The organism is Rhodobacter sp. CZR27 (assembly GCF_002407205.1).
In the GTDB taxonomy this organism is placed as follows: domain Bacteria; phylum Pseudomonadota; class Alphaproteobacteria; order Rhodobacterales; family Rhodobacteraceae; genus Cereibacter_A.
Genome location: NZ_CP023548.1, coordinates 2,952,177 through 3,008,816, shown reverse-complemented (window position 1 = coordinate 3,008,816; position 56,640 = coordinate 2,952,177). Strand labels below are relative to the sequence as shown.

Genomic DNA, 56,640 nt, shown 5'->3' with positions numbered 1-56,640 from the left:
CGGGACTTCTCAGCGAGGTATCTCCTGCACAACTTGACCTTATATTCACCGCGGGTAAGCTCATATATTATTTGGTCAATGTATGAGTCTATTCCTTCCTTGAAGTCTCTGTATTCGATCGGGTCAAATATCAATTGCTTCCTTATCTGATAGCCAACTCTCTTTCTCCATTCCTCCTTAAGCTCGCTCTTTGAAAAAACATCTTCCAGTTCAGGCAGCAAAAATTTGAATTTAGGAGACTGCAATTTCTCACCTGTTTTCCTCAGAGTAGCAGGTGCTTGACGGAGATCAACCACTCGGCGTCCCGCGGTCTAGCAAGAACCCCGCAACACATCCGAAGAAGGAGGTTGTTTCCGGCGCGCTCTGCAAGGGACTACCGCTGCCCTTCTGAGGCCGCGAGGCATATCGCCATTTCCCTACGAGCACTTCCCCGATTCAGTTGCTGCCTTGGTTGTAGGCTGCTGCTGACCGGAGGCACCGTGCGGGGGCAACGTGCGGGGGCAACGTGTGTGGAAGACGTGTGTGGAGGAGTTTTCACCACCACCTCTAAGTCATTGATCCCTAGAAATTTTTGCCACATCGTGTGTGATGGCGGAGCGAGAGGGATTCGAACCCTCGAGACGGTTCCCCGCCTACACACTTTCCAGGCGTGCGCCTTCGACCACTCGGCCATCGCTCCGATGACAGATGTCTACCTCCTTGAGCAGTGAGCAGCAAGCCCCGAACCGATAGCCTTACCTTCAGCAGTGGTCTTCCCCCTTGATGTCGCGGCTTCGGGCTTCCGGCTTGCCGCTTGCCGGCGAATCCTTCGCGCGAGTGAGTGTGGAGGATGGTCATGGGCGAGCGATTTATAGGATCGTTCCTAGGCTCCAGACTCATTGATTATCAGAGCCAGAACAGGACGATGGCTGCGAGTGCGATAGCGGAGAAGAACGTGTCCGGGCAGCGGTCGTATCGGGTAGCGACCCGTCGCCAGTCCTTGAGTCGCCCGAACATGATCTCGATGCGGTTGCGCCGCTTGTAACGCCTCTTGTCGTATGTCACATCGGTCTTGCGCGATTTCCGGCCCGGGATGGGCATTGTTGCAGAACTTCCGCCCGGAAGGATTCACGTCACGACTCCATGGCGTTAGACGGGAAGCATGACGAAGCCTGGACGCCCCCGCCATCGCACGACGAACTGGTCCACCTACAACCAGGCGCTCCGGAGGCGCGGGTCGCTGCTGATCTGGCTGGACAGGGAGATGGCCTGGCTCGCGCCACCTGAGGGCAGGCCTGGGCGGCCGCTGCTGTTCTCGGATGCGGCGATCCAGTTCTGCCTCTCGATCAAGGGTGAAGGGCGCCCGGAAAACGGTCCTGAGGACCGTTTTCAGCCCTGAACGGGCGGAGCCCTGGTTCCGGCTGCCGCTGAGGCAGACCGCCGGGATGGTGGCCAGCCTCCTGCGCCTGGCCGGGCTGGATTGGCCGGTTCCGGACTATTCCACCCTCTGCCGGCGTCCTTGGCTGTCCACATCCCGTATCGCCGCGCCGACGGCCCACTGAACCTGCTGGTCGACAGCACCGGGATCAAGTTCCTCGGGTAAGGCAGGACCGTGGCGCCAGTGATGAGGGGAAATCGGGAACGATCCAGTGGATCGTTCCAGCCCCGAATGCGTAAGCCTGCCGGGCGCGAATGGCAGGTCCGCAAGCATGGGGCGCAGGGCCGGCGCCAAAGGCGCAAGGTGCATCTGGCCATGGATGCGGCCACGTCCGACATCCGTGCCGTCGAGTTCACCCCCAGCCGCGACGGCGACAGCCCTGTCCTGCCCGAGCTGCCGGACCAGATCCCCGAGGATGAGGAGATCGGCACCGTGACCGGCGACGGCGCCTATGACACGCGACGCTGCCACACGGCCATCGTCGAGCGCCGCGCCACAGCCGTCATACCGATCCGCAGGAACGGCCGACCATGGAAGGAAGATGGCCCCGCCGCCCGGGCCGGAAACGAGACCCTGCGCGCCACCCGTCACTATGGCCGGGCGTTCTGGAAGCGATGGACGGGCTACCACGCCCGCAGCCGGATCGAGGCGAAGATGCCCTCGCCGGTTCGCTCGAACCGGTGGCGCTCACCGGCTCGGCTCAAGGCCTTAGGTGAACGCATCATGGCGTTCGCCACTGTCTCTCGGACCAATGGCGTTCCAATGGCTCACCCCCGACCGTCAGACCGCCGAGATCCACATCCGCGTCGCTCTCATGAACCGCTTCAACGCCCTCGGCACCGCCGAGATCGTCCGCGTCGACTGACGTCCCGGGGGGAAAGGGGAAGTCACGCCTCAAGGCGGCTTTCTGCAACAACGCCCCCGGGATGCAGACCTTCATCCCCTTGTCTTTCAACGCTTCTCGCAGCCAGTCTGCATCGTAGCCACTGTCCGCCAGCAACCAGTCCGCCTTCGGCAGGCTGCCCGGCAGCGCCGCCGCGCCGGTGTAGTCGCTGACCTGTCCAGCAGACATGAAGAACCCGATCGGCCGCCCCTTCGCATTGGCGACGGCGTGCAACTTGGTGTTCATGCTCCCCTTGGTGCGCCCGATCTGACGTGCGCGCCCCCCTTTATGGATGGCCCGCCCCTCCCGCCGCCCTCTGCAGGATGGCGGTGTTGAATGAAGGAAGGAGTGAGCCATGAGCATTGTGATCCTGGGGTCGATCTGGGCAAGAACAGCCTGCCGCGTGGTTGGACTGGATGCCAACGGCAAGGTCGTCGTGAGACGGCGGATGCGCCGTGACGGGGTGATCACCTTCGCCTCACGGTTGACACCTTGCATCATGGCGATGGAAGCGCGCTGCGGGGCGCACCACATGGGTCGTGCGCTGGCCGCGCTGGGGCACGAGATCCGGTTGATGTCGCCGGAATATGTTCGCCCCTACGTCAAGGCACAGAAGAACGATGACCGGGACGCCGAGGCGATTGCGGAAGCGGCCACCCGTCCGACCATGCGCTTTGTCGAACTCAAGAGCGAGAAGCAGCTTGACGTTCAGACGCTGCACCGGGTGCGCGATCGTCTGGTCGGGGAGCGAACCTCCCTGACCAACCAGATCCGCAGCCTGCTGCTGGAGCGCGGGCACGTCGTGGCGCAGGGTCACGGGCGGATGCGGCTCTTGCTGCGCGATCTTCCGGATGATGGCGCCGACGCCTGAGCCCACGCATGGCGTTCCTGCTTGGAGACATGCGCGCGCGTCGGGAAGAACTGGGACCGTCGCATCGCCGCCTTCGACGCCGAGTTTGTAGCCATGGTCCGAAGTGATGACAGGGCACGACGGCTGACGAGCATTCCGGGCATTGGAGTGCTCAATGCGACCGCGCTGGCGGCCGCGGTTGGCAACGCTGCCACCTTCGGCAAGGGCCGAGATCTAGCGGCCTGGCTGGGTCTCGTGCCTCGTCAGGCCACGACCGGCGGCAGGCCAAGGCTCCTCGGGATCACGAAGCGGGGCAGTCGCTATCTCCGCAAGATGCTGATCCAGGGCGCGCGTTCCGCCATGCCGACACTGGCGAGGACAAACACCGCCGTGGGTGCCTGGTTGCGCGGGCTGCTGTCACGTTCTCATCCCAATGTCGCCGTCGTCGCGCTTGCGGCCAAGATGGCCCGAACTGTCTGGGCGCTCTTGCGCCACGGACGGATCTACGACCCTGTGCCGTTGGCGGCGGGATAATGAGCACGCGCCCGTCCTGAACACGGTCGGGCGCGACAAGCTGCGAGTGATGAGAGGAAGATGGCCTGACAGTCGAACGGCGTCTCGAAAACCTCCGGTCAAAAATGGTCTCCGAGACCGGCCCCTTTATGAGGATCGGGACGCGCGGATCTCCATCTTGCAGCGGCACTGGCGCCGACATGCCGGATACGTTTGTGCAGACTGATCACGCTGTCACCCAATCGGCGCTTGCACCGGGGCGGGCCATACGTTGGCAGCGGCAGGCTGGAGGCCGTGCGATGCGCCTTCAGGCAGGTCGCGTCGATCATGATCGTCTTGTGCCCGGCTCTCTCGGCCGCCAGGCCCATCATGATCCGGGCGAAGACTCCGTTCTCGCTCCAACGCTTCCAGCGATTGTAGAGGGTCTTCGCCGGCCCATACTCCCTGGGCGCGTCGCACCACCGCAAGCCATTGCGATTGATGAAGATCATGCCGCTCAACACACGCCGGTCGTCGACACGGGGCTTGCCATGGCTCCTGGGAAGGAACGGCTTCAGGCGCTCCATTTGCGCCTCGGACAGCCAGTAGAGGTTGCTCATCGGTCAGGTCTCCTTGCGAGGCCTGAATCACGCGATCCGCCCAAAATCAATGGGTCTGGAGCCTAAGAGGGGCATTCACTGGGGAACGAAGATCACTATTACGCTCGGGGGATTAGGGTGTTTGCTCCAACGGTTGATGGTGCGATCCATTCGATGGAATGGAAGGAAGCCCTATGGGACAAGGTTCATCACGGGAGCGCCACGACCACGCACGCCGTCAGAGCAGCAATACAGCGGTCGCACGCTTCGCTCGCGCAGCCGAGCCGGGAACTGGGCGTCAATCCGAAGACGGTGGCGAAGTGGCACAAGCGAGCGACGGTCGAGGACATGAAGACCGGGCCGAAGGAACCGCGCTCGACGGTCTTGACCGAGCCCGAGGAAGCGGCGGTCGTGGCGATCCGGCGCCGCACGCTTCTCCCGCTGGAGTTCGAGCGTCAACCAGACGATCCGGGGGATCGTCTGAAGCGAGGAACGCCTCTAGGCCCTGCAGCCCTCCATCCCGCACCTGACACGGTCGGCGTTGCATCGGGGCCTGCAGCGTCATGGCATCTCGCGCCTGCCGGATGTCGAAGGCGACAAACCAAAGCGCCAGAAGTTCAAGCGCTACCCCATCGGGTTCTTTCACATCGACATTGCCGAGGTCAGACCGGCGAAGGGAAGCTCTACTTGTTCGTCGGAATCGACCGGACCTCCAAGTTCGCTATCGCTCAACTCGTTGCAACGGCTGATAGAGTTAGCGTGCGAGGAGCTGGTGTAATTTCGTCGCCAGCGGCGGTGTGATCCCGGGTGGCCATCGAGGTGTATGGTCGAGGTGGAGTTTGGCGACTTCAACCACGGACCTTACGGAGACCCCGATGACCAAGACGAACATGGACCTGTCCGAGCTTCTGGCCAAGCACGATCAGGGCGACTTCCTGCGCTCCATCGCCGAGGCTGTCCTGCAGCTGATCATGGACTTCGAGCGTAAAGCGATCGATCCAGTGGATCGATCGTAGCGAAGAAGGATGTGGAAGGCCTGATCGGTGCCGGCCGGCATGAACGCAGCGGTGATCGCACGACCTGGCGCAACGGGTATCGAGAGCGCGCTCTCGATACCCGTCTGGGCACGCTGAACCTGCGGGTGCCGAAGCTCCGGCAGGGCAGCTACTTCCCAGGCTTCCCCGAGGCCCGGAAGACCTTCGAACAAGCGCCGGTGGCGGTCATCCAGGAGGCGTGGATCAGCGGCGTGTCGACCCGACGGGTGGACGAACTGGTGCAGGCCATGGGGCTGAACGGAATCTCGAAGAGCACGGTGTCCAAGCTTTGCAAGGAATGAGCCGGGCCAGAAAACGATCCGGGGGATCGTTTTCCCGGCGAATGACGAACGCGTGGGCGAGTTCCTGAACCGCCCGCTGACCGGCGAGTGGCCCTATGTCTGGCTGGACGCGACCTACCTCAAGGTGCGCCTGGGCGGTCGCATCGTGCCGGTCGCGGCGATAATCGCCGTGGCCGCAATACCGAGGGGCGCCGGGAGATCATCGGCCTTGGCATCGGCCCGTCCGAAGCGTTCGGGCGATGGCCCTCACCCTTCTGGACCGAGTTCCTGCGATCCCTGCGCGCCCGCGGCCTCGGCGGGATCAGGCTGGTGATCAGCCCTCGGCGGCGAAACGGTCTCCCGGACCGTTTCGTGCCCCGCCTCGACCCATACCGGCCTCAAGGCCGCCATCGCCCGGGTGTTCGAGGCGACCTGGCAGCGCTGCCGCGTTCCCTGGATCAGGAACGCGCTGGCACATGTCTCGCGCGGCCAGCATACCGTCGTCGCCGCCGCGATCCGGCAGGCCTTCGATCAGCCCGACCGCGCCCATGCCGGCGAGACCTGGCGCAAGGTCTCTGAGCAGTTGCGCCCGCGCTGGCCCAAGCTCGCCGACCTCATGGATGCCAGCGAGCACGACGTGCTGGCCTACATGTCCTTCCCGCGCCAGCACCGGACCAAGTTGCACAGCACGAATCCGATCGAGCGACTGAACAAGGAGGTGAAGCGGCGCGCCGACGTGGTCGGCGTTGGTCGGGAAATCCTTCCACTGGAAGGATTTCTGATCCTCCCAACTCCCCAACGACGCCTCCATCCTGCGCCTGATCGGCGCGGTGCTGTTCGAGCAGAATGACGAGTGGCAGACCTCGAGCCGCTACATGATGGTCGAGGCCTTCGCCCGCATCGACACCAAGGAGATCGACCCCATTCTCAGCATGACCACAAAAGCCGCCTGATCATGACCTCAGGCCATCCGGGAATTTACACCAGCTTGACGGACGTGACCGCGGCTCTCGGACGAGGCGGTAGTCGCCCGCTGGGCCGGAACCACCTGCTACCGGCACTTCACCGGCGAGACCTTGTTCCAGCACCGCCCGCCGATCGACCCGACCTCGCTCATCCGCTGGCGCAAGCGGATCGGCAAGGAAGACGTCGAGTGGCTGCTGACGAAGACCATCGAGGCCGGGTCCAAGTCGGGCGCCGTCGAGTACACAAGCCCGGACGAGATCGCCGTTCGAAACGGATTTTCCCGAGGGGCCAAGTTTGTGTCGCTGATGGTGGTAGCCGCACCTCGATCGGCTCGGGCCACATCTGACGAGCGGATCGAGATCGAGGCGGGCGGCGTCACGATCCGCCTGTCTGCCTCGACGCCGGGCTGCACGCGTGGCGAAGATCGTGGCGCTGCCGGCGCGGCGTGGACGATCGCCCCGGACCAGAGGATGCCCATTGTGATCGCCACGCGACCGGTGGACTTTTGTACTGACGCGGCGGAACCTGCACAGGTTGAACTGCCAAGGCGAATACCCGGCGGGGGTCTCGTGTCCAGCGCCTGATGGGCGGCGGTGGTTGTAGAGTGAGGCCGAGAACGCCCTGATGGAATGGATGGCTCCCGGTCCCGGCATCGCGATGTGCAACATTGGGTGCTATCATCGCGTGCAGGAAGCCATCCATGAGGCGGAGATTGCCACAGTTGTGCTGGATCTGGCCAAGAGCGTGCTTCGGGTTCACGCAGTCTATTCTGCTGGAGTATTCGTCCGGCGGCAGGTTCGGCGGGCGGAGATGCTGCTGTTCTTCTCGCGCCTTGCCCCGTGCCTGATGGGCAAGGAAGCCTGCGCTAACGCGCATCATCGGTCTCGGGAACTGGCCATGCTTGGACATGACGTGCGGCTGATCCCGCCGTCCTGCCGTAGTTCTCCTCGGCTTGGCGGGGCGCGGCCGTAGAAATTCACGTGCCCATTTTCAGCTTCATGGCGGGTGTGACGCCGCCGATACCCATGTTGGGACGTTCGTTGTTGTGGGGCCAGAGCCGTCCGGTGGCGATTTCCTGCACCTCCTCGATGGATTCAAGGATGTAGAGGTCCAGCCATTCGGTCTTAGGTAGCACAGGAACCAAGTTGCCGGCTGGACCGGGATGGCGGCGTGGGGTGCCATCGGGGGCATGAGCGAACCCCTGGTCGCCCGGACATTGAAGCAGAATCGCGCCGAGATCCTCGGGCACATCAAGGCCTCCGACGCCCAGATCGCGCACGCCACGCACGACCTCGCCCATGTTGAACGCGACCATCGAATTGTTCGCGGCGCCGGAGCGCCAGCGGGCGCGTTACATCATGAGCCACGGGTTCTTCAAGAAGGGCGAGATCGCCGAGATGTGCGTGCAGCACATGGGGAATGGCGCGGAAATGACGACGCCGGAGTTGGCCGAACGGGTGATTGTCGAGCGCGACCTCGAGATCACGGACACGGCGCTGCGGAACTCCTTGGTGTTCAAGGTCGTCCAGGCGCTGCGCCACGCCAAGCGCCGCACGCTTGTGCGCATGGTGGAGAAGCGGCAAGGCATGTGCGTCTGGGCGGCTGGCGACGCAGGTACGTTGCGCGTCGTTGCCGTCAAGTCCATGGTTTGACCCTTCCAGGCCAGGCTGACCGGCGCGGCCAAGGCCCCTTCGATCGGACGATCCGCCAGGGTCCGTTGCTTTCGGACCGGTGGTCCTCGAGCCAGGCGGCGGTGGCAAAATCGTCGAGAAAGCGTCCCTCGACCCGGAGATGCTGTCCACCGATCATGCGCCTGAGCCGCGAGAAGTAGCTCTCGGCAAGATTGGTGTGCGCGCCGCCGCGGCTGCAGGCCTCAGAATGGTTGATCCGGCGCATGTCGACGTCGGGATCGAGCAGGTCCCAATGGGCAATCTCGTGGGCGCAGACGACACTTCCGGGCTCGATACTCTCTCGGGCGACGTCCACGCCCTGGGCCTCCTGAGGGAGCGTTCGCGTCAGTGTCCGGCCGCCGCGCTGACGCAAGACGACCGCCATGCGGCGCTTGCCGCTGCGGTTGACCGATCGCCGCCGGTCGATCCGCTGCTCGCGCAGCTTGGCTGGTCGGACGTGGCCTCCGAACGCGGCCCCATCGACTTCGACCTCGCCGTCGGGACGGGCCAGCCCCAGGTCTTGTGAACATTGGTCAACCCGACAAGCATGTCGGCGATCATCTCGTTCTCTTCGTCGCGCTTCGGGCTGTGGCGGAAACGGGTCTCGCTGACGCCGAACGCCCGGCATGCCAGCGCGATGCGCTGCTGATCCTGTGCACGCGGCACAACTCGTGAACGGCCAAACCGCCCTCCGCCTGACGCAGCACGCCCATGATCTGCCCTTGACCACGGGGAAGATTACCGGCCGAACACCTCGCGACCGCCGCGGAACTCCGGCGGGCGGTGGCAGAGTTCACACCCTCCACAACGCCCGCCGGTTGCGTGAGCGGCACGGGCGCAAGACGCGGATCAGATCCGGGCCGAGCGGACGGCCCTTGAAGCCGAAGCCGTCGCGCGTTCAGGCCGGCGCAAAGCGGTGTGTCAAAACCGTGCCCCGGTACATCCTCAACTTCATCGGCAATATTGGGCGGCGTCCGGTCAGCCGGGGCTCTGCAACTATCGACCCTCTCTCATTCCCGGTTGTCCCGCTCCTCGCACGTCAGGCCGGTCCCGGCTGTCCATGCGTCGGGAAGACCAAGTCCCAGCTGCGCTCGCCAGGGCGCGGGTAGCGAGCCTTCCGGGCCAGGGTCTCGCCGAGTTGTTGCTTCAGCTTCGCCTCGACATAGTCAAAGACCTGCTTGCGACCCTCGCATTGCGGGTCCCGCCCGTAGATCGAGTTATTCGCGGTGTTCACCGCCTCGCGGCAGCCGCCCTGGCAGACCCCGAGATAGCGGCAATCGCTGCAAAGTTCCTGCAGAGAGCGCCTCATCTCGGCACGCATCGCCTCGAGCCTTGCCGAGCGGAGGAGATCCGCAAGATCGTCGGTCAGGATGTTCCCGAGCCGATAGTCCTCGGTGTAGAAGGCGGAGCAGGGATAGACCGCGCCGTCATGCTCGATCGAGACGAAATCGCGGAAGCATCCGCCGCTGTAGGAGCACAGCGTCGGCTGATCGCCCCGCAGCGCATTGACGATCTGGCGGAACGGCACGACCTCCTCGATCGGGTCGTCGTCCTCGATCCAGGCGTCGAAGAAATCCTTGTGGAAGGCGAAGTAATCGGCGTCGCAAAGATCGAGTTCGGGGAACTTCGGGTCGTTCATGATCGGCAGCAGCACAACGCTGTCGACGCCCTGCCGCCTGAAGAAGTCGTAGACATCGCGCCCGCGCCTGGCGTTGAGCTTGTGGACCACGCAGATCGCGCCGACGCCGCCCATCACCGACTTGATCACCTCCATCCCGGCAATGATCGCGTCGAAGGAATTGCCACGCTTGGCCGCACGCGACTCGCCGGTGATCCCCACAGGCCCGTCGATGCTGAGCCCGAGCCCGAAGCCGTTGTCGCGGCACCACTCGGCCCACGGGCGATCAACGAGCGTGCCATTGGTCTGGATGTTGTTGCGCATGGTCAGGCCGGGGCGCGCACGGGCCTCCTGAAGTGCCTTGGCGCGCTTGTAGAAATCCAGACCCGCGAGGAGCGGCTCGCCACCGTGCCAGATGAACTTCACATGATCGAAACTCGCCGCCGCCTGCGAGATCACCCGCTCCAGCACCTCTGGTGCGAGGATCTTCGCATTGGTGTTGAAGCGGTTGTAGCAATAGGAGCACTGCAGGTTGCAGCCGTTGGTGACCTTGACGATGATCGAGATCGCGCGCATCGGTTGCCTCTTCCTGTTCAGGTCATCTCTTCGGGCTGTCGGCCGGGTCCCTTTGATCACGGGGCTTCTCGGGTGGGCCTGCGAGGCAGAAGGATGGGTATCAGCCACCGGGCGCGCGGCGGAACGAACCCGGTCATGCTTGCGGCAGGCATGGTTTACCGGCCTGTGCTCCTTCGCGAAGGCTCCCGGCTGTGTCAGTCGCGATCTTCTCCCTCGTGTCGGTCGCGGCCACGGTCTGCAGCGCGGCAAAGCCGGTGCGATAGGGCGGGTTGTCCGGCAGGTCCGCATGTCCGGACCTCTCCATCTCGGCGATGAAGCCGGGCATCTCAGGCGCGCGCTTCCCTGACATGGCGTGCCATTTCCGTGTTCCCGTTGGCCTTTTCGAGCCTGGCCGCGCTCTGTGCGATCCGCCGCATCGCCCCGCACCGAGGGAGGACGGTGAGACGTGCCGGTCAGATGCTCTTGCCATAGACCTTGGTATAGTCGCCCTCGCGGCTGTGCAGTTTTGCATAGCCCTGGCCACGGCTGTGGCTGCGCGTGTAAGCTTCCTTGTCGTAGTGCACCTGGCTATGGTCGGCATGACGCGAATATTCGCGGAAGTAATCAGGCGATCTCGTCCCTGCCGCGTCGCCATCCTCCCCGCCTTCTGGCGAGAACGAAGCTCGCAGCGCCGGGCTGCTCGGCAGGTCCATCGCGTCGAATTCCTCCATGTCTGCGAGGAAGCCCTTGTCGTCCGACAGTTTCACCTTGCTCATGACCCGGATCCTTTTCCAGCACAGAACCATTTTCAGGGTCTGACCGGTGTTTCGACAATGCAATGTGACATATCGCGACCTGCCGCAGCCACGCGGCGAGGAAAAGCGATCGTCCGGATTTGCAGTGGCGTGTGGCTGCCGGGGCCTTCCTCTGCCTCCATCTGACCGCGTGTCGTTGGCCGTGCGCTACCGCGTCCACGAACCCGTTCCGGACGGTCGCCCGATCGCTGGTCGGGCAAGACGTGCGACTGGCAGCCGATCGGCTCCGTCCGGCTGAACCCCGTGAGGGCGGATGCAGGGCGCTGAGGTCCGCCGCCGCGCTCCTCCCTGTAGCTGGCAGTGGCGGAGACATCGCCGGGCCCAATCGGGCAGCCTGAAGACAAGGGCAGGCGACCCGCCCGGGCCTCCGCGACAGCCTGCGCCGCGTCCCCGCCTCAGGTCAGCGTGTTCCGGTGGAATACCGCCCGGTTGCGACCCTGTCGCTTGGCGGCATACAGCGCTTCGTCGGCGGCGCGGCTGAGCCGCGCGAGGTCCGCGGACTTCCGCCGGCACCAGGTTCCGCCGATGCTTGCGGTGATGCTGATGGTGCCGGCCCCCTCGACCGCGCAGGACAGGCGCATGGCTAGACACAGACGCTCGCCCACGCGTTCCGCGTCGGCCGCCGGAGTGTCCGGCAGAAGGACGGCGAACTCCTCGCCCCCGATCCGCAGCACGCTGTCGCAATCCCGCACCTCGGCCTTCAGCTTCTGCGCCGCGATCCGCAGGATCTCGTCACCCGCCGAGTGACCGAAGGTGTCGTTGATCGACTTGAAATGGTCCAGATCGACCAGAAGCAGCGAGGTGCCGCGCGAGCCCGGCCGATCATCCGCCGCCCGGTAGCGGTCCTCGAAGCTCCGCCGGTTGAGAAGGCCGGTCAGGGGGTCGGTGGCGGCTGAGTGCAGGGCCTCGCGCTCGCGCGTTGCGATGCGGCGCTCGCGGTGCAGCAGGCCGCCCAGGATCAGCGAGCCGGCCAGGTTGTAGCCGGCCAGGAGGGAGATCAGCCCCGTGCGAGGGGCCACGTCCGGCGACAGGGGAACGAAGAACAGCGCCGCCAGCGCAAGCGAGATCATGGAGCCCAGCAGCAGCATGCCGGCAACCCCGTTCAGGTCCAGCCAGCGGCGCACCGGGATCCACAGAAGGCCGAAGGTGCCGGCGAGCGCCATCGCGAGGATCCCCATCGCGGCAGACTGGTTGGCGCCGATGACAAGGCGGCCGGCCGTGCCAACGAGCAGGGCGACGATGGCCCCCACCGGGCCGAGGAACGCCCCGGCAAAGCCCAGAAACAGCGTGCGGGCATCTGCGATCGTGCCGGCATGATCGTAGAGCGGCTGCAGCATGGAGAAGACGGCGCCGAGGCCGAAGGTGGCGCCGAGAAGTCCATGACGCAGCGGCTTCGCCCAGGCCCGCCGCTGCACGATGCCGTAGATGAGCGCGATCATCGCCATCATGGCCGTGCTGTTCACGAGGTGCAGTAGATCGACCATCCGGCGCTCCGCAGATAATTTTCCAAGCTGCGGCCTAAAAAGACCTTCTGGCTATCCGTTAGCATGCAACTACTGCACGTAGAAACTGTCCAACAAGTTGGACTTCCGGATGCGCGGTCTCGAAAGTATGGCGCGTGACGAAAGGTGCTGGGTCGGGGCGTTGGGGATGCAGTCGTCCGCCTGAGCCGCCGGCGCGCGGTTTCCGGGCCCGCCGAGGCCCGGGTTCCGGGTTCCAGCCCCTGATGTCTGAGGCGTGGCGGTGGAACCGAAGAAGCCCGGGGTGCGCCCGGACTTCTTCGCTCGCCCTTCGCCTCGCGTCGGGGTGCCGGACGCGCGGGGCAGGCGGTGTCAGCCGAGAACGCTCCCCACGGCCTTCCGGGTCGCGTCCACCACGATATCCGCATCCTCCCGCGTCATGCAGAGCGGTGGCGCGAACCCGAGAATGTCGCCCTGCGGCATGGCGCGGCCGATGACCCCGTTGTCCAGCAGCGCGGCCGAAACCGCGGGCCCCACCTTCCTTGCCGGGTCGAAGAAGCGGCGGTCGTCGCGGTCCTCGACGAATTCGACCGCAGCCATCAGCCCGTCGCCCCGCACCTCGCCGACATGGACATGGCCCGAAAGCGCATCGGCCAGCGCGGCGCGGAAATAGGCGCCGGTCTCGGCCGCGTTGCGCACGAGATCGAGCTCGTCGATCAGCTTGAGGTTAGCCACACCCGCAGCGGCACAGACCGGATGGGCCGAATAGGTCCAGCCGTGGCCGATCGGCCCGAAGCGGTCCGATCCCTCGACCAGCACCTCCCACATGCGCTGCGAGACGATGGACCCCGACAGCGGCGCATAGGCCGAGGTCAGCCCCTTGGCGATTGTGATCAGGTCGGGCTCCATCCCGTAGTGGACCGAGCCGAACATGGTGCCGAGGCGGCCGAAGCCCGTCACCACCTCATCGGCCACCAGCAGGATGTCGTATTTCTTGAGGACCGCCTGGATCGCCGCCCAATAGCCCTTCGGCGGCGGCACGATGCCCCCGGTGCCGAGGATCGGCTCGCCGATGAAGGCGGCGATGGTGTCCGGGCCTTCGGCAAGGATCAGGTCCTCGAGCCTGTCCGCGCAATGGGCGCTGAACTGTTCCTCGGTCTGGCTGCGGTCCTCGCGCCGGAAGTAATAGGGCGCCTCGGTATGCAGCACCGGCGAAAGCGGCAGGTCGAACTGGGCATGGAACAGCGACAGCCCGGTGAGCGATCCGGTCATCAGGCCCGAGCCGTGATAGCCGCGCCAGCGGCTGATGATCTTCTTCTTCTCCGGGCGGCCGAGGACGTTGTTGTAATACCAGATCAGCTTGATGTTGGTCTCGTTGGCATCCGATCCGGACAGGCCGAAATAGACCCGGCTCATGGTCTCGGGGGCGCGCTCGATGATCATGCGCGCCAGCGTGACGCTGGCCTCGGTGCCGTGGCCGACGTAGGCGTGGTAATAGGCCAGCTGGCGGGCCTGCTCGGCGATGGCCTCGGCGATCTCGGTCCGGCCGTAGCCCACGTTCACGCAATAGAGCCCGGCAAAGGCGTCGAGGCTTTCGCGCCCCGCGGCGTCGGTGATGCGGCAGCCCTCGCCGCCGGTGATCATCCGGCGGGGGCTCTCGCCGCGGGCATGGGTCCCCATATGCGTCGAGGGATGAAAGAAATGATCGCGGTCCCAGGCGTTCAGGTCGTTGTCGCGGTCGAGCATGTTGGTCCTTTCCGGCTCAGGCGGCCGTATCGATGCAGAGGTATTTCAGTTCGGTGAAGGCCTCCATTCCGTGACGCGAGCCTTCGCGCCCGAGGCCGGACTGTTTCCAGCCGCCGAAGGGAACGGGGCCGCCGGTGATCTTGACCCGGTTTACCGCCACCATCCCGAACTCCAGCGCCCGGGCAACTCTGAGGGCGCGGGCACTGTCGCGCGTCACGACATAGGCTGCCAGCCCGTAGTCGGTGGCATTGGCGCGGGCGATCACCTCGGCCTCGGTATCGAACGCGATGAGCGAGGCCACGGGTCCGAAGGTTTCCTCGCGGTGGATCAGGGCGTCATCGGGCGCGCCGGCCAACAGGGTCGGCATGTAGGCCAGTGGCAGATCGGGATGGGCATGCCCGCCCGTGACCAGCCGCGCCCCGCGTGCCAGCGCATCCTCGACCTGGGCCGCGACCTTCGCCAGCGCGCGGGCATGCATCAGCGGCCCGATCTGCGTGCCGGGATCAAGGCCCGGCCCGACCTTCAAGCCGGCGATCCGCTGCGCGAAGCGTTCGGTGAAGGCCGGAAGGATCGGGCGCTCGACATAGATGCGGTTCGCGGCAAGGCAGTCCTGCCCGGAGGTGGCGAACTTGGCCGCCATCGCAAGCTCCACCGCGCGGTCGAGGTCGGCATCGGCAAAGACCAGCATCGGCGCGTGCCCGCCCAGCTCCATCACCAGCCGCTTCAGGCTGGGGGCTGCACGCTCGGCGATCAGCCGGCCGATCGCGGTCGAGCCGGTGAAGGACAGCGCGGCAAGCCGCGGGTCGGCGCACATCTGCCCGACGATGTCCGCGGCTTCGCCCGGCACCACGTTCATGACGCCTGCCGGAAGGCCGGCACGCTCGGCCAGTTCCGCCAGCGCCAGCGCGGAAAGCGGCGTCTCGGCGCTGGGATGCACGACGGTCGTGCAGCCCGCGGCCAGCGCGGCGGCCACCTTGCGGGTGATCATCGCGCTGGGGAAGTTCCAGGGCGTGACCACGCCCACCGGACCCAGCGCCTCGCGCCGGACGATCATCTCGACGTCGGGCAGATGGGGCGTCACGCCCTCGACGTTGGACCGCAGCGCCTCGCCGGCATACCAGTCGAGGAATTCGGCGGCATAGACGATCTCGCCGCGGCTTTCGTCCAGTGGCTTGCCCTGCTCGAGCGTCATGATCAGCGCGAGGTCCTCGGTCCCGGCCAGCATCAGCCCGGCCCAGCGGCGCAGGATGGCCGCCCGCTCCTGCGGCAGGCGATCGCGCCAGCCGGGGAAGGCGACGCGCGCGGCTGCGATGGCGGCGTCGGTCTCGGCCGGTCCCAGCCGCGCGACGCGCGCCACGAGGGCGCCGCTGGCGGGATCGGTCACGGCGAAGTCCGCCGCGTCGGGCGCGGCGGTCCAGCGGCCGTTCACATGGCCAAGGGTGCGGAACAGCGCGCGGTCGGTCAGGCGGGACAGGGCGGGGTGGGTCGTCTGGATCGGTCGGGCGTTCATGCGGGTCTCCTTCGGCGTGCCTTCATCCTGACCGAAGCCCGCAGAGAAGGGGGCCAAAGACGCCCCGTGCCGTGGTCCGTCCGGTGCGGCGCGCGGGGCGGAGATAGAGAAAGTCTCTACGTCGCGGCAAAGAGCGACATCGGAAGCGGGCCGTCCTCCTTGACGGTGCGGGTGACGATGTAGGTGAAGTAGCGGTCGATCCCGACCTCCTCGGCCAGCAGGCCGTCGACCAGCCGCTGGTAGGCGTCGATATCTCGCGCCACCACCTTGAGAATGTAGTCGACGCCGCCCCCGACCGACCAGCAGGCCAGCACCTCGGGCCGGGCGGCGATCGCACGCTCGAACCGGTCGAAATCGGCCTGCCGGTGATTGGCCAGCGTGACCTCGACCAGCACGGTGGCGAAGGCCGCCACGCGGCGCGGCGCCAGCCGGGCGTGGTAGCCCGCGATCAGGCCCGACTGCTCGAGCTTGCGCAGCCTGAGCCAGCAGGGCGTGGGCGACAGCCCCACCACCTCGGCCAGCCGGAGCTTGGTGATGCGCCCGTCCTTCTGCACGGCCTCGAGGATGCGCAGGTCGATTGTATCCAGCTTCAACGCGCCCTCCGGAAGAATTGTTTGCAGAATGCCATGATTTGCGCCAGCGTGGCAATCATGACAATATGGATGCCAAATCCCGCCACCCTGTCGCGACCCGCCTATCTTTCGCTGGCCGAGCAATTTGCCCGCGCCATCGAGGCCGGGCAGCTGCCGCCGGGCGCGCGCCTTCCCCCGCAGCGGAAACTGGCCGACCAACTGGGCCTGTCGCTGCAGACGGTCAGCCGGGCCTATGACGAGCTGATCCGGCGCGGGCTGATCCAGGGCGAGGTGGGGCGGGGCTCCTTCGTGCTGGGTCCAGGGGCGGAGGCGCGGCAGCCCTACCTGCCCGAGCGGCCGGGCGAGGTGATCGACCTGTCGATCCTGAAGCCGGTGGTCGAGGCCATGCATATGGAGCGGATGCGCGAGGGTTTCGCCTGGCTGGCCGACAACCTCGCGACCTCCTCGGCCCTGTCCTTCCGGCCGAACATGGTCATGCCGCAACACCGGGCCGTGGCGGTGGACTGGCTGACCGGTCTGGGCGTGCCGGCCGAAACCTCGGGCGTCGTGCTGACCAACGGCGCCACCCCGGCGATCACCGCCGCCGTGATGAGCGCGGCGCCCCCCGGCTCCGGGATCGCGGCCGCCGCGCTGACGCACCACACGCTGAAGCCGCTCTGCACCTATCTGGGCCTGCATCTCGAGGGGCTGGCGATCGACGCGCAGGGCCTGATCCCGGCCGCGCTGGACGAGGCCGCGCGCCGCGGCCAGATCCGCGCGGTCTATCTTCAGCCCAATGTCATCAACCCCTTGGCGATGATGATGCCCGCCGACCGCCGCGCCGAACTGGTCGAGGTGATCCGCCGGCACGATCTTGCGATCATCGAGAACGACATCCTGAACGCGATGATCCCCGACCGCGCGCCGGCCTTCGCGACGCTGGCGCCCGAGCGCACGCTGTATATCTGCGGCTTCACCAAGATCACGGTTCCCGGACTGCGGCTCGCCTATCTCCACGCCCCGCCGCGCTATGCCACCGCCGCGGCGAACCGGCATCTGGTGTCGAACTGGATGGCGACGCCGCCCATGGCGGACCTGCTGTCGCATTGGGTGAAGGACGGCACCGTGGCGGGGCTTGCCGCCTGGCAGGCGCGCGCGATGGCCGACCGCCATGCCCTTGCGCGCGAGGTTCTGGGGGCGCAGATGCCGGTCTGCCATCCCAACAGCCTCCATCTCTGGCTGCCGCTGCCCGAGGGCTGGACCGAGGAAGCCTTCGTCGAGCAGGCGCGCTTCATGGGTCTGGGTGTGGCCGCGGGCCACGCCTTCCGCGCCAATGACAAGGCGTCGCCGCAGGCGATTCGCGTCTCGCTCGGATCGACCCGCGCCGAGGACCTGCGGCGGGGGCTGTCGCTGATCGCGGGCCTTCTGAAGGACACGCCCGAGCCGCCGCTGCCCACGATCTGAGCGGCTTTTGTCCCGGCGCCCTCCTAATATTGTCATGATATTATTTTCCCATTTGACATGATTTTGTTCGGGCATGATCCTGACTGCGAACCACCCGAGGAGGGCAGGCGTGACGCAGCCGATCATCCGCATCGATCACCTTGAGAAATCCTTCGGCAGCCTGAAGGTTCTCGACGGCCTGTCGTTCGACGTGATGCCGGGCGAGAAGCTGGCGCTGATCGGGCCCTCGGGCTCGGGCAAGACGACGATCCTGCGCATCCTGATGACGCTCGAGACCATCAGCGGCGGCCATGTCGAGGTTTGCGGCGAGCAGCTGTTCCACATGAGGCGCAACGGGGTCGAGCGGCCGGCCGACGAGGCGCACCTGCACCACATGCGCCGCCACATCGGCATGGTGTTCCAGCACTTCAACCTGTTTCCCCACAAATGCGTGCTGGACAACATCACGCTGGCGCCGATCCTGACCAAGGGCGAGCCGCGCGCCACGGCCGAGCGGCGGGCGATGGACCTGCTCGACATGGTGGGCCTTGCCGACAAGGCTCGCGCCATGCCCTCGCAGCTGTCGGGCGGCCAGAAGCAGCGCGTCGCCATCGCCCGCGCGCTCGCCCTTCAGCCGCGCATCATGCTTTTCGACGAGATCACGAGCGCGCTCGACCCCGAACTGGTCGAGGAGGTGCTGCTGGTCATGAAGCGCCTCGCTTCCGAGACCGACATGACGATGCTTCTCGTGACCCACGAGATGGGCTTCGCCCACGAATTCGCCGACCGCGTGCTGTTCTTCGACCGGGGCCGCATCGTGGAACAGGGACCGCCCGAACAGATCTTCACCCGTCCGACGCACGAACGAACCCAGACCTTCCTGCGCAAGATCATCGCCGCAGGGCATCGCGTCTGACACTCACCCTCCAACAGGGAGACACCCGATGAAGAAGGCTCTTCTGACGCTCGCGCTGCTTGCCGCTCCGGCTGCGGTCGCGGCGGACACTCTGGACGACCTCAAGGAACAGGGCTTTGCCCGCATCGCCATCGCCAACGAGCCGCCGTTCACCGCGGTTGCGGCCGACGGCACGGTGTCGGGTGCCGCGCCCGACGTGGCGCGCGAGGTCTTCAAGCGGCTGGGCGTGCCCGAGGTGGTGGCCTCGATCAGCGAATACGGCGCGATGATCCCCGGCCTTCAGGCTCGCCGCCACGACGCGATCACCGCGGGCCTCTTCATGAAGCCCGAGCGCTGCCAGGCCGTCGCCTATTCCGAGCCGATCCTCTGCGATGCCGAGGCGTTCCTGCTGCCGAAGGGCAACCCCAAGGGCTTCCGGTCCTACGCCGACATCGCGGCCGACTCTTCGGCTACCATCGGCGCCCCCGGCGGCGGCACCGAGGAGAAGCTGGCGCTGGAGGCGGGCGTCCCGCGCGAGCGGGTGATCGTGGTTCCCGACGGCCAGTCGGGCCTGAAGATGCTGCAGGACGGCCGGATCGACGTCTATTCGCTGCCGGTGCTGTCGATCTCGGACCTGATGGCGAAGGCCGCCGATCCGAACCTCGAGATGCTGGCCCCCGTCGAGGGTGCGCCGGTCTATTGCGACGGCGCTGCCTTCCGCAAGCAGGATACGGCGCTGCGCGACGCCTTCGACGTGGAATTGGCGAAGATGAAGGAGTCGGGCGAGTTCGCGAAGCTCATCGAGCCCTACGGCTTCTCGGCCGAGGCCGCGAAATCGACCAGCCGCGCCGAGCTTTGCGGCGAATGAACCGGCCGGCGGGCGGGGATCCCGTCCGCCCCTCTTCCTTCCTGCACGACAGCCCGGGGTGCCGCGCGCGATGACCGACTGGTCCGGATATCTGACCCTGATCGTCGAGGGGGCGCTGATGACGGCGCAACTCACCCTCTACGGCTCGGCGCTCGCCCTGGCGGTCGCCTTCGCGGCGGGCCTCGCGCGGCTGTCGCGCTTCTTCGCGGTGCGGGCGCTTGCCACGACCTACATCGAGTTCTTCCGCGGCACCTCGATCTTCGTCCAACTGTTCTGGGTCTATTTCGTGCTGCCCTTCGCCGGGATCACGCTGTCGCCGATGGCGGCGGGGGTGCTGGCGCTTGGCCTGAACGTGGGCGCCTACGGTGCCGAGGTCGTGCGGGGCGCGGTCCTGTCGGTGCCGAAGGATCAGGTCGAGGCGACGGTTGCGCTGAACCTGACCCGGTTCCAGCGGATGCGCCACGTCATCCTTCCGCAGGCGCTGCCCCTGATGCTGCCGACGTTCGGCAACAACGCGATCGAGTTGCTGAAGGCCACTGCCGTCGTCTCGCTGATCTCGTTGCCCGACATGACCTTTCAGGCGCAGGTGGTGCGGGCGCAGACCGGCAGCACGCTGCTGCCGTTCCTGACGATCCTCGTGCTGTACTACGCGATGGCCACGGCGATCGGCGGCGGGGTGCGGTATCTGGAACGCCGCGCGACGCGCGGCCTCGACGTGGTGCGCTGATGGAGTGGGACTGGGCCTTCGTCGCCGAGATCATGCCGGTCCTGCTGCAGGGGCTGCGGCTCACCCTGCTCGTCACGCTGCTCTCGGCGGTGGTGGCGGCGGTGCTGGGATTGGTCTTCGCCATCGCCCGCCGCTCGCCGCGCCGCTGGATCGCCCGCCCCGTGGGGTTCGGGGTGGACTTCATCCGGGGCACCCCGCTTCTCGTGCAGCTCTACTTCATCTTCTACGTGCTGCCCGATGCGGGTGTCCTGCTGCCCCCACTGGTCGCCGGCGTGATCGGGATGGGCCTGCACTATGCCACCTATGCCGCCGAGGTCTATCGCGCGGGCATCGAGAACGTGCCCCGCGGCCAGTGGGAGGCGGCGCGCGCCACCAACCTGACTGCGGCCCAGACATGGCGGCATGTGATCGTGCCGCAGGCGATCCCGCCGATGATCCCGGCGCTGGCCAACTACCTGATCGCCATGTTCAAGGAGACGCCGCTGCTGTCGGCGATCACGGTGCTGGAACTGATGAACCAGGCGAAGTCGGTCGCCAATTCCAGCTACCGCTATGTCGAGCCGATGACGCTGGTGGGCCTGTTGTTCCTCGCCATGAGCCTCGTCTCGGTCGTCCTGTTGCGCTGGTTGGAGCGCCGCTACGGAAGGCTTGCGAAATGACCGACCCCATCGTCGCTACCCGCCCGCCGCGGCTTGACCCGCGGCCGGTGCCTCACCGGATCGGGCTGATCGCGCTGGCCACCGACCACACGACCGAGGTCGATTTCGCCCGCATCCTCGCGCCGGCCGGGGTGGGGATCTATGTCAACCGCATCCCCTTCGCCAATCCGGTGACGCCCGCGACCTTGCGGGCGATGGAGGCCGATCTGGCCGAGGGTGCGGCGCTGATCCTGCCGGGCGAGGACCTTGACGCGGTGGTCTATGGCTGCACCTCGGCCTCGGTCTGCATCGGCGACGGGGCGGTGCGGGCGCAGGTGGCGCGCGGCAAGCCGGGCTGTCCGGTGGTCACCCCGATCTCGGGCACGCTGAACGGCCTTCGCGCGATGGGGGCGCGGCGGATCTCGGTGCTGACGCCCTATTTCGTCGAGACGACCCGCCCGATGGCCGCGATGTTCGAGGCCGAGGGTTTTGCCATCGACCGGCTCACCTGTCTGAACATGGCCGACGACCGCGACATGGCGCGGGTTGCGCTGGACGATCTGGTGCAACTGGCCCGCGAGGCGACCGACCCTGCGTCCGAGGCCACCTTCATCTCCTGCACCGCGGTGCGGGCGGCCTCGGTCATCGACCGGATCGAGGCGGCGACGGGGCGGCCGGCGCTGTCTTCGAACCACGCCGCCGCGTGGGAGGTCGCCCGCCGCATCGGCATCGTGGACGCACTGGCGCCCGGTCACCTGATGACGCTGGGGCTGCCGGCATGACGCTGCCCGTGACGCTTGACGACATCCGGGCTGCCGAGGCGCGCATTCGTGGCCATGTCCGGCGGACGCCGATGCTGGCGGACACGCGCCTTTCCGGGCTGGTCCTGAAGCTGGAGCACCGGCAGGAAACCGGCGCCTTCAAGCTGCGGGGGGCGACCAACGCGGTGCTGTCGCTGCCGCCCGAGCGGCTGGCCCGCGGGGTGGTGACGGCCTCGACCGGGAACCACGGCCGGGCGCTTGCCCATGCGGCGCGGGCGGCGGGCGTTCGGGCGGTCGTCTGCCTGTCGCGGCTGGTGCCCCCGAACAAGGTCGCAGCGGTGCGCGAGCTGGGCGCCGAGGTGCGGGTCACGGGCGACAGTCAGGACGAGGCGATGGCAGAGGTGGCCCGCGCCGTCGCCGCCGAGGGGCTGACCGAGGTGCCGCCCTTCGACGATCCCGCCGTGGTGGCGGGGCAGGGCACGGTGGGGCTGGAGATCCTCGCGGATGTGCCGGCACCTGACCGGGTGCTCGTGCCGCTGTCGGGCGGGGGGTTGGCCTCGGGCGTGGCGGCCGCCGTCAAGGCGCTGTCGCCGTGCACCCGGGTGGTGGGCGTCTCGATGGAGCGCGGCGCCGCGATGGCCGCGAGCCTTGTCGCGGGGCATCCCGTGACGGTCCCGGAACTGCCGACGCTGGCCGACAGCCTTGGCGGCGGCGTGGGGCTTGCGAACCGCGTGACCTTCGCCATGTGCCGGGAGCTGCTCGACGATGTCATCCTCGTGTCCGAGGACGAGATCGCGGTCGCGATGCGCCATATCCATACCGTGACCGGCGACGCGGTCGAGGGGGCGGCGGCGGTCGGCGTCGCCGCCGTGCTGGCCGGGCGCGCCCCCGCCGCGGGCACGGTCGCGCTGCTGTCCGGCGCCAACATCGCGCCCGACGCCTTCGCCCGCATCCTTGACGGGGACCGCGGATGAGGGACCCCATCCTTCTGCTGACCGAGGCCGACCTGCGGACGCTGGTGCCGCTGGACCTGGAGGCCGTCGCCTGCGTCGAGGACGCGTTTCGTGCGCTCGCGACGAGGCCCGTCGCCATGCCGCCGATCCTGCGGCTCGACATCCCCGAACATCGCGGCGAGGTTGACGTCAAGACGGCCCACATCCCCGGCCTCGACCATTTCGCCATCAAGATCAGCCCCGGCTTCTTCGGCAATCCTGGGCTCGGCCTGCCCTCGACCAACGGGTTGATGGTGGTGCTCTCGGCGCGCACCGGGCTGGTTCAGGCGATCCTGCTCGACAATGGCTACCTGACCGACGTTCGCACCGCCGCGGCGGGCGCCGTCGCCGCGCGCCACCTGAGCCGCGCCGACAGCGCGACGGTCGCGGTTCTGGGCGCCGGGATGCAGGCCGAGCTTCAGGTGGCGGCGCTACAGCTGGTCCGCCCGATCCGCGCCGCCCGCGTCTGGGCGCGCGACCCGGCCAAGGCCCGGGCGCTGTGCGCGCGGCTGGCGCAGCGCGGGTTGGACTCCGTCGCCTGCGCCAGCGCCGAGGAGGCGACGGACGGCGCCGACATCGTCGTGACCACGACGCCCGCCACGACGCCGATCCTGCGCACGGCCCATCCCGGCCAGCACATCACCGCGATGGGATCGGATGCCGAGCACAAGAACGAGATCGCTCCCGAGCTGATCGCGCGCACCGCCTATGTCGCCGACCGGCTGTCCCAGACCCGCCGTCTGGGCGAGCTGCACCATGCGATCGCCGCGGGCCTCGTGCCCGCCGACCGGGAGTTTTCCGAGCTGGGCCAGGTTGTGGCGGGCCTTCGCCCCGGCCGGACCGCGCCCGACCAGATCACGCTGGCCGACCTGACCGGCACCGGCATCCAGGACACCGCCATCGCCGCCCTCGCCGTCGCCCGCGCGACCGCCGCGAAGGCCGGCCAGAGCTTCACCGTCTGACAAGAGACCGGGCCGCATCCGCCCGAAGGAGGACCATCCCCGATGACAGAAGTCGAGCTGCGGTTCAGCCGCGACGAGTTCGCCCAGCGTCTGGAAAAGACGCGGCGAGCGATGGAGGCGAAGGGGGTGGACCTTCTGATCGTCACCGATCCCAGCAACATGAACTGGCTGACCGGCTATGACGGCTGGTCCTTCTACGTCCACCAATGCGTGATCGTGCCGCCCGATGGCGAGCCGATCTGGTATGGCCGCGGACAGGACGCGAACGGGGCGAAACTCACCGCCTACCTGCGGCACGAGAACATCATCGGCTATCCCGACCACTACGTCCAATCGACCGAGCGGCACCCGATGGATTACCTCTCGGCGCTGATGACCGACCGCGGCTGGGGCAGCCTGCGGATCGGCGTCGAGATGGACAACTACTATTTCTCGGCCGCCGCCTTCGCCAGCCTCACGCGCCACCTGCCGAATGCCCGCTTCACCGACTGCACGGCGCTGGTGAACTGGCAGCGCGCGGTGAAGTCGCCGCAGGAAATCACCTACATGCGCCGCGCCGCCCGCATCGTCGAGGCGATGCATGCGCGCATCCTCGACAAGGTCGAGGTGGGGATGCGCAAGTGCGACCTTGTCGCCGAGATCCATGACGCGGGCATCCGCGGCGCCGACGGCTTTGGCGGCGACTATCCGGCGATCGTGCCGCTCCTGCCCTCGGGCCGCGACGCGAGCGCGCCGCACCTGACGTGGGACGACCGGCCGATGAAGGCGGGCGAGGGCACCTTCTTCGAGATCGCCGGCTGTTATCACCGCTATCATGTGCCGCTGTCGCGGACTGTCTTCCTCGGCAAGCCCACGCAAGCGTTTCTGGATGCCGAGAAGGCGACGCTGGAAGGGATGGACGCGGGCCTTGCCGCCGCGCGGCCGGGCGCCACCTGCGAGGACATCGCCCGCGGCTTCTTCGACGTGCTGGCGAAATACGGCATCCTCAAGGACAATCGCACCGGCTATCCGATCGGCGTCAGCTACCCGCCCGACTGGGGCGAGCGCACCATGAGCCTGCGCCCCGGCGACCGGACCGAGCTTCGCCCCGGCATGACCTTCCACTTCATGACCGGGCTCTGGCTCGAGGACATGGGCCTCGAGATCACCGAGTCGATCCTGATCACCGAGACGGGGGTGGAGTGCCTCGCCAATGTCCCGCGCCAGCTGTTCGTGAAGGATTGAGACCATGACCGCGGACCTGCGGCCGTCGCCGGTTTCGGCGACGGTGGATTTCGACGCGCCGGGCGTGCAGCACGGCTTCCTGCGGCTGCCCTACAGCCGGGATGATGCCGCGTGGGGGTCGGTGATGATCCCCGTGACGGTGGTTGCGAACGGCACGGGGCCCACGGCGCTTCTGACCGGCGCCAACCACGGCGACGAATACGAAGGGCCGATCGCGCTCTTCGAGCTTGCCCGGTCGTTGCGCCTTGAGGAGGTGACGGGCCGGGTGATCATCCTGCCCGCGATGAACCAGCCCGCCTTCGCGGCGGGCACCCGCACCTCGCCCATCGACCGCGGCAACCTGAACCGCAGCTTTCCCGGCCGCCCCGACGGGACGGTGACGGAAAAGATCGCGGACTATTTCCAGCGCGTGCTGCTGCCCTTGGCGGATGTGGTGCTGGATTTCCATTCGGGAGGCAGGACGCTCGACTTCCTGCCCTTCTGCGCGGCGCATGTCCTGCCGGACAAGGCGCAGGAGGCGCGCGCCTTCGATTTGGTCCGCGCCTTCGGGGCGCCCTTTTCGGTGAAGATGCTCGAGATCGATGCGGTCGGCATGTATGATACCGCCGCCGAGGACATGGGCAAGGTGTTCGTGACGACCGAACTGGGCGGCGGCGGCACTGCCAGCGCGCGCACCACCGGCATCGCGATGCGGGGCTGCCGCAACCTGCTGATCGCGGCCGGCATCCTGCGCGGCGAGGCCGAGCCGCAGCCGACGCAGTGGCTCGACATGCCCGACGGCGACTGCTTCACCTTCGCCGAGGACGGCGGCCTGATCCGCTTCTGCGCCGATCTGGGCGAGCGGGTCGAGAAGGGCCAGACCATCGCCATGATCTATCCCGTCGGCCGGACGGGGATTTCGCCGGTCACTCTCGCCGCGCGGCGGTCGGGCCTGTTCACCGCGCGGCACTTCCCGGGGCTTGTGAAACCCGGCGACTGCGTGGCCGTGATCGCCGAGGAGGTGGCGGAAGGCTAGGTCCGCCCTCCCTGCCGGGCCCGACCCCGAGGGCGATCCCGCGCCCCGGGGCCGCCATCGGATGTGTGCGAAGCTGCGGACAAGCTATTGCCCTGCCGGGATGGTCCGCCTACCTCGGGGAGGGTCGAACCGTTTCGGCCGCAATCAACCCAGAGGAGACCCGGCGGCCGCATGATCGAGCAGAACCTCCTCCTGATTCTGGTGTCCCTGCCGTTCCTCGGGGCGGCCGTGGCGGCCACGCTGCCGGTCAACGCCCACAATGCGGCGGCATGGATCTCGGGGCTGGTGCTGGGAGGCGGGCTTGTCATCCTTGCCGCCCTTCATGCGACAGTGGCCGGCGGCACGGTGCTTTCCGCGCCGATCGACTGGGTGCCCACCATCGGGCTCGCGCTCCACTTCCGGATGGACGGGTTTGCCTGGCTCTTCGTGACGCTGGTGATGGCGATCGGCGGGCTCGTGGTAATCTACGCGCGCTATTACCTGTCGAAGTCCGACCCGGTGCCAAGGTTCTATTCCTTCCTCATGGCCTTCACCGGGGCGATGGTGGGCGTGCTGCTCTCGGGCAACATCCTGATGCTGGTGGTGTTCTGGGAACTGACCTCGATCCTGTCCTTCCTGCTGATCGGCTACTGGCACCAGACGCAGGCCGCGCGGGACGGGGCGCGGACGGCCCTTGTCGTGACCGCGACGGGCGGGCTCTGCCTGCTCGCCGCGATGCTCGTCATCGGGCAGATCGCCGGCAGCCATGACCTCGACCGGGTGCTTGCCTCGGGCGATGCGATCCGGGCCCATGCCGCCTATCCGCTGGTGCTCGTGCTGTTCCTGATCGGCGCCTTCACCAAGTCGGCGCAGTTCCCCTTCCATTTCTGGCTGCCGGGGGCGATGGCGGCACCCACGCCCGTCTCGGCCTACCTGCATTCGGCCACGATGGTGAAGGCGGGCGTGTTCCTGCTCTTGCGGTTCACGCCCGTGCTGGGCGGAACCGAGGCATGGTTCTTCGCCGTCACCGGCACGGGCATGGCGACGCTGATCATCGGCTCGGTGATCGCGCTGTTCCGACATGACCTGAAGGGGCTGCTGGCCTATTCCACCATCAGCCACCTTGGGCTTATCACCGCACTGGCCGGCATCGGAAGCGGGGGGGCGATCCTTGCCGCGATCTTCCACATCGTGAACCACGCGGTGTTCAAGGCCTCGCTCTTCATGGCGGCCGGCATCATCGACCACGAGAGCGGCACGCGCGACATGCGCCGGCTGAGCGGCCTGATGCGGCTGATGCCGGTCACCGGAACGCTGGCCATCGTCGCGGCGGCCGCGATGGCGGGGGTGCCGCTTCTGAACGGCTTCCTGTCCAAGGAGATGTTCTTCGCCGAGGCGGTGGACTGGCACAACGGCACCTGGCTCGACAATTCGCTGCCCTATCTCGCCACCTTCGCCAGCGTCTTCTCGGTGGCCTATTCGCTGCGGTTCATCGCCACCGTGTTCTTCGGGCCACCGCCGACAGACCTTCCCATGACCCCGCATGAGCCGCAGCCCTGGATGCGCCGCCCGGTGGAGTTGCTGGTGATGGTCTGCCTTGTGGTGGGCATCCTGCCGGGCGTGACGCTGGGGCCTGTGCTGAACCTTGCGGCGCAAGCGGTGCTGGGCGGCGAGGCCACCTATACCAGCATCGCGATCTGGCATGGTGTGAACGCGCCGCTGCTGATGAGCTTCGTGGCGCTGTCGCTAGGCATCGGGCTCTATGCGCTGCTGGGGGGGCGCATTTCATCCGGTCCCGAGGGTCCGCCGCTGGTCTACCGCATCAGGGCGCAGCGGATCTACGAATGGCTGCTGCTGCGGTTGACCTGGACCTGGCCGAGGATGTTCTTCCGCCTGGCCGGCACGGAACGGCTGCAACCGCAGATGCGGATCCTGGTGCTGCTGGCGCTCGGGTTCGGGGTGGCCGCGATGTGGGGCAGCCTCGGCCTGCCCGAACCCGCGCGGACGAACCCGCTGAACCCGACCTTCGCGCTGATGTGGCTGGTGGGCGTGGGCTGCGCACTGGGTGCGGCCTGGCAGGCGAAGTATCACCGCTTCGCGGCCCTCGTGCTTCTGGGCGGGGCGGGGCTGGTCACCTGCCTGACCTTCGCGTGGCTCTCGGCGCCCGACCTGGCGGTGACGCAGCTTCTCGTCGAGATCGTGACGACCGTCCTTCTGCTGCTGGGCCTGCGCTGGCTGCCGAAGCGCCGCGAGGAGATCGCCGAGGACGAACTGTTGCCCGCCCGCCTGCGCCGCCTGCGCGATCTGGTGATCGCCGGCATCTCGGGGACGGCCATCGCGGCCCTCGCCTATGTGGTGATGACCCGGCCGCTGGTCCCCAACATCGGCGACTGGTTCCTGCGCAATGCCTATCACGAGGGCGGCGGGACCAACGTCGTCAACGTGATCCTCGTGGACTTCCGCGCCTTCGACACCTTCGGCGAGATCACCGTGCTCGCCGTCGTGGGCCTGACCGTCTACGCGCTGCTGCGCCGGTTCCGCCCGGCGCCGGAAAGCGTGGCCCTGCCCGAGGAGCAGCGCGGCGAGGAGGCCGAGGCGCTGCGCGATTACATGGTGGTGCCCTCGGTCATCATGCAGTGGATGTTCCCGGCGATGATCGTGATGTCGGCCTATCTGTTTTTCCGCGGCCATGACCTGCCGGGAGGCGGCTTCTCGGCCGGGGTGACGCTCGCCATCGCGTTCCTGCTGCAATACCTCGCCACCAATGTCCGCTGGGTCGAAATGCGGATGACGGTGCTGCCGATCCGCTGGATGGGCGTGGGGCTGCTGATCGCGGGGACGACGGGCATGGCGGCCTGGCTGTTCGGCTATCCGTTCCTGACCGCCCATGCGCGCTATGTCGACCTGCCGCTGGTCGGCAGCATCCCGGCGGCGACGGCGATGGTCTTCGATCTGGGCGTCTTCGCGCTGGTCGTGGGGGCCACGGTCCTCATGCTGATCGCCATCGCCCACCAGTCGCTGCGCTCGGCGCGCCTGCGCGAACAGGAGGCCGAGGACGCGGCCCGGAAGGAGGCCGCCTGATGGAGATCGTGCTGTCGCTGGCCATCGGCATCCTTGCCGCATCGGGCATCTGGCTGCTGCTGCGGCCGCGGACCTTCCAGGTCATCGTGGGCCTCTGCCTTCTGTCCTATGCGGTCAACCTGTTCATCTTCTCGATGGGGCGGCTGACGCTCGCGCAGCCGCCGATCATGCCGAAGGGGGGCTTCGTCGACCCCGAGCTTTACGCGGATCCGCTGCCGCAGGCGCTGGTGCTGACGGCCATCGTGATCAGCTTCGCGACGACGGCGCTGTTTCTGGTGGTGATGATGGCCTCGCGCGGGGTGACCGGCACCGACCACGTCGACGGGAAGGAGCGCGAGCAGTGACCGCAGGGCACCTCGTCATCGCGCCGATCCTGATCCCCTTCCTGGCCGGCGCGCTGATGCTGCTTTACGACGACCGGCAGCGGCGGGCGAAGCTCGGCTTCGGCATCGCCTCGACCGTCGCGCTGCTTCTGGTGGCGATCGAGCTTCTGATGCGCTCGAAGGGCGATGTCTCGGGCGGCAACGACATCGGCTTCTACCTGCTCGGCGACTGGGCTGTGCCCTTCGGCATCGTCCTCGTGATCGACCGGCTCTCGGCGATGATGCTGCTGCTGACCGCGCTTCTGGCCATCCCGACGCTGATCTACGCGGCCGCCGGCTGGCACCGGCAGGGCCCGCATTTCCATTCGCTGTTCCAGTTCCTGCTGATGGGGCTGAACGGCGCCTTCCTGACGGGCGACCTGTTCAACCTCTTCGTGTACTTCGAGGTGCTGCTGGCGGCCTCCTACGGTCTGCTGCTGCACGGCACCGGGCAGTTCCGCATCCGGGCGGGCCTGCACTACATCGCGATCAACCTTGCGGCTTCGCTGCTGTTCCTGATCGGGGTCAGCCTGATCTACGGCGTGACAGGCACGCTGAACATGGCCCATCTCGCGCGGATCGTGCCAACGCTGGCCGAGGGCGACCTGCCGCTGCTGCACACGGGCGCCGCGATCATGGGCCTTGCCTTCCTCGTGAAGGCCGGGATCTGGCCGCTGTCCTTCTGGCTGCCCACGGCCTATATGGCCGGCGCCGCGCCGGTCGCCGCGATGTTCGCGATCATGACCAAGGTCGGAATCTACGTCATCCTGCGGATCTCGATGCTGCTCTTCGGCCCATCCGCCGCCGGATCGGCAGGCTTCGGGGCCGAAATCCTCATCGCAGGGGGAATGGCAACCATCCTCTTCGGCCTGCTGGGCGTCCTGGCCTCGCAGGGGCTGGGCCGGATGGCGGCCAACATGATCCTGATCTCCTCGGGCACGGTCCTGACCGTCACCGGCTTTGCGCTGGCCGGCGGCGGGCCGGAAATGCTGGCGGGGGCGCTCTACTATCTTGTCAGTTCCACGCTCGCCACCGGTGCGCTCTTCCTGCTGATCGAACCGATGAGCCGGGAGGAGGGTGGCATTGCCGCCATGCTGGCGCTGACCGCGGATGCCTATGGCCTCGACGAGGGGGCCGACGACGTGACCGGAAGCACGCTGGCCATCCCGGCCACCCTGACGGTCCTCGGCCTCAGCTTCGGCGCCTGCCTTCTGGTGCTCGCGGGGCTGCCGCCGCTGTCGGGCTTCATCGGCAAGGTCGCGATGCTCGCGCCGCTCATGGCCGGGGTGACGCTTGATCCGGCGCTGGCCTGGGCCTTCCTGGCGCTCCTCCTGCTCGCGGGACTCGCGACGCTGATCGGTCTCGTCCGGACCGGCATCCAGACCTTCTGGGCCACCGACGGGCCCGTGCCGAAGGTGCTGGCGCTCGAGATCGTGCCGGTGCTGGCGCTCATCGGCCTCATGCTGCTGATGACGGTTCTGGCCGAGGACACGCTGCGCTACATGCAGGCCACCGCCGAGGCGCTGCATGCCCCGGCGATCTATGCCGACGGCGTCTTCGCCGCCCCGCGCGTCACCGAGGAGGCCGCCCGATGAGCCGCCTCGTGCCCTATCCCGTTCTGTCGCTGATGCTGGTCGGCATGTGGCTGCTGCTGACGCGGGTGTCGCTCGGCCACCTGCTGCTCGGCTCGGCCATCGCCCTGATCGCGGGGCGAGCCATGGCCACGCTTCAGCCTGCAAAGCCCCGCATCCGCCGCTGGGCGCCGATGCTGCGGCTGCTGGCGATCGTCAGCCTCGACATCCTGCGCTCGAACTTCGCGGTGGCATGGCTGATCCTGACCGGGGGCCGCCACGGCCGCCGCCGCTCGGGCTTCGTCGAGATCCCGCTCAGACTGCGGTCTCCCTCGGCGCTGGCGCTGCTCGCGGTCGTCATCACCGCCACCCCTGGCACCGCCTGGCTCGAACACGACGCAGAGACCGGCGTGCTTCTGCTGCACGTCTTCGACCTGGTGGACGAGGACGCCTGGCGGCACCTCATCCGCAACCGCTACGAGGCCCTGCTTCTGGAGATCTTCGAATGAGCGCCTGGATCCTCGCCCTTGCCCTGTTCTACGCCCAGATGGCGCTGGCCCTGGCGGCGGGGCTCGCCTGCTGGCGCACGCTGCGAGGGCCGCGCGCCCAGGATCGCGTGCTGGGTCTCGACACGCTCTACGTCACCGCGATGCTGCTGTTCGTGGTCACGGGGATGCGGATGGGCACCACGTTCTTCTTCGAGGCGTCACTGGTGATCGGCGTCCTCGGCTTCGTGGCGACGGTCTCGCTGGCCAAGTTCCTGATCCGCGGCGAGGTGATCGAATGAGCGCGGCCGAGACGCTGCCGCTCTGGCTTGCGGCGCCGGTGGCGGTCCTTCTGGTGCTGGGCAGCACGCTCACGCTGCTGGGGACGGTCGGCCTCGTGCAACTGCGCAGCTTCTATGACCGTCTCCACGCGCCAACCCTTGGGACGAGCTGGGGCACCGCGGGGATCATCCTGGCCTCGATGCTGCTCTTCAGCTGGGGACAGGCGAGGCCGGTGGTGCACGAGATCGTCATCGGCGCCTTCGTCATGCTCACCACGCCGGTGACGCTGATGCTGCTCGGACGGGCGGCGCTGCACCGCGACCGGGCCGAGACCTCCCCGGACGTTCCCGGGGCCGTGCCCCATGACCGTGCGCACGAGGACGCGGACCTCTGAAGCCACGCCCCCGGCCGGCGGTCATGCCGCAGCCGCCCCGCTGCGGTGAACCGCCGAAGGACGTTCGCCTGCTACGGCGCGGTTCCTCGGATCGCAAAGCTGGGATATGTCCGGGACAGAGGCAGATCCGGTATCACCATGAACGACCTCATCCTCAGGCTCGGCGTCGCGCTTGCCATCGGCCTGCTTGTCGGGCTCGAGCGCGGCTGGCGCGAGCGGGACGAGCCGTCCGGAAGCCGGACCGCCGGCCTGCGGACCTTCGGGATCTTCGGCCTCCTCGGAGGGCTCTTCGCGGCGATCAGCCAGGCGATGGTGGCGCCGATCGTGTTCGCGGCCGGCTTCGCGGGCTTCTCCGTGCTCTACGGCCTGTTCCAGTTCCAGAAGTCCGAGCACGACGAAACCTACAGCATCACCGGCCTTGTCGCGGGGCTGGCGGTCTTTGCGCTGGGCGCGCTGGCGGTGGTCGACGATGCCCGCGCGGCCGCCGCGGCCGGAACGGCGCTTGCCGCGCTTCTGGCCAGCCGCGAGGTCATGCACCAGGCCCTGCGGAAACTGAACTGGATCGAGATCCGCTCGGCCTTCACGCTGGCCGTGATGACGACGATCATCCTGCCGCTGTTGCCCAATCGCGCACTGGATCCGTGGGGCGGGTTCAATCCCTGGGAGATCTGGCTGTTCACCGTGCTGATCGCCACGATTTCCTTCGTCGGCTACATCGCGGTGCGCGTGCTGGGTCCCCGCCGGGGCCTGCTGGTCAGCGGGCTTGCCGGTGCGCTGGCATCCTCCACCGCCGTTACCGTGGCCCTGGCCCGGATGGCGCGCGGTGATCGCGACCGTCTGCCGCTGGCCGGGACGGCCCTGCTGGCGGGGGCGGTCTCCGTCCTGCGAGTTACGGCGGTCGTCGCCCTGCTGCAACCGGGGCTGCTTGCGCTGATGGCTCCGCCGGCACTGGCGACGGCAGCTGTCCTGGTGCTGTCGGGCGGTCTGATGCTTTTCCTCGGTCCGGCTGCCGTCGACGGGGCCGATGGCGTGCGCAACCCGTTCGAACTGAGGGCGCTGGCTCTGTTCGCCGCGCTGTTCGCGTTCGTCTCGATGGCCAGCGCCATCCTCGTCTCGTATTTCGGAGACACCAGCCTTCTCGCCAGCGCAGCCATCTCCGGCTCGCTGGATGTCGACGTCGCGGTGCTCAGTTCGCTTCGCATGATCGGCCGTGGCATTGCCTTGCCGCTGGTTGCCGCCGCCGTGCTCGCCGCGGTTGCCTCCAATGCCTGCGCGCGCATCCTGCTGGCAGTTCTGGCAGGACCGCCGGCATTCTGGCTTCCCTTGGCCGCGGCAACCTTCGGCGCCGTCGCGGCGGGGGCGGGAACCTTCTATCTGATCGCCTTCGCCTGAACGTCCCCCTCTGCCTGGTGAAACTAAGTCCACAGCGACAGCGCGGCGAGCACCGCCGATATTCCTGCCGTAGCCAGCGCGGCAATCGAAACGATCCAGAGGCCGGGACTGCCGGCACGGTTGTCAGGCTCTTCCGGACAGGGGGTCATGCTGTCGAGCCGGGCCTGAACCAGTTCCACGCGGGAAAGGGTCTCGGACAGGGCCGCCTGCTCCGCCGCCCGGCTTTCCAGCAGGGTCCGGCAGACCGCCATTTCCTCGAGCAGACGCGCGAGGACCCGCTGCTCGGGGCTGGGCTGGCCGAGCCGTCCGGAGGGCCGCAGGAAGATCTCGGCCCCGTCGGGGGCGAAGGCGCGGACGGTCAGGGTGAACTCCATCCCTTCATCCACGGCCGGGTCCAACGTCACCGCAAAGCCGTAGGCTCCGGTGCCCACGCCGGACGTCGCCAGATCCTTGCGTCTCCGGTTCGCGGGAGCGGAGGCAATGGGCCGGCCATCGCGACGGATCTCGACGGTGGCATGGGCGGCAGGGTCCCGCCGATCGATCACCCATCCCGCGACGCGATCCGGCCGAAGCACGTCGATCACGCCGTAGAGCGGCGGACCGGACTGCCGGATCGAGGTCTCGGCCAGGGTCGCGGTGCGCGCAACGTCCGGCGAGACGGCGCCATCGAGGGCGGTCATCGTCAGCCTGCCGCAGCCATGGGTGCCGGGAACTGCGCCGCGAGCCGCACGGCAAGGGCCTGCGGTTCGGCAAGATCGGCCGGCGTGACAACCGGTGCCTCGTAAGGTGTCACCGCGCCCTCTGCGATGCGGTCCTCGATCACGTCGATCGCGCGTGCCACATCGTCGAAGGGCGCCGCGAACAGGTCGTAGATCGAATAGCGCCACCATTGCAGCGCCAGCAGGCGCTCGACCAGCGGTTCCGCGAACCGCAGTCGGACCACACGGCCGGGGGTGCCCAGAACCACCGCATAGGGCGGCACGTCCCGGGTGATCACCGACCTCGCGCCGATGATCGCGCCATGGCCGATCTTCACCCCCGACTTGATGAAGCAGCCTTGTCCGATCCAGACGTCGTTTCCGATCTCGGTGACGGGACAGCTGCCCGTGAAGGGCCGCTTGCCGGCACGGATGTCCGACGCCCGATCCGGCGCGACGAGTTCGTCCCAGCCGTAGACCTGCGGCCAGTAGGCGGTGCGCGAAGTCGTGAGCCAGTCCGTCGGATGCTCGTGCGTGCCGATGACGGTGCCGGCCGCCAGTGCGCAGTAACGGCCGAAATGCACGTTGTTGAGCGTTCCCCCGCTCAGACTGCAGAACGCGCCGACGCGGAGTTCCGCCCCCGGGACGACCGTGGCGATGATCGTCGCGGGCGCTTCGATCCGGGATGTCGTGGTCAGGCTTTTCGTCTCGCGCATGCCGGGCAGGCGCAGGCCGACACGATCAAGCGCGGCGAAGTCGGCTTGCTTCAGGGTGAAGGGGCTCAGGGCCATCGATGATCCTTTCGGCTTGAACGGTCGGGGTGCCGCGGTCTCGCGGTCGACTCTAGGGGGCGTCTCTTGAGGAAGCGTGAAGCGGTTATCCTTCGTCGAGGGACTGGCGCAGGTGGCGAAGGATCGGCTCGAGCAGATAGTCGCCGGCGCGCCGCTCGCCGGTGCTGATGGAGACTTCCACCGGCATCCCCGCGCTCAGCCGGACCCACGAGGGCTGGTCGGCGAGCGACTCGCGGTCGAGCGTCACGCGGGCCTCGAAATAGGTGCTGCCGTCCCGCTCGTCCTCGATCAGGTCCGGCGAGACGAAGGTCACGGTGCCGTCGATCACCGGCGCGGTCGAGCGGCGGTAGGCGGTCAGGCGCACGCGCGCCGTGCGATCCCTCTGCACGCTGTCGATGGCCTCGGGTGGCAGTCTGGTCTGGATGATCAGCAGATCGGCGTCAGGCACGATCTCCATGACCGGGGTTCCCGAGGCGATCACGGCGCCCGTGCTCACCGTCGGCACCTCGACCACCAGCCCGCCCTGCGGTGCGCGCAGGGTGCGCCGTTCGAGGATGTCGGCGGTCGCCCGGATCTGCGCCTCTATCCCGGGGATCGCCCGCAGGGCCGCCGCAAGCTGCTCGGCCACCTCGGCCAGGCGAAGCTGTTCCGTCGTCGAGATGTCCATCCGCGCGCGCGCCACATCGGCCCGCGCGGCCTGGGCCAGCGCAAGATACTGCTCGCGACTGCCGGTCAGCACGGCCACGTTGCGGTCCAGTTCCACCAGCTTCTGGCGGGGGGCCGCACCGCGACCGACGAGGGTCACGAGATCCGCGCGTTCCGCCTTCCAGCTCTCGATCTGGATGTCGGCGGCGCGGGCCTGCGCGTCGTTTGCGGCGGCCTGCGCCTCGAGCAGGTGGATCTCGCTCTCGAGCGATCCGATCCGGTCGCGATGCGCGCGAAGCCGGGTCTGGAACAGGCGCACCTGGGCCGCCGTGCGGCCGCTGTCGGCATCGGGAGCGGTAGCGCTGTCGAGACTTGCGGCGCCGGCGGCCTCGGCCTGCAGGCGCCAGATGTCGAACCGCAGGGCCGAGCGTTCCGCCTGAAGCTGGGCCAGCCGCTCGCGTTCCTGCACGGTCGCCAGCTGGGCGACCGGCTGGCCGGCCGAGACGCGGTCCCCCGGACTGACGAGCAGCCGCTCGAGGATCCCGCCTTCCAGGTTCTCGACGGTCTTGCGTCGGCTTTCGGCCAGCACGACGCCCTGCGTGATGACCGCCCCGTCCAGTCGGGCATAGACGCCCCAGCTGCCCAGCGTGACCGTCAGCGACAGGACAAGGATCAGCGCGATCCGGAAAACCGGCGCGTAGCTCGGCGCCGGCTGGCCGGTCCAGCCGTCCGCCGCGCTCATGGCCGCACCTCGCCGCCAAGCGCGTAGACCGGACCCGGGCGCTGGGCCTGCCGTTGCGGTCCGATCGCGGCGAGGACTTCGGCGCGGGGGCCGTAATGGGCAACGGCGCCGTCGCGCAGGACGATCAGCCGGTCGGCCTTGGCAAGGATCGACATGCGCTGCGCGATCACCAGCACCGCGGCGCCGCGCTGGCGCGCCGTCTCGACGGCGGAAACGAGGGCGGCCTCGCCCTCGGCATCGAGGCTCGAGTTCGGTTCGTCGAGCACCAGAAGCTGCGGATCGCCGAAAACGGCGCGGGCGAGGGCGATGCGCTGCCGCTGCCCGCCGCTGAGGCGACCGCCGCCGTCGGCGAGCCGCGTGCCATAGCCCTTCGGCATCCGCCCGATCAGGTCATGCACGCCAGCCTGCCGTGCAGCGGCGATCACCGCATCCATCGGGGCGTCGCGGAACCGCGCGATGTTCTCGCGCACCGTTCCATCCAGCAGAAGCGGCTCCTGCGGCAGGTAGCCGACGGCGGCGCCGAAGCTCGACCGTTCGTGCAGGAAGGTGCTCTGTCCGTCGAGATAGACGCCGCCGGCGCTGGGCGCCCAGAGGCCGACGACAAGCCGGGCGAGCGTGGACTTTCCGGCGCCCGAGGGCCCGACCACGCCCACCAGTTCCCCGGCCTCGATCCGGAACGATACGTTGCGGAGCAGCGGCGTGTCCTGTCCCGCCGGCACATAGGTCAGCCGGTCCGCCACCACCGTCGAGCTTCCCACCGGCGCCGGGACGACGGAGCGTGGGCTCCCTCCGTCGCGCAGCAGGGACTGGATGCGGCCGTGCGCGGCGCTGGCGTCCACCCATTGCCGCCAGCCGTCGATCAGATGCTCGAACGGCAGCAGCAGGCGGGACATGATTGCCATGGCGGCGATGATGGTGCCCACCGTCGCCTCCTGTTCGACGACGAGGGTCGTGCCGGCGCAGATCACGGCGATCTGGATGCCGGTGCGCAGCAGACGCGCCACAGCGCTGAGCGTCCTCGCCGTCGCCTGTCCACGGTCGGCCGAGTCGAGCGCCTGCGCCTGGGTCCGATGCCACCGCCGTGCGATGTCGGGCAGCATCCCCATCGCTGCGATCACCTCGGCGCTGCGGATGGCGGTGGCGGTCTCGGCCTGCGTGCGACCGGTGGCGGCCGTGGCGCGCGCGGCGGGGCGGCGCGCCAGCACTTCGGTCGCGACGCCGGTTGCGGCAAGGATCAGCGCGCCGACGCAGCCGATCAGGCCGTAGATCGGGTTCAGCAGGAACAGCACGCCGATCAGGACCGGGCTGAAGGTGAGGTCGATCGGCAGAGCGATCGCGCCGCCAGCGACGAAGCCCTTCAGGTCGGACAGGTCGCGCATGACGTCCCCGGCCGCGGCGGAGCCGCCGCGCAGCGAGGTTTCGACCGCCGCCTCGAACACCGGGCGCCCCAGCCGGCCCGCGAGCCGTGCCGCGAGGATGGCGAAGATCCGCGAGCGCAGCACGTCGAGCACCGCGCCGAACACCAGCAGGATGACGACCAGCACGGTCAGCGCCACCAGCGTGTCCAGATTGCCGCTGCCGATCACCCGGTCATAGACCTGCGCATTGTAAAGCGGCAGCGCGAGGTGCAGCAGGTTGACGAAGAAGCCGACGAAGGCCGCGGCGCCGGCGCCAAGGACCATCTCGCGCATCGCCGCGCGATAGGTCGCCTGTCCCTGGGCTGCGGTCGGCTCAGCCATGCCGCACCTGCCGCCCGGCGCTCTCTGCGATCAGCCGCTCGAACAGTTCGGCGTGAAGCCGGGCCGCCGTCGCGCAATCGGTCGGACGCTCGATCCCCGCGCGCAGCCGGTCCCACAGGGCGGGCTCGGTGATGGCCCGCGCCATGGTCTCGGCCAGGCTTTCCGCGTTGGAGACGCGGAAGTGCAGCCCGTCGATGCCGTCCCGCACCTTCTCGGCCATGCCGCCGATATCCGAGGCGATGATCGGCCGGCCGTGGTGGAAGGCCTCCTGGATGACCACGGGGGCGTTCTCCCACCAGGTCGAGGGAACGATGGTCCAGTCGACCTCGCGCATCAGATGCGGCAGGTCCGCGCTCTTGTAGGATCCCATGAAGCGCAGTCGACGCCCCGAGAGCCGGAACAGCTCCTTCACCTGGGCCTGGAACTCCTCGGGCTGGTGTTCGAGGTTGCCGCCGAAGATGTAGAGGATCGAGTCGCCCCAGACCTTCTCGGGGATCCGCGTCACGGCCTCGACCAGGACCTTGATGCCCTTGAACGGGTTGAGCTGGCCGAAATAGGCGAAGCGGTTGCGCCTTCCGCCGGGCGGCAGCTCGCGCGGCGGGGCGACGGGGCCGCCGTCCAGGCCGTTCTCGATCATCACCAGCTTGCCGCGCGGCAGGCCCCAGTCATCGAACCGCTTCAGCAGGAAGCGGCTGGGACTGACGAAGGCGTCCACCGTGTCGAGAAAGCTCTTGATGAACAGCTCGCGCCGCTTCATGGCGGCCGCGCCGATCTCGGGGAAGCAGAGCCCGCAATCCGAGGCCGAGGCGCGCAGGCACAGGTTGTGCGACCGCGCCTTGATCATCTGGCCGTGGTGGGCGCAGATCGGCAGGTATTCGTGCAGGGTGAAGACGATGGGCACATCCCCCAGCGCCCGGCGAGTGGCCTGCAGCGCCTGGATGCCGAATCCCATCACGTGATGGAAGTTCACCACGTCCGGGCGGACATCCGCAAGGAACCGCTCGAAATGCCGCATCAGCCCGTCGAGGTCGTTCGAGCCGAGGTGGAACCAGTCGTAGTCATTGCTCCAGAACAGCGTCTCGTCGGGGCCCTGACCCAGCGACATCAGCGGCGTGTCGGCATGCCGCGCCACGGGCGGGCCGACCCCGGCCATGTAATGCGCCTCCCACCCCGACATGGCCTTCAGCCCGGTGAACAGGTTGTAGGAGGCCACCTGCGCCCCGCCGATCGAGAAGGCGGGATGGGCATGGCTGAGGACGAGGGCTTTCACGGCGCGTGCCTTTCCTTGCTGCGCGCGGCGATCAGCGCGGCATCCACCTTAGACATCAGGGCGGTGAAGGAATCGTTTGCGGCGGAAGGCTGGTCCTGCAGGGCCCAGAACGTGACCGAGCCCGAGCACCAGGTTCCCGCCCCCGCGGCGTGCAGACGGTCGGCGAGGTCACGATGGGTCAGCCGGTCGCCGAACAGCCGGCCGGAAAGCCCCCCCGCCGCCGCAAGGTCCGCCCGGCCGATCAGCGCGATCTCGGCGGCGCCGAAGGCCACCCGGCTCGGCCGTCCCTGCGCCAGCCAGTCGGCCGGATAGCCAAGCTGCGGGCAGATCGCCTGCGCCCCGCTGCCATGCTCTTCCCCGCCGCCGAAGCAGATCGAGCCGTCCTCGTAGACCAGTTTCGGCGAGACGAGGCCCGCCGGCCGGACCCACTGCGACTCTCGCACGAGACGCGACAGCCAGTTCGGTGCCGTCGGCAGGACCGACGGCTGCCACAGCAGAAGACGCGAGCCCGCCGTCGCCTCGATCCCGGCCTCGACCTGTGCGAGAAGCCCGTCGCCCTCGGGCACCAGAAGAAGCCGGCCGGACAGGCCGTAGAAGCGGAACGCCTCGTCGAGCTTCTCGGTCAGGCCGGCGGCGCCGCCGCGCGGCGTGACCAGCGTCAGGTCAAGCGCGGACGCCTCGGGCGAGCCGGCGAGCAGCGCGAACACCGGCTGAAGCTGCGCGAGGCTTCGGAACGGCATGATCGCCGCGATGTCGCGGTCGGACGAGGGCGCGCCGAGCGGGATCGTCGCGGTGCGTCGGCCCCGGTTGCGCGGCGCCGCGGCGGGAAGACCGGCCAGGAACGGCGCGAGGATCCCCTCGACCAGCGGGCCGATGGCCGGATCATGGGGCGAGATCGCGGACAGGATCCCCGGCAGGCGATCCCGTGTCGGAAGCGGTGTCACCGAGGCCGGCCGGAACAGGCAGGAGTTGTCGTCGAGCACCAACTCCAGATAGACCTCGGCCCCCTCGACCGACGACCGGGCTGCCGGCGCATAGGCGATGAAGCCGTGCATCGTGTCCCGGTCATCGAGCAGCCGTCCGAAGCGTGCATCCGTGGCAAACCCCGCGTTCAGGTCGGGTCGCGGGACGCTGTGCCAACGGTCCTGCAGCGGCGCATAGAGGTTGGCCGAGCTTTTCAGCAGCACCCGCTCGACCCGGGCCAGCGGGTCGAGCAGCCAGCCCATGGCGAGAAGGCCGCCGTCGGGTGCCTGGAACACCACCTCCAGCGCCGCCGCGACGGGCAGGGCGGTCGCGCTCAGCGTGTCGTGGCCTGCATAGCGCGGGCGGCAGATCCGGCGCATCGCGCGGCGGGCGGTGTCGGGGCCAGCGAGGCGGGGCAGCATGTGCGCGACATGCGCGGAACCCGCCTCGCCGCGCAGGTGCAGCACGCTGTCCCGCACCACGTCAAGCCGCCGCAGGCAGCCCTCGTGTTCGTAGACCAGCGCCCGCAGCGCGGTTAGATCCTGGCCCCGCCAGTCGCGGCTGAAGAGCGCGATGCCCTGGCCGGGGGGCAGGATGTCTGCGCGCGGAAAGGTGGTGACCTCGGCGGTGCAGAAGCCGAGATCGTCGTCAAGCTTGCCCATCCGGCAGGGTCCGGCCGGCAGCGAGACCGACCAGCCCTGGGCGAAGAGGCCGTCGGTCTCGGGCACCGCCAGGATCTCGATGAAGCCGTCGGTGGTCGCCGCACTTGCGATGAAGCCGCCGAGGAAGTCGCGGGCCCACCGGGCTTCGGCCGCCGTCGCATCGGGCTCGGCGGGCAGGACCTTGCGCAGGAAGTCGAGAACCTCGCGCGCCGGAAGCCCGGCCGAGCGAACGAAATCGGCGAGCGGCTCGGACGCGATCTCGATCCGGCGCGGCGGTTCGAGCCGCATCGAAGCGCCCTCGGGGCCGCGGATCGTCGCCCGCTCGCACAGGGCGGCGCCGACGAGGGCGATGCCGGCCCATCCGCCGTCGGCGGGCCAGATCCCGGCCCGCCAGCCGGCGTGACCGCCGCCCCAGAGCGCCGTGCCCTCGTGCGGCGGCTCGTCGGGAGAGAGAAAGGCGACGAGGCTGCGGCCGCCGGGAAGGACGACGGCCAGTTGCGCCTCGGCCCGGGCCGGAACCGCGGCAGCCGCAGCAGCAGGAAGCAAGGAGCCGTCTGCAGGGGTCATGCTGCCCTTCTCCCTTCATGAAGCGAACGGTAGACGTCGAGATGCGCGTCCACGAAGGCCTCGTGGCTCGCTCTTGGCTGCGAGGCCGCGAGACGCGCCCAGAGCGGGGCATCCTCGGCCGCGGCCCGCAGCGTCTCGGCCAGGGCCGAGGCATCGCCGGGCGGAACCAGCAGGCCCGTCGCGCCGTCCCGCACCAGTTCGGCCATCCCCCCCACGCCCGAGGCGATCACCGGCCGGCCGGCCGCCTGAGCCTCGAGGATCACCAGCGGGGCGTTCTCCCACCAGAGCGAGGGCACCACGACCCAATCGACATCCGCCATCCGGCTGGCGAGGGCATTGCGGTCGTAGGGTCCCAGATGCTGGGCGAGAGGCTGCGCCGCGGCAAGGCGGGCGTCGAACGCCCCGCGGAATTCCGGCGTCGGATGGCGCAGCCCGCCGTGCAGCGCGAGGCGCAGGGCCGCGCCCTCGGCCTTCAGCTGCGCCGCCGCATCGAGCAGCGTGAGCACCCCCTTGTGCGGAGCGATCGAGCCGAAGAAGGCGAAGCGGTCGCGGCGCGCGCGGGGGCGGTCCTGCATCAGGGCCAGCGGCGCCACGGCGTTCGGCATCAGGCGGACCCGGCCCGCAGGCAGGCCCCAGTCGAGGAAACGATCCCTCAGGAAGCGGCTCGGCGCCAGAAACAGGTCCACGCCCTGCAGGATGGTGGCGAGATAGGTCTTGCGCAGGGCATGACGGGCGGCGCCCAGATCGGGAAAACAGGACCGGCAGCCGTCGGGGCTGGCCCCGCGGCAGCGCGTGATCTCGGGCCGGGTCAGCAGCAATCCGTCGTTCGGGCAGATGATCTGGTAGTCGTGCAGTGTCAGCACGATCCGCGCAGCCGGCGCCAGCCGGCGCAGGGCGGGGATGACCTCGGCGCCGATGCGGTCGATGCCGTGCAGGTGGACCACCTCTGGCCGTGTGTCGGCCACGAGCCGGCGCAACGAGTCGAGCCAGCGCAGGCCGTCGAGGCGGTTCATCAGGAAGCGGTCATAGCCGCCGGTGCGCAGCACCACGTCGCCGCCCTGCCGGCCCAGGCTGCCCGCCACCGCCTCGGGCCGCTGCAGCGATGTGGCCGCTGCGAGGAAGGTCGAGTTCAGCCCGCGCCGCTCCAGCGCGCGGTGCAGGTCATGCGCCGCGATCTCGGTCCCGCCGGTGGTCCAGTCGGGATGGTCGTGGGCGATCTGCAGGATGCGAAGGGCGGCCATCATGCGCACTCCTGCCCGACGGCGCCGAGAAGCCGCAGGCTGTGGACAAGAAGCGCCTCGGCGAAGTCCTCCGGCGCGGGACGCAGGCCGAAGCTGGTGAACGGGTGGCCGCAGTGCAGGGGCGGAACCCGCCCCTCCCTGCGATCCGCGGCGGCGAGGTCCGCCAGCAGGGTCGCCGTCTCCGCATGGTCGAAGGGCAGGGCAAGAAGCCGCTCGATCCCCGCGCGGCTGAGGCCGGCGTACCCCTCGGAGGGAAGGCTGGTGAAGCGGGGAGCCTCTGGCAGGCGCGTCGCGGGCAGGCCCGCCAGAGGCCGGACAAGGCGATTCCCCACCAGTTCCGTGCCCGCCTCGGCAATGGCGCCGTCGTGATCGGCGATCAGCCCGCCGGTGACCAGCGCCTCGGTGCCGGCAAGATGCTGCAGCCAGGCCATCAGCCAGCCCGGCGTGGCCGGCAGCACCTCGCTGCCCAGGAGCAGGGCCGGACCCGCGGTCAGCGCGAGCGCCGCGCGAAGCACCTCCGGCCCGCGGGCCGAGGCGGAATGCGCGACGATCCGGTGCGGGATGTCGTGGATCTCTGCCGCGGCCGCGGCCAGATCCCGCGCCAGCGCTGCGCGCGGCCCCTCGGCCACGGTCAGGATCACCTCCGTTCGGGCGGCATCGTGCTCCCGCGCAATCGCAGCGGCGCGGGCCGGGATCAGGTCGGGATTGGCACCGACCGGAGCGATCAGGCTGATCCGGCCGACGCGGTCGGGGCCGAAATGCCGAACTCGGGTCGCAACCTGCCGGCGGGGCAGCGACAGACGCGCTGCGGCCAGCGCCTGCGCCGGATCGTCGGCCGGAGTGGCCGCGTTCAGGCGGCGCTCGGCCCATGCCTCCGCGAAGCCCGGCGGCACCTCGCCGGCATAGGGCTGCGGTTCGGCCTCGGCCAGCGCGCGCAGCCGGCCGGAGCCGAGCACCAGTTGCAATCGGCATGTCTCGATCCCGTCCGCAGGAAGCGGAAGCGCCGCAAGGCCGGCGAAGAGCGACGTACCGTCGGGATCGGGTTGGGGCGGCAGGTCGACATGCGCGCCGCCACGTTCGATCCGCAGCGCCCGCACGAGGGCCCGGGGATCCTGCAGGCGGAAGGAATGGAGCAGGCCGCCCGTCGTGGCGGCAAGCGACAGCGTCTCGAACCGGATCGGCAGGTCGGGGCTGCGCAGCTCGTCAAGCAGGGCCTGCGCCACCGGGTCGTCCGGAGCGCATTTCCGCACCTCTCCAAGCGCCCAGTGCCGGGCGGCAGGCGTGTTCCCCTCGATCCAGACGGCCATCGGCTGCATCCGTGCCGGCCCGAGCGGGGCGAGCCGTACGGGCTGCGGCGCGAAGATCACGATCTCCTCGTCCTCGGCGGGGCGGCGGTTCAGGTGGAGGTGCAGCCGGTCCGCGTCGGACAGCGTCGCCGCCTCGGGCAGGCGCACCAGCCGGTCGGGTCGCAAGGCCACGATGGGGCTGCCGGCGAGCGGCGCCGCCGCACAGGCATAGGACAGGATCGCGTGGCCCGAGCCGAAGGCCGCGCAGTCGAGGGGCAGGGCGGGCGGCACGCCGCAGAGGTCCAGAAGCTGGCGCGCCAGCGCCGACAGGGCGGCACCCGGGGCCGCAGCGAAGAGCGAAGCCCCCGTGGTCAGGAACATCTTCAGGAACTGCTCGCGCCCCGCCGGAGCCAGCCCCTGCACCAGCGCTGGCAGCGCGTGAAGCGGCGGTTGCAGCCAGTCGGGGCGGGCCTCGGCCTCGGCCCGGCCGTGGAGCGTCAGCAGGATGCGGGCAGCCAGGATCTCGGAGACGGGCCGCTGCAGGATCATCATGTGGCGCAGCCCGCCACCCTCCAGCGCGAGCGCGCTGCCGATGCAGGGCGGCGGCACCGGGCGGCCGTCCATGGTGACGCCGAGGCGGGGCCTGCGCAGGGGGGGCCTTGGCCGGTCGACGAACAGCGCGGCGAGATCGGCCGTCAGGGGCACGATCTGCGCTTCGTCCAGCGGCGGGCCGGACCGGAGCAGTGCGGCCGGGGCAGGAGCATTGCCGAAGGCATCGGGTCTCATGTTCATGGCGTGCGTCCGCGGGCCTTTGCGGGAAGGGGCCGGGCGCGCGGCGCGCCCGGCCGTTCAGGATCAGACGATCGAGAAGAAGCGCGACGGGTCCGAAGCCACGTCGTCGTAGGAGACGCCCTGCAGCAGCACGCTGTCGCCCTGCCCGAAGTCGATCAGGGTGCCGGCCTCTCCGAGGTCCACCGCATAGCCCGCCACGTCGTCGGCCGAGGCCAGCGACACCCCCTCGAGCGAACCCGAGATCTGCAGGATGTCGCCCTCGGAGAAGTCCATGATGACGTCGCCGCCGCCGGAGAACGTGATGAGGTCGCTGCCCTCGCCGGTGTAGATCGTGTCGTCACCCGCGCCGCCGTCGATCTGGTCGTCACCCGCGCCGCCCACGATCAGGTCGTCGCCGGCACCTCCGGTCAGGGTGTCGTTCCCGTCGCCGCCATCAATGCGGTCGTCGCCGGCGCCACCGTCGATGCGGTCGTCCCCGATCTCGCCGGACAGGGTGTCGTCGCCCGCCCCGCCCGACAGCTGGTCGTTGCCGGTGCCGCCAAGCAGCGCGTCGTCGCCCGCGCCACCCTCCATCACGTCGTCGCCGGCGCCGCCGGCGAGCAGGTCGTCGCCTTCGCCCCCGCGCATCGTGTCGTTGCCCGCGCCGCCGGCCAGCGTATCGTCGCCCGTGCCGCCATCGAGCATGTCGTTCCCGGTGCCGCCGAGGAGCTGGTCGTCGCCCTCGTCACCGAACAGCCGGTCGTCGCCCGATCCGCCGTTGAGCAGGTCCGCGCCCTGCTCGCCGCGGATCAGATCGTCGCCGCTGGCACCCGAAACGGTGTCATCGCCGCTGCCCGACAGGATGTAGTCGCTGCCGGATGTGCCGAAAATGAAGTCGCTGAACGCGCCTCCGGGTATCGTGGCCATTGGAACCCCTCTCCTTGAACGTGCAATTTCTGCGTGTGCAAGATGTGCCGGGCACCTGTTAATGAGGTGTTAAATGCGGCTTTCGGTTGATTAGGATTTATTGAAACTTCCTGATGGTGGAGTTGGCGCGTTAACCTGCGGGTAAGGGTCTGACCTCTTGACTGCGCTGCTGCGCGGCTTCGGCACCGGGCCGGGGCGCAACGGCAGCTTCGGGAGGCTCCATGGATCAGGCAGACCAGATACTAACCAACGCGCTTGCCGACCTTTCCGCCGGGTCGGGCATTCCTCTCACCAACAGCCTGCACTTCGACGCGGCGATTCTGGCGGGCACGCGGACAGTCGCCGTTTCGGGAACGGACGAGAGGGATCTGCTTGTCAGTTCACCCGTTGGAAACGGACTTGTGGGACACGAGGGCTCGGACCTGCTCATCGGGCTGTTCGGGAACGATACGATTTTCGGCAATGGCGGGTCCGATGCGGCGCTCGGCGGGCCGGGGGATGATGTCCTTTCCGGCGGGCCGGGCGACGATCTAATGCTCGGCGGGGCAGGGAACGACAGCCTGCACGGCGGTGCCGGGGCGAACCTGCTGCTCGGCGGTGCCGGCAATGACGTGCTCGACAGCCGTTGGACCACCGACCCGGACCGCGGCGGCCTGTCGTTCGACAACTGGCGCGCCACCAAGCTCGGCGCCGGCGACAGCATGTCCGGCGGAGACGGGGATGACATCATCGAGGCTTCCTTCGGCAATGACAGCCTTCGGGGCGACGCCGGGAACGATTCGATTGGCGGGCAGGACGGTGACGACAGGCTCGACGGGGGTGACGGGCACGACACGCTGCGGGGCGATGCGGGGGCGGACAGTCTCGACGGTGGTGCGGGCAACGACTCGATCGAAGCGGGCCTGGGCAATGACGTCCTTTCCGGGGGCGACGGCTCGGACCGGCTGATCGCCGGGAATGGCGACGACGTCGTCAGCGGGGGCGCCGGGCGCGACATCGTCTACGGCGGCAACGGCAACGACCGCATCCTTGCGGGCGAAGGCAACGACTGGGTGGATGCCGGCGGCGGAGACGACCTGATCGACCTCGGCGCGGGCAACGATTTCGTGGCTGCCCTCGAGGATCACGGCCGCAGCGACGACGTGATCCTCGGGCGCGAGGGCGACGACACGATGCACGGCGGCCGCGGGTCCGACCAGATCGACGGCGGCGACGGCGACGACCTGCTGAACGGCGGGGCGGGCGACGATTTCCTGACCGGAGGCGAGGGCCAGGACATCTTCCAGATGCGCAGCGCCCACGGCATCGACTTCATCACGGACTTCACGGCGGACGATCAGCTGATGATCACGCTGAATATCAACGGCATCGGCGGGCCGGACGGCGCGGTGACGGTCGAGGATCTGCTGGGCCGGATCGAGGACTGTGGCGGCGACTCGTTCCTCGACCTCGGCGACGGCAACGGCGCGATGTTCCTCGGCGTCTCGGCCGACGAACTGGGAGAGCTGCTGCAGGGCAACACCAGCTTCCTGTAACGAAAAAGGCCCCGGCGCGATGCCGGGGCCCCTCTTTTCCTGCCGAAGGCTCAGGCCTCGGTGGCCTCTTCCTTCTTCTCGGGCGCGATTTCCTCGCCCGTCTCCTGATCGACCATCTTCATGCCGAGGCGGACCTTGCCGCGCTCGTCGAAGCCGAGCAGCTTGACCTTCACCTCCTGGCCCTCCTTCAGCACCTCGTTCGGGTGCTGCAGGCGCTTGTTGGCGATCTGGGAAACGTGCACCAGACCGTCGCGCTTGCCGAAGAAGTTCACGAAGGCGCCGAAGTCGACCAGTTTCACCACCTTGCCAGTGTAGACCTGACCCTCTTCCGGCTCCGCCACGATCGACCAGATCATGTCGTAGGCCTTCTTGATCGCGGCCTGATCGTTCGACGCGATCTTGATCACGCCGTCATCGTTGATGTCGACCTTGGCGCCCGAGACTTCCACGATCTCGCGGATCACCTTGCCGCCCGAGCCGATCACTTCACGGATCTTGTCGGTCGGAATGGTCAGCGTCTCGATCTTCGGCGCATAGGCCGAGAACGAATTGGCCGAGGACAGCGCCTTCGACATCTCGCCCAGGATGTGCATCCGGCCGTCCTTCGCCTGCGCGAGGGCCTGCTCCATGATCTCGGGCGTGATGCCCGCGACCTTGATGTCCATCTGCAGCGAGGTGATGCCGTTCTCGGTGCCGGCGACCTTGAAGTCCATGTCGCCGAGGTGATCCTCGTCGCCGAGGATGTCGGTCAGCACGGCCCAGCGGCCATCCTCTTCGAGGATCAGGCCCATGGCCACGCCCGCGACCGGCGCCTTCAGCGGCACGCCCGCGTCCATCATCGACAGCGACCCGCCGCAGACCGAGGCCATCGAGGACGAGCCGTTCGATTCGGTGATCTCGGACACGACGCGGATGGTGTAGGGGAAGTCGGTCGCCGCAGGCAGGACCGCCTGCAGCGCCCGCCACGCCAGCTTGCCGTGGCCGATCTCGCGGCGGCCCGGAGGCCCGAAGCGGCCGACTTCGCCGACCGAGTAGGGCGGGAAGTTGTAGTGCAGCAGGAAGTTCGAGCGCGAGTTGCCGTGCAGCGCGTCGATGATCTGCTCGTCCTCGCCGGTGCCGAGCGTCGTCACGACCAGCGCCTGCGTCTCGCCCCGGGTGAACAGCGCCGAGCCGTGGGTGCGCGGCAGGATGCTGGTTTCCGAGATGATCGGGCGGACGGTCCTGGTGTCGCGGCCGTCGATGCGGGCGCCCCCGTTGATGATGTCGCCGCGCAGGATCGAGCTTTCCAGCTTCTTGAACGCGGTGCCGAGGTTCTCGTCGGCCAGTTCCTCGTCGGTCAGGCCGGCCTTGACCGCGGCACGGGCGGCGTCAATGGCGTTGACGCGGTCCTGCTTGTTCTTGATCGCGAAGGCGGCGCGCATCTGCGCCTCGCCCAGCGACTTCACCTTGGCATAGAGCGCGGCATAGTCCGGCGGCGTGAAGTCGAAGGGTTCCTTGGCGGCGTCCTCCGCGAAGTCGATGATCAGGTCGATCACCGGCTGCATCGCCTCGTGGCCGAACTTCACGGCGCCCAGCATCTCCGCCTCGGACAGCTCGTAGGCTTCCGATTCGACCATCATCACGGCGTTCTTGGTGCCGGCGATGACGAGGTCCAGCCGCTGCTCGGGGTTCTCGCGCAGCTTCTGCATGTCGTCGACCGACGGGTTCAGCACGTATTCGCCGTTGGCAAAGCCCACGCGCGCCGCACCGATCGGGCCCATGAAGGGCACGCCCGAGATGGTCAGCGCGGCCGAAGCAGCGATCATCGCCACGATGTCGGGCTCGTTCACCAGGTCGTGCGAGAGCACGGTGACGATCAGCAGCACTTCGTTCTTGAAGCCGTCCACGAACAGCGGGCGGATCGGGCGGTCGATGAGGCGCGAGGTCAGCGTCTCTTTCTCGGAGGGGCGGGCTTCACGCTTGAAGAAGCCGCCGGGCACCTTGCCCGCGGCATAGTAGCGTTCCTGGTAATGCACGGTGAGCGGGAAGAAATCCTGCCCGGGCTTCGCCGCCTTGGCGAAGGTCACGTTGGCCATGACCGAGGTCTCGCCCAGCGTGGCGATGACCGATCCGTCGGCCTGACGGGCAACCTTGCCCGTTTCGAGGGTCAGCGTCTCGCCGCCCCATTCGATCGATTTCTTGGTGATGTGGAACATCTTCTATCCTGTCCTGACCGGGGGACCCTCCGCCCGGCCTGTTGCGTACGGGCCGTATGCCCGTGGCCCCTTTCCTTGCCGAAGCCTGTCCCGCGGAGCCCGTCGGGGAGGCCGTCATTCGCGGAGGGGATCTCCGCGCCGGGAATAGGAAAACGCGCCCCTCGGGGCGCGCTTCAAGGTCAGCGGCGGAGGCCCAGACGCGCGATGAGCGCGGTGTAGCGGCCTTCGTCCTTCTTCTTGAGGTAGTCGAGCAGCTTGCGGCGCTGCGCCACCATCATCAAGAGGCCGCGGCGGGAGTGGTTGTCCTTCCGGTGCGACTTGAAATGCTCGGTCAGCGTCGCGATGCGCGAGCTGAGGATCGCCACCTGGACTTCCGGCGAGCCGGTGTCGCCTTCCTTGGTGGCATATTCCTTGATGAGGCGGGATTTCTCTTCGACGGTGATCGACATCGGGATCTCCTTGGTCTGAGGGTGACGGCACGAGCCGGGATGTCGTCCAGCAAGGCCCTTGGAACATCCGCCCGGAAAACCGTGGCGGATGCGCGCGTATAGGGGAAAAACGCCTGAAAGGAAAGCGCGTTCTCGCTCCGCCCGATTTTCGGGCGTCCTGTGGGGCGGAAAGTGGCGGCCCGTTGCGCCGGTTGCGCCCGCGACAGGCCGCCCTCACCCCGCCCAGGGCACCGGCTGCTGATCGTAGCCGATGTAGAGCGGATGCTTCGGCTGCCCGTCGCGGGTCAGCCCCAGGTGGTGAAGCGGATAGCCCGTGCCTCGGAGCAGCGCCTCGACCTGCCGCCCCCGGTCGAGAAAGGCGCCGTGCGAGCCCCAGGCGCAGATGATCGTGTCTGCCCAGGGCGCGGAATGCGCGATCGCCGCGTCGTTCTCGGGATTGCCGACCGGATCGGCTGCCGCACGCATCTTCCGCGGATCGGTGTCGCGCCGGGCGAAGATGTTGCAGACCCGGAAGGCGCCGAAACCAAGCGCCCGGGCGCGCCGCTCGCAGCGCTCGACCGTCGGGTCGTTCTGGAATTCTGTCGCGGTCGAGGGGTTGAGCATCACGAACAGCGCCTTCTTCCCCTCCGGATCCCATACCCGGGTCAGAAGGTAGCGATAGCGTTCGCAATCGGAATAGACCGCGGTCGAGGGCGCGTCACCCTTCACGAAGCTGCGCGTGATCATCTGCCCTCCGGTGCTGCCCGCCGCGCGCCCCGAGCTAGACGGGCGGCGGCGAAAGGACAAGCCCGGCACCACACGCGGGCTACGCCCGAACAGCCCGTCGCCCGACGGTTCCGGTCGGTCCCCGGCAGGGCCGCCCGAGGGGGTTCGATGCCCCCTCGGGCGGCACCTCCCGCGCCGGAGCGTGCCGTTACAGCTGGAAGCCAGGCGTCGAGGCCGAGAGCGCCTTCTCCTCCTCGTCCATGTCCTCCGAGATCGCCTGGAACAGGGGGGTGGACATGTAGCGCTCGCCGGTATCGGGCAGCATGCAGAGGATGACCGAGCCCTTCTCGGCCCGCTCCGCCACCTGCCGCGCCACCGCGAAGGTCGACCCGCCCGAGATCCCGGTCAGGATGCCCTCCCTGGCCGCCAGTTCCCGCGCCCATTTCATCCCCTCGTCGCCCGAAACGGGGATCAGCTCGTCATAGGCGCCCGAGTCGAGACCCTCCTGCAGCACCTTCGGGATGAAATCCGGCGTCCAGCCCTGGATCGCATGCGGCTCGAAGGCCGGGTGGCCCGAGGCCGCGGTGCCATCCGGATTGCGCTCCTGCGCGATGCCCGATCCCACCAGTTGCGCGTTCGCCGGCTCGGACAGGACGATCCGCACCCCGGGCCGCTCGCGGCGCAGCACGCGGGCGACGCCCGTCACCGTGCCGCCGGTGCCGTAGCCGGTCACGAACCAGTCGAGCCGCTGGCCGGCGAAATCCGCGATGATCTCGCGCGCGGTGGTCGATTCGTGGATGTCGGCGTTGGCGTCGGTCTCGAACTGGCTGGCGAGGAACCAGCCGTTCGCCTCGGCCAGTTCCTGCGCCTTGCGATACATGCCGAAGCCCTTGCCCGCCCGCGGCGTCAGCACGACCTTGGCGCCCAGAAGCCGCATCAGCCGCCGCCGCTCGACCGAGAAGGCCTCGGACATGGTGATGACCAGTGGATAGCCCTTCTGCGCGCAGACCATCGCAAGGCCGATCCCCGTGTTGCCCGACGTGGCCTCGACCACCGTCATGCCGGGCTTCAGCCGGCCCGACCGCTCCGCCGCCTCGATGATGTTCAGCGCCAGACGGTCCTTCACGGACGCGGCCGGGTTGAAGAACTCGGCCTTGGCGTAGATCGTCACGCCCTCGGGCGAAAGGTTGTTGATGCGGATGACGGGCGTGTCGCCCACCGTGTCGAGCACGCTGTCGTAGAGCCTGCCGCGGCCCTCGGTCGTCCGGATCTTCTGCGCATCCATGATGCTTCTCCTGTCACTCTTGTGATCGGAGCTTAACCCGCTATCGCGCGGCGTGTTTCCCGATTTTTCCGCGCGCGCCGGACGACCGTCCCCGCCCGGCCCGCGCGGATGGAACGGTGTCAGAGGTTGAACACCCGGGTCGGATGCAACTCGCCCGCCTTGTAGATGCCAACCGCGACGGGCTTGCCCTGGAAGCTCGCCCAGGCCTCGTCGCCGAATTCCACGTCCGACGCGATCACCATGCCGGGGTTGCCGTTCTTGAGCCGCGCCGCGCCCTCGGCCGTTGCCGGAAGCTCGGGCAGGTCGGCAAGGCCGGTCTCGAGCGGCAGGACATGCGCGAGCAGCGCGTCCGTCTTCGCCAGCTCGTCGATGGTGGCGACCGAGATCCCGTCCTCGGCCTCGAACGGTCCCGACCACGTCCGGCGCAGCCAGGTCACATGTCCGTGGCAGCCGAGCGCCTGCCCCAGGTCGCGCGCGATGGAGCGCACATAGCCGCCCTTGCCGCAGACCATCTCCAGCTCGACATGGTCGGCATCGGGGCGCGAGATCATCTCGAGGCTCTCGACCCAGAGCGGCCGCGCGGCCAGATCCATCGTCTCGCCCGCCCGGGCGATGTCATAGGCGCGCTCGCCCTCGACCTTGACGGCCGAGAACTGCGGCGGCACCTGCATGATCTCGCCGCGGAAGGCGGCCAGCGCCGCCTCGATGTCGGCATCCGAGGGGCGCGTGTCCGAGGTCGCGATCACCTCTCCCTCGGCGTCGTCGGTGCGGGTGGCGATCCCCAGCCGCACCATGAACCGATAGCACTTCAGCGCGTCGGTGATGTAGGGCACGGTCTTCGTGGCCTCGCCCAGCGCCACGGCCAGAACGCCGGTCGCATCCGGGTCGAGCGTGCCCGCATGTCCCGCCTTCTGCGCATCCAGCGCCCAGCGCACCTTGTTGACCACCGAGGTCGAGGTCATGCCGGCCGGCTTGTCCACCACGAGCCAGCCCGAAATTGCCCGCCCCTTGCGCGTCCGTCCCATGGTCATCCCTTTTGCAAGAAGGCCCGCCAGCTATCCGGTCGCGGCGCAAGCGTCAACGCTTCGGAACGACCAGCCCGACGATCGGCCCCATCGGCGTGCCCCAGTCCGACCGCCCGGCGCCGGCATCGTAGAGCCGCGAGATCGAGCCGTCGAAATAGAGCGCGTCCGGCAGCCCCAGCGCGTCGCGGTAGAACCGGCCGAATTCGTGGAAGGTCACGGGGCGGTTCGAGATCGCGAAGACCGCGCGGCTGCCGTCCGGGCTGACGCCCACGCCGTTGCGGACATGGCGCGAATCGCTGTCCACGAGGAACCGGGGGTGCAGCTCGCCGTCGATCACCAGCATTGGCCCGGATTGCGAGGCATGGCGGCAGTCCGGCCGATCGGCCGCGAAGGCGCGCGATTCGATGACGTGGAACCGGTCGCCCACGCAGAAGACGCCGTTCGGCAGCAGGCCGAAGTTGCCGGGACCGGCGGCGGTGACGATGGGGGCAAGTTCCGTCCCGCTCTCGATCATCAGCCCGACCGGGCGGCGGTCGGCATGATACATGCCGGCATTCATCGCGAAGGCGAGTTCGGCGCCCTCGGCCGCCAGCGCACGGTTCACCCGGTCGAAGCTGCCAAAGGGCTGGCCGTCCGCGTCGTTCAGGAAGATCCGCACATCCGCGCCGGCGACTGCCTCGCAGACGGTGAAGGTCATGCCCTCGAAGCTCACCTCGCGGCACTCGGCCTCGGCCCGCGAACAGGCGGCGGGCCAGAGCGCGAGCAGCAGGGCCGCAAGCCTAGCCCTCATCCGCCTCTCCGCCGCGGATGTCGCGCTGCACCGTCTCGTCCGAGAACAGCCGCCGAGTCTCGTCCAGCCGGTCGAAGGTCTCGTCGGGGCGGAAGCGCAGATCGGGGGCGTATTTCAGCGTCATCTGCCGGGTGATGTGGTGGCGCAGCTCTCCCCGGTGCTTGGACAGCAGCGCGATCGCCTCGTCCACGTTCTTGCCGCCCAGCGGCATGACGTGAACGGTCGCCACCTTCAGGTCGGGCGAGCAGCGCACCTCGCCCACGGTGATCGACAGCCGGTTCAGGTCGGGGTCGTGGATCTCGGCCCGGTTCAGCACGTCGGAAAGCGTGCGGCGGATCAGTTCGCCGACGCGAAGCTGGCGTTGCGACGGGCCGGAGCCGGAGGAGGATCTGTGTGCCATGATCGCCCATTTAGGCGCTTTCGCCCCGGCCCGCAACGCCGGCGGACCCTCGGCGCCGCGGAACCGTTGCGCGCCACGCCCGAAGCGCCCCCCGACGACGCGGAACCGGTGTGCGCCACGCCCGAAGCGGCCCCGCGGCGGCGCGGATCCTTTGCGCGCCGCGCCCGAAGCGGCTAGGAAGGCCGAAACGCGAGGGAGAAAGCAGCATGTCGGATCTGCCGGGTATCGTCATCACCGGGGCCTCGGGCCGGATGGGGCAGATGCTGATGAAGACGGTGCTGGCCTCGGACAAGGCGCGACTCGTCGGGGCGGTGGAACGCGCCGGCCACGACTGGGTCGGCCGCGACGTGGGCGCGGCGATGGGCGGGGCGGCCGTGGGCGTGACGGTGACCGATGATCCGCTGGAAGCCTTCGCGCAGGCGCAGGCGGTGATCGACTTCACCGCGCCCGCCGCGACCGTGCAGTTCGCCGAACTCGCCGCGCAGGCCCGCGCCGTGCACGTGATCGGCACCACGGGCCTTCAGTCCGAGCATCTGGAACGGCTGGAATGGGCCGCGCATCACGCGGTGATCGTGCGGGCGGGGAACATGAGCCTCGGCGTCAACCTGCTGGTGCAGATGACGCGCAAGGTGGCGGCGGCGCTCGATGCCGACTGGGACATCGAGGTGGTCGAGGCGCATCACCGCATGAAGGTCGATGCGCCCTCGGGCACGGCGCTGATGCTGGGTCAGGCGGCGGCCGACGGCCGCGGCATCGATTTCGAGCGGGCGAAGGTCTCGGGCCGCGACGGCATCACCGGCGCGCGCGAGCGCGGCAGCATCGGCTTCTCGGCGATCCGCGGCGGCGACATCGTGGGCGAGCATGACGTGATCTTCGCGGCGGAAGGTGAGCGCATCGTGTTGCGCCACGTCGCGACCGACCGGGCGATCTTCGCCCGCGGCGCGCTGAAGGCCGCGATCTGGGGGCAGGACAAGCGGCCGGGGCAATACGACATGATCGACGTGCTGGGTCTGTGAAGCCACGGCCCCCCGGCTTGCCTCGGGGCCGCCTTGCCGTGTCGGTCGAGCGGGAGCGGTCCGGTCAGAAGTCGATCGCGATGCCCTTCTTCTCCCAGTCGCCGAAGCGGACGGGCTCCGGGCCGTTGCGGCCGCCGATCTCGGTCGGCAGCTCCAGCGCCTTGGCGGTCCGGCGCCGCTCCTCGGCCTCGGCCAGCGCGCGCAGCGCTTCGGGCGGCAGGTCCTTGCGGGTCTCCTCGGTCATGTCTCGGCTTCCTTGTGCGGCATGAAGGCATGATATACCGCCGGAGGAAGGCGGAACAAGGAGGCGGCATGGCGGACGAGTCCCGGAGCATGGCGGTGGCGCTGCTCGACGCCGTCCTTGGCGAGGGGCGGCTTCTGTCGCAGGCGCTGGCGGACCTGCCCCACGATGCCCCGCCGTCCGAGCGGGCGCGGGCGCAGCGGCTGGCTCTGACGGTGCTGCGTCATCTGGAGCGCGCCGAGCGGCTTCTGTCGCCGCACCTGCGCAAGGCGCCGCCGCTGACGGTACGCAACGTGCTGCGCCTTGCGGTGGTCGAGATGGCGGTGGAAGGCGCGGCGCCTCATGGCGTGGTCAGTGCGGCCGTCGATCTGGTGCGGCGCGGGCGGCGGACACAGCATCTGGCGGGCCTCGTGAACGCGGTGTTGCGCAAGGTCGCGCCGGCCTCGTTCGAGCGGATGCCGGCGCAGCGGATGCCGATGTGGCTGCGCCAGCCGCTGGTGCGGCTCTGGGGGCGCGAGGTCGTTGCGGTGATCGAGGCGGTGCAGGCCGGGGTGCCGCCGCTCGACCTGACGGCGAAGCCCGGCGCCAGCGCACCGGGCGAGGCCCTGCCCACGGGCAGCTTCCGCCTGACCCATCCCGGGCAGGTCTCGGCGCTGCCCGGCTATGACGCGGGCGACTGGTGGGTGCAGGATGCCGCGGCCGCGCTGGCGGTGCAGCTGCTCGCGCCCGCCGAGGGAGAGGCCGTGGCCGATCTCTGCGCCGCGCCGGGCGGCAAGACGCTGCAGCTTGCGGCTGCCGGGGCGCGGGTGACGGCCGTCGATGTCTCGGAAGCGCGGCTGGCGCGGCTGCGCGAGAACCTCGCGCGCTGCCGGCTTTCGGCCGAGGTGGTGGCCGCCGATCTGCTGGAATGGCAGGGCGGGCCATTCGACGCGGTGCTGCTTGACGCGCCCTGCTCGGCGACGGGGACGATCCGCCGCCACCCGGACCTGCCCTTCGTCAAGGATGGCAGCGAGATCCCGGCGCTGGCCGAGCTTCAGGCCGCGATGATCGACCGGGCGCTCGCGCTGCTGAAGCCGGGCGGGCGGCTGGTGTTCTGCACCTGCTCGCTCCTGCCCGAGGAAGGCGAGGACCAGCTGGCCGCGATGCTCGCCCGGCACC

At 68.6% G+C, this 56,640-nt stretch carries 48 protein-coding genes, 1 tRNA gene and 10 pseudogenes (2 of these 59 running past the window's edge); 27 read left to right on the top strand and 32 right to left on the bottom strand.

Annotated elements, in window-relative coordinates:
- The 3 genes and pseudogenes from CK951_RS21080 to CK951_RS14665 form a co-directional block, all read right to left on the bottom strand.
- Positions 1-296 carry the start of an RNA-directed DNA polymerase gene (locus CK951_RS21080; RefSeq protein WP_157764564.1) on the bottom strand. Its footprint begins 1,573 nt before the window's first position, so the window shows 296 of its 1,869 coding nt (coding positions 1-296); it begins with the start codon at positions 294-296; its stop codon lies beyond the left edge, outside the window.
- Positions 297-589: 293 nt separating this feature from the next.
- Positions 590-679 (bottom strand) — tRNA-Ser (locus CK951_RS14670).
- Between the two features lie 206 nt (positions 680-885).
- Positions 886-1,074, bottom strand: a pseudogene (locus CK951_RS14665) (transposase); the annotation flags it as partial.
- 67 nt (positions 1,075-1,141) lie between these two features.
- Here CK951_RS14665 and CK951_RS14660 point away from each other — a divergent pair.
- A pseudogene (locus CK951_RS14660) lies at positions 1,142-2,282 on the top strand (IS5 family transposase).
- A 21-nt stretch (positions 2,283-2,303) separates the two neighbouring features.
- On the opposite strand, the pseudogene CK951_RS14655 reads toward CK951_RS14660, so the two are convergent.
- Positions 2,304-2,594: pseudogene (locus tag CK951_RS14655) on the bottom strand (transposase); the annotation flags it as partial.
- Positions 2,595-2,655: 61 nt separating this feature from the next.
- Between CK951_RS14655 and CK951_RS14650 the strand changes: the two are divergent.
- A pseudogene (locus tag CK951_RS14650) lies at positions 2,656-3,684 on the top strand (IS110 family transposase).
- Positions 3,685-3,917: 233 nt separating this feature from the next.
- On the opposite strand, the pseudogene CK951_RS14645 reads toward CK951_RS14650, so the two are convergent.
- Positions 3,918-4,262: pseudogene (locus tag CK951_RS14645) on the bottom strand (transposase); the annotation flags it as partial.
- A gap of 153 nt (positions 4,263-4,415) precedes the next feature.
- Here CK951_RS14645 and CK951_RS21700 point away from each other — a divergent pair.
- The 4 genes and pseudogenes from CK951_RS21700 to CK951_RS21070 all read left to right on the top strand — a co-directional run.
- Positions 4,416-4,994, top strand: a pseudogene (locus tag CK951_RS21700) (hypothetical protein); the annotation flags it as partial.
- Positions 4,995-5,116: 122 nt separating this feature from the next.
- Positions 5,117-6,509 (top strand): annotated as a pseudogene (locus CK951_RS14635) (IS256 family transposase).
- 51 nt (positions 6,510-6,560) lie between these two features.
- A pseudogene (locus CK951_RS21075) lies at positions 6,561-6,788 on the top strand (transposase); the annotation flags it as partial.
- A 358-nt stretch (positions 6,789-7,146) separates the two neighbouring features.
- Entirely contained in the window at positions 7,147-7,494 is a 348-nt protein-coding gene (locus CK951_RS21070; protein ID WP_157764563.1) for a hypothetical protein, read from the top strand.
- 4 nt (positions 7,495-7,498) lie between these two features.
- Here CK951_RS21070 and CK951_RS14625 read toward each other — a convergent pair.
- Positions 7,499-7,642, bottom strand: a pseudogene (locus CK951_RS14625) (IS3 family transposase); the annotation flags it as partial.
- 178 nt (positions 7,643-7,820) lie between these two features.
- Here CK951_RS14625 and CK951_RS14620 point away from each other — a divergent pair.
- A complete protein-coding gene (locus CK951_RS14620) occupies positions 7,821-8,174 on the top strand; it encodes a hypothetical protein (protein WP_198402360.1) in 354 nt (117 codons plus the stop codon).
- On the opposite strand, the gene CK951_RS22120 is transcribed toward CK951_RS14620, so the two are convergent.
- The 9 genes and pseudogenes from CK951_RS22120 to CK951_RS14580 all read right to left on the bottom strand — a co-directional run bounded on the left by CK951_RS22120 (position 8,158) and on the right by CK951_RS14580 (position 16,489).
- A complete protein-coding gene (locus tag CK951_RS22120; RefSeq protein WP_394341571.1) occupies positions 8,158-8,634 on the bottom strand; it encodes a transposase in 477 nt (158 codons plus the stop codon). The two genes, CK951_RS14620 and CK951_RS22120, sit on opposite strands and share 17 nt — an antisense overlap.
- A 65-nt stretch (positions 8,635-8,699) precedes the next feature.
- A pseudogene (locus CK951_RS22115) lies at positions 8,700-8,831 on the bottom strand (IS3 family transposase); the annotation flags it as partial.
- Between the two features lie 400 nt (positions 8,832-9,231).
- Entirely contained in the window at positions 9,232-10,386 is a 1,155-nt protein-coding gene (locus tag CK951_RS14605; RefSeq protein ID WP_198402359.1) for a radical SAM/SPASM domain-containing protein, read from the bottom strand.
- Positions 10,387-10,519: 133 nt separating this feature from the next.
- Positions 10,520-10,735, bottom strand: a complete 216-nt coding sequence (locus CK951_RS21415; RefSeq protein WP_198402358.1) for a hypothetical protein — start codon at positions 10,733-10,735, stop codon at positions 10,520-10,522.
- A 103-nt stretch (positions 10,736-10,838) separates the two neighbouring features.
- On the bottom strand, positions 10,839-11,141 hold the full coding sequence (locus CK951_RS14600) for a hypothetical protein (RefSeq protein WP_096786840.1): 303 nt from the start codon (positions 11,139-11,141) through the stop codon (positions 10,839-10,841).
- A 434-nt stretch (positions 11,142-11,575) separates the two neighbouring features.
- Positions 11,576-12,664, bottom strand: a complete 1,089-nt coding sequence (locus CK951_RS14595; protein WP_232520635.1) for a diguanylate cyclase — start codon at positions 12,662-12,664, stop codon at positions 11,576-11,578.
- 348 nt (positions 12,665-13,012) lie between these two features.
- Positions 13,013-14,386, bottom strand: coding sequence for an aspartate aminotransferase family protein (locus CK951_RS14590; RefSeq protein WP_096786839.1), 1,374 nt, complete (start codon positions 14,384-14,386; stop codon positions 13,013-13,015).
- Between the two features lie 16 nt (positions 14,387-14,402).
- A complete protein-coding gene (locus CK951_RS14585) occupies positions 14,403-15,896 on the bottom strand; it encodes an NAD-dependent succinate-semialdehyde dehydrogenase (RefSeq protein ID WP_096786838.1) in 1,494 nt (497 codons plus the stop codon).
- A gap of 116 nt (positions 15,897-16,012) precedes the next feature.
- On the bottom strand, positions 16,013-16,489 hold the full coding sequence (locus CK951_RS14580; protein ID WP_096786837.1) for an Lrp/AsnC family transcriptional regulator: 477 nt from the start codon (positions 16,487-16,489) through the stop codon (positions 16,013-16,015).
- Between the two features lie 69 nt (positions 16,490-16,558).
- On the opposite strand from CK951_RS14580, the gene CK951_RS14575 reads away from it, so the two are divergent.
- The 17 genes from CK951_RS14575 to CK951_RS14495 all read left to right on the top strand — a co-directional run bounded on the left by CK951_RS14575 (position 16,559) and on the right by CK951_RS14495 (position 33,539).
- Positions 16,559-17,932 carry a PLP-dependent aminotransferase family protein gene (locus tag CK951_RS14575; RefSeq protein ID WP_232520634.1) on the top strand — a complete coding sequence of 458 codons (1,374 nt, stop codon included), beginning with the start codon at positions 16,559-16,561 and terminating at the stop codon, positions 17,930-17,932.
- Positions 17,933-18,041: 109 nt separating this feature from the next.
- Entirely contained in the window at positions 18,042-18,827 is a 786-nt protein-coding gene (gene ehuA / locus CK951_RS14570; protein WP_096786836.1) for an ectoine/hydroxyectoine ABC transporter ATP-binding protein EhuA, read from the top strand.
- 28 nt (positions 18,828-18,855) lie between these two features.
- Positions 18,856-19,674, top strand: coding sequence for an ectoine/hydroxyectoine ABC transporter substrate-binding protein EhuB (gene ehuB, locus CK951_RS14565; RefSeq protein ID WP_096786835.1), 819 nt, complete (start codon positions 18,856-18,858; stop codon positions 19,672-19,674).
- A 70-nt stretch (positions 19,675-19,744) separates the two neighbouring features.
- A complete protein-coding gene (gene ehuC / locus CK951_RS14560; RefSeq protein WP_096787279.1) occupies positions 19,745-20,401 on the top strand; it encodes an ectoine/hydroxyectoine ABC transporter permease subunit EhuC in 657 nt (218 codons plus the stop codon).
- On the top strand, positions 20,401-21,060 hold the full coding sequence (gene ehuD, locus CK951_RS14555) for an ectoine/hydroxyectoine ABC transporter permease subunit EhuD (protein ID WP_096786834.1): 660 nt from the start codon (positions 20,401-20,403) through the stop codon (positions 21,058-21,060). The genes ehuC and ehuD overlap by 1 nt, the downstream gene beginning before the upstream one ends.
- A complete protein-coding gene (locus CK951_RS14550; protein WP_096786833.1) occupies positions 21,057-21,821 on the top strand; it encodes an ectoine utilization protein EutA in 765 nt (254 codons plus the stop codon). The genes ehuD and CK951_RS14550 overlap by 4 nt, the downstream gene beginning before the upstream one ends.
- The gene (gene eutB / locus CK951_RS14545) at positions 21,818-22,774 is read left to right on the top strand and encodes a hydroxyectoine utilization dehydratase EutB (protein WP_096786832.1); all 957 of its coding nucleotides are present in this window, start codon (positions 21,818-21,820) and stop codon (positions 22,772-22,774) included. The genes CK951_RS14550 and eutB overlap by 4 nt, the downstream gene beginning before the upstream one ends.
- On the top strand, positions 22,771-23,754 hold the full coding sequence (gene eutC, locus CK951_RS14540; RefSeq protein ID WP_096786831.1) for an ectoine utilization protein EutC: 984 nt from the start codon (positions 22,771-22,773) through the stop codon (positions 23,752-23,754). The genes eutB and eutC overlap by 4 nt, the downstream gene beginning before the upstream one ends.
- A 42-nt stretch (positions 23,755-23,796) precedes the next feature.
- The gene (gene doeA / locus CK951_RS14535; protein WP_096786830.1) at positions 23,797-24,978 is read left to right on the top strand and encodes an ectoine hydrolase DoeA; all 1,182 of its coding nucleotides are present in this window, start codon (positions 23,797-23,799) and stop codon (positions 24,976-24,978) included.
- A gap of 4 nt (positions 24,979-24,982) precedes the next feature.
- Positions 24,983-25,993, top strand: coding sequence for a N(2)-acetyl-L-2,4-diaminobutanoate deacetylase DoeB (gene doeB, locus CK951_RS14530; RefSeq protein WP_096786829.1), 1,011 nt, complete (start codon positions 24,983-24,985; stop codon positions 25,991-25,993).
- A 171-nt stretch (positions 25,994-26,164) separates the two neighbouring features.
- Complete coding sequence (locus CK951_RS14525) at positions 26,165-29,053, top strand: monovalent cation/H+ antiporter subunit A (RefSeq protein ID WP_096786828.1); 2,889 nt, start codon at positions 26,165-26,167, stop codon at positions 29,051-29,053.
- Positions 29,053-29,397 (top strand): Na+/H+ antiporter subunit C, encoded by a 345-nt coding sequence (locus CK951_RS14520; protein WP_096786827.1) that lies wholly within the window; start codon positions 29,053-29,055, stop codon positions 29,395-29,397. The genes CK951_RS14525 and CK951_RS14520 overlap by 1 nt, the downstream gene beginning before the upstream one ends.
- On the top strand, positions 29,394-31,010 hold the full coding sequence (locus CK951_RS14515; RefSeq protein ID WP_096786826.1) for a monovalent cation/H+ antiporter subunit D: 1,617 nt from the start codon (positions 29,394-29,396) through the stop codon (positions 31,008-31,010). Before CK951_RS14520 ends, CK951_RS14515 begins: the two co-directional genes overlap by 4 nt.
- Positions 31,007-31,495: a Na+/H+ antiporter subunit E gene (locus CK951_RS14510; protein ID WP_096786825.1), complete on the top strand. Its 489-nt coding sequence runs from the start codon at positions 31,007-31,009 to the stop codon at positions 31,493-31,495. Before CK951_RS14515 ends, CK951_RS14510 begins: the two co-directional genes overlap by 4 nt.
- Positions 31,492-31,773, top strand: coding sequence for a K+/H+ antiporter subunit F (locus tag CK951_RS14505; RefSeq protein WP_096786824.1), 282 nt, complete (start codon positions 31,492-31,494; stop codon positions 31,771-31,773). The genes CK951_RS14510 and CK951_RS14505 overlap by 4 nt, the downstream gene beginning before the upstream one ends.
- On the top strand, positions 31,770-32,147 hold the full coding sequence (mnhG, locus tag CK951_RS14500) for a monovalent cation/H(+) antiporter subunit G (RefSeq protein WP_096786823.1): 378 nt from the start codon (positions 31,770-31,772) through the stop codon (positions 32,145-32,147). Before CK951_RS14505 ends, mnhG begins: the two co-directional genes overlap by 4 nt.
- 138 nt (positions 32,148-32,285) lie before the next feature.
- A complete protein-coding gene (locus CK951_RS14495; protein WP_096786822.1) occupies positions 32,286-33,539 on the top strand; it encodes an MgtC/SapB family protein in 1,254 nt (417 codons plus the stop codon).
- A 23-nt stretch (positions 33,540-33,562) separates the two neighbouring features.
- Here the strand turns inward: CK951_RS14495 and CK951_RS14490 are convergent, their stop codons facing one another.
- The 9 genes from CK951_RS14490 to CK951_RS14450 form a co-directional block, all read right to left on the bottom strand.
- The gene (locus CK951_RS14490; RefSeq protein ID WP_096786821.1) at positions 33,563-34,219 is read right to left on the bottom strand and encodes a hypothetical protein; all 657 of its coding nucleotides are present in this window, start codon (positions 34,217-34,219) and stop codon (positions 33,563-33,565) included.
- 2 nt (positions 34,220-34,221) lie between these two features.
- On the bottom strand, positions 34,222-35,028 hold the full coding sequence (locus tag CK951_RS14485) for a CatB-related O-acetyltransferase (RefSeq protein WP_096786820.1): 807 nt from the start codon (positions 35,026-35,028) through the stop codon (positions 34,222-34,224).
- Positions 35,029-35,113: 85 nt separating this feature from the next.
- Entirely contained in the window at positions 35,114-36,415 is a 1,302-nt protein-coding gene (locus tag CK951_RS14480; RefSeq protein WP_096786819.1) for an HlyD family type I secretion periplasmic adaptor subunit, read from the bottom strand.
- Positions 36,412-38,154: a type I secretion system permease/ATPase gene (locus CK951_RS14475; protein ID WP_096786818.1), complete on the bottom strand. Its 1,743-nt coding sequence runs from the start codon at positions 38,152-38,154 to the stop codon at positions 36,412-36,414. The genes CK951_RS14480 and CK951_RS14475 overlap by 4 nt, the downstream gene beginning before the upstream one ends.
- Positions 38,147-39,424 carry a glycosyltransferase family 4 protein gene (locus tag CK951_RS14470; RefSeq protein WP_096786817.1) on the bottom strand — a complete coding sequence of 426 codons (1,278 nt, stop codon included), beginning with the start codon at positions 39,422-39,424 and terminating at the stop codon, positions 38,147-38,149. Before CK951_RS14470 ends, CK951_RS14475 begins: the two co-directional genes overlap by 8 nt.
- Positions 39,421-41,616: a hypothetical protein gene (locus CK951_RS14465; protein ID WP_096786816.1), complete on the bottom strand. Its 2,196-nt coding sequence runs from the start codon at positions 41,614-41,616 to the stop codon at positions 39,421-39,423. The genes CK951_RS14470 and CK951_RS14465 overlap by 4 nt, the downstream gene beginning before the upstream one ends.
- Positions 41,613-42,860 (bottom strand): glycosyltransferase family 4 protein, encoded by a 1,248-nt coding sequence (locus CK951_RS14460; RefSeq protein WP_232520633.1) that lies wholly within the window; start codon positions 42,858-42,860, stop codon positions 41,613-41,615. The genes CK951_RS14465 and CK951_RS14460 overlap by 4 nt, the downstream gene beginning before the upstream one ends.
- Positions 42,857-44,935: a hypothetical protein gene (locus CK951_RS14455; protein WP_096786815.1), complete on the bottom strand. Its 2,079-nt coding sequence runs from the start codon at positions 44,933-44,935 to the stop codon at positions 42,857-42,859. The genes CK951_RS14460 and CK951_RS14455 overlap by 4 nt, the downstream gene beginning before the upstream one ends.
- 63 nt (positions 44,936-44,998) lie before the next feature.
- A complete protein-coding gene (locus CK951_RS14450; RefSeq protein ID WP_096786814.1) occupies positions 44,999-45,841 on the bottom strand; it encodes a calcium-binding protein in 843 nt (280 codons plus the stop codon).
- 221 nt (positions 45,842-46,062) lie between these two features.
- Between CK951_RS14450 and CK951_RS14445 the strand changes: the two genes are divergently transcribed.
- A complete protein-coding gene (locus CK951_RS14445; RefSeq protein ID WP_096786813.1) occupies positions 46,063-47,376 on the top strand; it encodes a calcium-binding protein in 1,314 nt (437 codons plus the stop codon).
- A 50-nt stretch (positions 47,377-47,426) separates the two neighbouring features.
- Here CK951_RS14445 and pnp read toward each other — a convergent pair whose 3' ends face one another.
- From pnp to rbfA, 7 genes are all read right to left on the bottom strand, one after another.
- Entirely contained in the window at positions 47,427-49,571 is a 2,145-nt protein-coding gene (pnp, locus tag CK951_RS14440) for a polyribonucleotide nucleotidyltransferase (protein WP_096786812.1), read from the bottom strand.
- A gap of 179 nt (positions 49,572-49,750) precedes the next feature.
- On the bottom strand, positions 49,751-50,020 hold the full coding sequence (gene rpsO / locus CK951_RS14435; protein WP_096786811.1) for a 30S ribosomal protein S15: 270 nt from the start codon (positions 50,018-50,020) through the stop codon (positions 49,751-49,753).
- Between the two features lie 213 nt (positions 50,021-50,233).
- Positions 50,234-50,746 (bottom strand): DUF1643 domain-containing protein, encoded by a 513-nt coding sequence (locus CK951_RS14430; protein ID WP_096786810.1) that lies wholly within the window; start codon positions 50,744-50,746, stop codon positions 50,234-50,236.
- A gap of 187 nt (positions 50,747-50,933) precedes the next feature.
- A complete protein-coding gene (locus CK951_RS14425; RefSeq protein ID WP_096786809.1) occupies positions 50,934-52,010 on the bottom strand; it encodes a PLP-dependent cysteine synthase family protein in 1,077 nt (358 codons plus the stop codon).
- A gap of 119 nt (positions 52,011-52,129) precedes the next feature.
- Positions 52,130-53,035 (bottom strand): tRNA pseudouridine(55) synthase TruB, encoded by a 906-nt coding sequence (gene truB / locus CK951_RS14420; protein WP_096787277.1) that lies wholly within the window; start codon positions 53,033-53,035, stop codon positions 52,130-52,132.
- 52 nt (positions 53,036-53,087) lie between these two features.
- Positions 53,088-53,825 (bottom strand): phosphodiester glycosidase family protein, encoded by a 738-nt coding sequence (locus CK951_RS14415; RefSeq protein WP_096786808.1) that lies wholly within the window; start codon positions 53,823-53,825, stop codon positions 53,088-53,090.
- On the bottom strand, positions 53,815-54,225 hold the full coding sequence (rbfA, locus tag CK951_RS14410; RefSeq protein WP_096786807.1) for a 30S ribosome-binding factor RbfA: 411 nt from the start codon (positions 54,223-54,225) through the stop codon (positions 53,815-53,817). Before rbfA ends, CK951_RS14415 begins: the two co-directional genes overlap by 11 nt.
- A gap of 206 nt (positions 54,226-54,431) precedes the next feature.
- On the opposite strand from rbfA, the gene dapB reads away from it, so the two are divergent.
- Positions 54,432-55,241, top strand: a complete 810-nt coding sequence (gene dapB / locus CK951_RS14405) for a 4-hydroxy-tetrahydrodipicolinate reductase (protein WP_096786806.1) — start codon at positions 54,432-54,434, stop codon at positions 55,239-55,241.
- Between the two features lie 64 nt (positions 55,242-55,305).
- Here dapB and CK951_RS14400 read toward each other — a convergent pair whose 3' ends face one another.
- Entirely contained in the window at positions 55,306-55,485 is a 180-nt protein-coding gene (locus CK951_RS14400) for a DUF1674 domain-containing protein (protein WP_096786805.1), read from the bottom strand.
- Between the two features lie 68 nt (positions 55,486-55,553).
- On the opposite strand from CK951_RS14400, the gene CK951_RS14395 reads away from it, so the two are divergent.
- Positions 55,554-56,640 carry the 5' portion of an RsmB/NOP family class I SAM-dependent RNA methyltransferase gene (locus CK951_RS14395; RefSeq protein WP_096786804.1) on the top strand. The gene runs 146 nt beyond the window's last position, so 1,087 of the gene's 1,233 nt are visible here — the first part of the coding sequence; its start codon is at positions 55,554-55,556; the stop codon falls past the right edge of the window.

Bases quoted from the DNA above. Each gene is read 5' to 3' on its own strand.
- CK951_RS14550 (WP_096786833.1), top strand. From the start codon at position 21,057: ATGACCGACCCCATCGTCGCTACCCGCCCGCCGCGGCTTGACCCGCGG.
- CK951_RS21070 (WP_157764563.1), top strand. From the start codon at position 7,147: ATGGAATGGATGGCTCCCGGTCCCGGCATCGCGATGTGCAACATTGGG.
- CK951_RS14595 (WP_232520635.1), bottom strand. From the start codon at position 12,664: ATGGTCGATCTACTGCACCTCGTGAACAGCACGGCCATGATGGCGATG.
- CK951_RS14605 (WP_198402359.1), bottom strand. From the start codon at position 10,386: ATGCGCGCGATCTCGATCATCGTCAAGGTCACCAACGGCTGCAACCTG.
- ehuD (WP_096786834.1), top strand. From the start codon at position 20,401: ATGGAGTGGGACTGGGCCTTCGTCGCCGAGATCATGCCGGTCCTGCTG.
- dapB (WP_096786806.1), top strand. From the start codon at position 54,432: ATGTCGGATCTGCCGGGTATCGTCATCACCGGGGCCTCGGGCCGGATG.
- ehuB (WP_096786835.1), top strand. From the start codon at position 18,856: ATGAAGAAGGCTCTTCTGACGCTCGCGCTGCTTGCCGCTCCGGCTGCG.
- CK951_RS14400 (WP_096786805.1), bottom strand. From the start codon at position 55,485: ATGACCGAGGAGACCCGCAAGGACCTGCCGCCCGAAGCGCTGCGCGCG.
- truB (WP_096787277.1), bottom strand. From the start codon at position 53,035: ATGGGACGGACGCGCAAGGGGCGGGCAATTTCGGGCTGGCTCGTGGTG.
- doeA (WP_096786830.1), top strand. From the start codon at position 23,797: ATGACAGAAGTCGAGCTGCGGTTCAGCCGCGACGAGTTCGCCCAGCGT.
- eutB (WP_096786832.1), top strand. From the start codon at position 21,818: ATGACGCTGCCCGTGACGCTTGACGACATCCGGGCTGCCGAGGCGCGC.
- CK951_RS14480 (WP_096786819.1), bottom strand. From the start codon at position 36,415: ATGAGCGCGGCGGACGGCTGGACCGGCCAGCCGGCGCCGAGCTACGCG.
- CK951_RS14485 (WP_096786820.1), bottom strand. From the start codon at position 35,028: ATGGCCCTGAGCCCCTTCACCCTGAAGCAAGCCGACTTCGCCGCGCTT.
- CK951_RS14600 (WP_096786840.1), bottom strand. From the start codon at position 11,141: ATGAGCAAGGTGAAACTGTCGGACGACAAGGGCTTCCTCGCAGACATG.
- CK951_RS14450 (WP_096786814.1), bottom strand. From the start codon at position 45,841: ATGGCCACGATACCCGGAGGCGCGTTCAGCGACTTCATTTTCGGCACA.
- CK951_RS14465 (WP_096786816.1), bottom strand. From the start codon at position 41,616: ATGACCCCTGCAGACGGCTCCTTGCTTCCTGCTGCTGCGGCTGCCGCG.
- CK951_RS14620 (WP_198402360.1), top strand. From the start codon at position 7,821: ATGTTGAACGCGACCATCGAATTGTTCGCGGCGCCGGAGCGCCAGCGG.
- mnhG (WP_096786823.1), top strand. From the start codon at position 31,770: ATGAGCGCGGCCGAGACGCTGCCGCTCTGGCTTGCGGCGCCGGTGGCG.
- CK951_RS14510 (WP_096786825.1), top strand. From the start codon at position 31,007: ATGAGCCGCCTCGTGCCCTATCCCGTTCTGTCGCTGATGCTGGTCGGC.
- CK951_RS14520 (WP_096786827.1), top strand. From the start codon at position 29,053: ATGGAGATCGTGCTGTCGCTGGCCATCGGCATCCTTGCCGCATCGGGC.
- CK951_RS14525 (WP_096786828.1), top strand. From the start codon at position 26,165: ATGATCGAGCAGAACCTCCTCCTGATTCTGGTGTCCCTGCCGTTCCTC.
- CK951_RS14445 (WP_096786813.1), top strand. From the start codon at position 46,063: ATGGATCAGGCAGACCAGATACTAACCAACGCGCTTGCCGACCTTTCC.
- pnp (WP_096786812.1), bottom strand. From the start codon at position 49,571: ATGTTCCACATCACCAAGAAATCGATCGAATGGGGCGGCGAGACGCTG.
- CK951_RS14455 (WP_096786815.1), bottom strand. From the start codon at position 44,935: ATGAACATGAGACCCGATGCCTTCGGCAATGCTCCTGCCCCGGCCGCA.
- CK951_RS21415 (WP_198402358.1), bottom strand. From the start codon at position 10,735: ATGTCAGGGAAGCGCGCGCCTGAGATGCCCGGCTTCATCGCCGAGATG.
- CK951_RS14415 (WP_096786808.1), bottom strand. From the start codon at position 53,825: ATGAGGGCTAGGCTTGCGGCCCTGCTGCTCGCGCTCTGGCCCGCCGCC.
- rbfA (WP_096786807.1), bottom strand. From the start codon at position 54,225: ATGGCACACAGATCCTCCTCCGGCTCCGGCCCGTCGCAACGCCAGCTT.
- CK951_RS14490 (WP_096786821.1), bottom strand. From the start codon at position 34,219: ATGACCGCCCTCGATGGCGCCGTCTCGCCGGACGTTGCGCGCACCGCG.
- CK951_RS14590 (WP_096786839.1), bottom strand. From the start codon at position 14,386: ATGCTCGACCGCGACAACGACCTGAACGCCTGGGACCGCGATCATTTC.
- CK951_RS14585 (WP_096786838.1), bottom strand. From the start codon at position 15,896: ATGAACGCCCGACCGATCCAGACGACCCACCCCGCCCTGTCCCGCCTG.
- CK951_RS14505 (WP_096786824.1), top strand. From the start codon at position 31,492: ATGAGCGCCTGGATCCTCGCCCTTGCCCTGTTCTACGCCCAGATGGCG.
- CK951_RS14425 (WP_096786809.1), bottom strand. From the start codon at position 52,010: ATGGATGCGCAGAAGATCCGGACGACCGAGGGCCGCGGCAGGCTCTAC.
- ehuC (WP_096787279.1), top strand. From the start codon at position 19,745: ATGACCGACTGGTCCGGATATCTGACCCTGATCGTCGAGGGGGCGCTG.
- CK951_RS14460 (WP_232520633.1), bottom strand. From the start codon at position 42,860: ATGATGGCCGCCCTTCGCATCCTGCAGATCGCCCACGACCATCCCGAC.
- CK951_RS14495 (WP_096786822.1), top strand. From the start codon at position 32,286: ATGAACGACCTCATCCTCAGGCTCGGCGTCGCGCTTGCCATCGGCCTG.
- CK951_RS14575 (WP_232520634.1), top strand. From the start codon at position 16,559: ATGCCAAATCCCGCCACCCTGTCGCGACCCGCCTATCTTTCGCTGGCC.
- CK951_RS14430 (WP_096786810.1), bottom strand. From the start codon at position 50,746: ATGATCACGCGCAGCTTCGTGAAGGGTGACGCGCCCTCGACCGCGGTC.
- CK951_RS14475 (WP_096786818.1), bottom strand. From the start codon at position 38,154: ATGGCTGAGCCGACCGCAGCCCAGGGACAGGCGACCTATCGCGCGGCG.
- eutC (WP_096786831.1), top strand. From the start codon at position 22,771: ATGAGGGACCCCATCCTTCTGCTGACCGAGGCCGACCTGCGGACGCTG.
- rpsO (WP_096786811.1), bottom strand. From the start codon at position 50,020: ATGTCGATCACCGTCGAAGAGAAATCCCGCCTCATCAAGGAATATGCC.
- doeB (WP_096786829.1), top strand. From the start codon at position 24,983: ATGACCGCGGACCTGCGGCCGTCGCCGGTTTCGGCGACGGTGGATTTC.